At 69.8% G+C, this 54,870-nt stretch carries 53 protein-coding genes (1 of these 53 only partly in view); 29 read left to right on the plus strand and 24 right to left on the minus strand.

What is annotated here, in order from left to right:
• Positions 1–278 precede the first annotated feature (278 nt).
• The 8 genes from E8D38_RS10900 (at position 279) to E8D38_RS10935 (ending at position 9,637) form a co-directional block, all read left to right on the plus strand.
• A complete protein-coding gene (locus E8D38_RS10900) occupies positions 279–2,945 on the plus strand; it encodes a CHASE2 domain-containing serine/threonine-protein kinase (RefSeq protein ID WP_140629232.1) in 2,667 nt (888 codons plus the stop codon).
• A 24-nt stretch (positions 2,946–2,969) separates the two neighbouring features.
• Positions 2,970–3,752 (plus strand): Stp1/IreP family PP2C-type Ser/Thr phosphatase, encoded by a 783-nt coding sequence (locus tag E8D38_RS10905; RefSeq protein ID WP_140629234.1) that lies wholly within the window; start codon positions 2,970–2,972, stop codon positions 3,750–3,752.
• A 102-nt stretch (positions 3,753–3,854) separates the two neighbouring features.
• Positions 3,855–4,535, plus strand: a complete 681-nt coding sequence (locus E8D38_RS10910) for an FHA domain-containing protein (RefSeq protein WP_140629236.1) — start codon at positions 3,855–3,857, stop codon at positions 4,533–4,535.
• Between the two features lie 237 nt (positions 4,536–4,772).
• Entirely contained in the window at positions 4,773–5,549 is a 777-nt protein-coding gene (locus E8D38_RS10915) for an MBL fold metallo-hydrolase (RefSeq protein WP_140629239.1), read from the plus strand.
• A 231-nt stretch (positions 5,550–5,780) separates the two neighbouring features.
• On the plus strand, positions 5,781–6,329 hold the full coding sequence (locus tag E8D38_RS10920) for a pilin (protein WP_140629243.1): 549 nt from the start codon (positions 5,781–5,783) through the stop codon (positions 6,327–6,329).
• 101 nt (positions 6,330–6,430) lie between these two features.
• Entirely contained in the window at positions 6,431–6,976 is a 546-nt protein-coding gene (locus tag E8D38_RS10925) for a pilin (protein WP_140629247.1), read from the plus strand.
• A 49-nt stretch (positions 6,977–7,025) separates the two neighbouring features.
• Positions 7,026–7,811 carry a TfpX/TfpZ family type IV pilin accessory protein gene (tfpZ, locus tag E8D38_RS10930; protein ID WP_140629251.1) on the plus strand — a complete coding sequence of 262 codons (786 nt, stop codon included), beginning with the start codon at positions 7,026–7,028 and terminating at the stop codon, positions 7,809–7,811.
• 29 nt (positions 7,812–7,840) lie between these two features.
• Complete coding sequence (locus tag E8D38_RS10935) at positions 7,841–9,637, plus strand: PglL family O-oligosaccharyltransferase (RefSeq protein ID WP_140629256.1); 1,797 nt, start codon at positions 7,841–7,843, stop codon at positions 9,635–9,637.
• Here E8D38_RS10935 and moaC read toward each other — a convergent pair.
• Positions 9,634–10,116, minus strand: coding sequence for a cyclic pyranopterin monophosphate synthase MoaC (gene moaC / locus E8D38_RS10940; RefSeq protein ID WP_140629261.1), 483 nt, complete (start codon positions 10,114–10,116; stop codon positions 9,634–9,636). The two genes, E8D38_RS10935 and moaC, sit on opposite strands and share 4 nt — an antisense overlap.
• A gap of 116 nt (positions 10,117–10,232) precedes the next feature.
• On the opposite strand from moaC, the gene E8D38_RS10945 reads away from it, so the two are divergent.
• The gene (locus E8D38_RS10945) at positions 10,233–11,828 is read left to right on the plus strand and encodes a M48 family metalloprotease (RefSeq protein WP_140629265.1); all 1,596 of its coding nucleotides are present in this window, start codon (positions 10,233–10,235) and stop codon (positions 11,826–11,828) included.
• Positions 11,829–11,841: 13 nt separating this feature from the next.
• On the opposite strand, the gene E8D38_RS10950 is transcribed toward E8D38_RS10945, so the two are convergent.
• Genes E8D38_RS10950 through E8D38_RS10960 form a run of 3 tightly spaced genes read right to left on the minus strand, consistent with a single transcriptional unit; the run spans position 11,842 to position 13,247 of the window.
• Complete coding sequence (locus E8D38_RS10950) at positions 11,842–12,195, minus strand: phage holin family protein (protein WP_140629271.1); 354 nt, start codon at positions 12,193–12,195, stop codon at positions 11,842–11,844.
• Positions 12,196–12,246: 51 nt separating this feature from the next.
• The gene (locus tag E8D38_RS10955; protein WP_140629277.1) at positions 12,247–12,636 is read right to left on the minus strand and encodes a ribbon-helix-helix domain-containing protein; all 390 of its coding nucleotides are present in this window, start codon (positions 12,634–12,636) and stop codon (positions 12,247–12,249) included.
• 32 nt (positions 12,637–12,668) lie between these two features.
• Positions 12,669–13,247, minus strand: a complete 579-nt coding sequence (locus tag E8D38_RS10960) for a DJ-1/PfpI family protein (protein WP_140629280.1) — start codon at positions 13,245–13,247, stop codon at positions 12,669–12,671.
• Positions 13,248–13,568: 321 nt separating this feature from the next.
• Here E8D38_RS10960 and E8D38_RS10965 point away from each other — a divergent pair, with 321 nt between their 5' ends.
• Entirely contained in the window at positions 13,569–13,997 is a 429-nt protein-coding gene (locus E8D38_RS10965; RefSeq protein ID WP_140629283.1) for an SWIB/MDM2 domain-containing protein, read from the plus strand.
• 58 nt (positions 13,998–14,055) lie between these two features.
• Here E8D38_RS10965 and E8D38_RS10970 read toward each other — a convergent pair whose 3' ends face one another.
• The 5 genes from E8D38_RS10970 to uvrA form a co-directional block, all read right to left on the minus strand.
• Positions 14,056–16,854 (minus strand): hybrid sensor histidine kinase/response regulator, encoded by a 2,799-nt coding sequence (locus E8D38_RS10970; RefSeq protein ID WP_181179053.1) that lies wholly within the window; start codon positions 16,852–16,854, stop codon positions 14,056–14,058.
• A 90-nt stretch (positions 16,855–16,944) separates the two neighbouring features.
• Entirely contained in the window at positions 16,945–17,805 is an 861-nt protein-coding gene (locus tag E8D38_RS10975) for an amidohydrolase family protein (RefSeq protein WP_140629290.1), read from the minus strand.
• 5 nt (positions 17,806–17,810) lie between these two features.
• Positions 17,811–18,488, minus strand: coding sequence for a dienelactone hydrolase family protein (locus E8D38_RS10980; RefSeq protein ID WP_140629293.1), 678 nt, complete (start codon positions 18,486–18,488; stop codon positions 17,811–17,813).
• 3 nt (positions 18,489–18,491) lie between these two features.
• Entirely contained in the window at positions 18,492–19,115 is a 624-nt protein-coding gene (locus E8D38_RS10985) for a 2-hydroxychromene-2-carboxylate isomerase (RefSeq protein WP_140629300.1), read from the minus strand.
• Between the two features lie 59 nt (positions 19,116–19,174).
• Positions 19,175–22,117 (minus strand): excinuclease ABC subunit UvrA, encoded by a 2,943-nt coding sequence (uvrA, locus tag E8D38_RS10990; RefSeq protein WP_140629308.1) that lies wholly within the window; start codon positions 22,115–22,117, stop codon positions 19,175–19,177.
• A gap of 174 nt (positions 22,118–22,291) precedes the next feature.
• Here uvrA and E8D38_RS10995 point away from each other — a divergent pair, with 174 nt between their 5' ends.
• Complete coding sequence (locus tag E8D38_RS10995; protein WP_140629313.1) at positions 22,292–22,699, plus strand: hypothetical protein; 408 nt, start codon at positions 22,292–22,294, stop codon at positions 22,697–22,699.
• Between the two features lie 9 nt (positions 22,700–22,708).
• Here the strand turns inward: E8D38_RS10995 and E8D38_RS11000 are convergent, their stop codons facing one another.
• The 3 genes from E8D38_RS11000 to recQ all read right to left on the minus strand — a co-directional run bounded on the left by E8D38_RS11000 (position 22,709) and on the right by recQ (position 25,770).
• Positions 22,709–23,200 (minus strand): pyridoxamine 5'-phosphate oxidase family protein, encoded by a 492-nt coding sequence (locus E8D38_RS11000; RefSeq protein ID WP_140629320.1) that lies wholly within the window; start codon positions 23,198–23,200, stop codon positions 22,709–22,711.
• 97 nt (positions 23,201–23,297) lie between these two features.
• Positions 23,298–23,894 (minus strand): GNAT family N-acetyltransferase, encoded by a 597-nt coding sequence (locus E8D38_RS11005; RefSeq protein ID WP_140629327.1) that lies wholly within the window; start codon positions 23,892–23,894, stop codon positions 23,298–23,300.
• 4 nt (positions 23,895–23,898) lie between these two features.
• A complete protein-coding gene (gene recQ, locus E8D38_RS11010) occupies positions 23,899–25,770 on the minus strand; it encodes a DNA helicase RecQ (RefSeq protein ID WP_342779534.1) in 1,872 nt (623 codons plus the stop codon).
• Between the two features lie 174 nt (positions 25,771–25,944).
• Here recQ and E8D38_RS11015 point away from each other — a divergent pair, with 174 nt between their 5' ends.
• From E8D38_RS11015 to E8D38_RS11035, 5 genes are all read left to right on the plus strand, one after another.
• Positions 25,945–28,236, plus strand: a complete 2,292-nt coding sequence (locus E8D38_RS11015) for a PAS domain S-box protein (protein WP_140629343.1) — start codon at positions 25,945–25,947, stop codon at positions 28,234–28,236.
• Positions 28,237–28,295: 59 nt separating this feature from the next.
• Complete coding sequence (gene ssb / locus E8D38_RS11020) at positions 28,296–28,808, plus strand: single-stranded DNA-binding protein (protein WP_140629352.1); 513 nt, start codon at positions 28,296–28,298, stop codon at positions 28,806–28,808.
• A gap of 106 nt (positions 28,809–28,914) precedes the next feature.
• Positions 28,915–29,295, plus strand: a complete 381-nt coding sequence (locus E8D38_RS11025; protein WP_140629361.1) for a thioredoxin family protein — start codon at positions 28,915–28,917, stop codon at positions 29,293–29,295.
• Positions 29,296–29,480: 185 nt separating this feature from the next.
• The gene (locus tag E8D38_RS11030) at positions 29,481–30,254 is read left to right on the plus strand and encodes a DUF4397 domain-containing protein (protein WP_140629366.1); all 774 of its coding nucleotides are present in this window, start codon (positions 29,481–29,483) and stop codon (positions 30,252–30,254) included.
• 76 nt (positions 30,255–30,330) lie between these two features.
• Positions 30,331–31,077, plus strand: a complete 747-nt coding sequence (locus E8D38_RS11035) for a hypothetical protein (RefSeq protein ID WP_140629373.1) — start codon at positions 30,331–30,333, stop codon at positions 31,075–31,077.
• A gap of 65 nt (positions 31,078–31,142) precedes the next feature.
• On the opposite strand, the gene E8D38_RS11040 is transcribed toward E8D38_RS11035, so the two are convergent.
• Positions 31,143–31,460, minus strand: coding sequence for a hypothetical protein (locus E8D38_RS11040; RefSeq protein WP_140629380.1), 318 nt, complete (start codon positions 31,458–31,460; stop codon positions 31,143–31,145).
• A gap of 244 nt (positions 31,461–31,704) precedes the next feature.
• Here E8D38_RS11040 and E8D38_RS11045 point away from each other — a divergent pair, with 244 nt between their 5' ends.
• The 7 genes from E8D38_RS11045 to E8D38_RS11070 all read left to right on the plus strand — a co-directional run bounded on the left by E8D38_RS11045 (position 31,705) and on the right by E8D38_RS11070 (position 35,844).
• Positions 31,705–32,121, plus strand: a complete 417-nt coding sequence (locus E8D38_RS11045) for a YciI family protein (RefSeq protein WP_140629387.1) — start codon at positions 31,705–31,707, stop codon at positions 32,119–32,121.
• Positions 32,122–32,124: 3 nt separating this feature from the next.
• Positions 32,125–33,423: an RNA polymerase sigma factor gene (locus E8D38_RS11050; RefSeq protein WP_246099436.1), complete on the plus strand. Its 1,299-nt coding sequence runs from the start codon at positions 32,125–32,127 to the stop codon at positions 33,421–33,423.
• A gap of 175 nt (positions 33,424–33,598) precedes the next feature.
• The gene (locus E8D38_RS11055) at positions 33,599–34,015 is read left to right on the plus strand and encodes a hypothetical protein (RefSeq protein ID WP_140629393.1); all 417 of its coding nucleotides are present in this window, start codon (positions 33,599–33,601) and stop codon (positions 34,013–34,015) included.
• Positions 34,016–34,064: 49 nt separating this feature from the next.
• Entirely contained in the window at positions 34,065–34,304 is a 240-nt protein-coding gene (locus E8D38_RS11060) for a hypothetical protein (protein WP_140629400.1), read from the plus strand.
• Positions 34,305–34,438: 134 nt separating this feature from the next.
• Positions 34,439–34,576 carry a hypothetical protein gene (locus E8D38_RS28275; RefSeq protein WP_181179055.1) on the plus strand — a complete coding sequence of 46 codons (138 nt, stop codon included), beginning with the start codon at positions 34,439–34,441 and terminating at the stop codon, positions 34,574–34,576.
• Positions 34,577–34,658: 82 nt separating this feature from the next.
• Complete coding sequence (locus tag E8D38_RS11065) at positions 34,659–35,549, plus strand: bile acid:sodium symporter family protein (RefSeq protein ID WP_140629407.1); 891 nt, start codon at positions 34,659–34,661, stop codon at positions 35,547–35,549.
• 25 nt (positions 35,550–35,574) lie between these two features.
• The gene (locus E8D38_RS11070; protein ID WP_140629413.1) at positions 35,575–35,844 is read left to right on the plus strand and encodes a DUF2277 domain-containing protein; all 270 of its coding nucleotides are present in this window, start codon (positions 35,575–35,577) and stop codon (positions 35,842–35,844) included.
• Position 35,845: 1 nt separating this feature from the next.
• Here the strand turns inward: E8D38_RS11070 and E8D38_RS11075 are convergent, their stop codons facing one another.
• The 7 genes from E8D38_RS11075 to E8D38_RS11105 form a co-directional block, all read right to left on the minus strand.
• The gene (locus E8D38_RS11075; protein ID WP_140629416.1) at positions 35,846–36,901 is read right to left on the minus strand and encodes a 2-oxoacid:ferredoxin oxidoreductase subunit beta; all 1,056 of its coding nucleotides are present in this window, start codon (positions 36,899–36,901) and stop codon (positions 35,846–35,848) included.
• Positions 36,898–38,748 (minus strand): 2-oxoacid:acceptor oxidoreductase subunit alpha, encoded by a 1,851-nt coding sequence (locus tag E8D38_RS11080; RefSeq protein WP_140629419.1) that lies wholly within the window; start codon positions 38,746–38,748, stop codon positions 36,898–36,900. Before E8D38_RS11080 ends, E8D38_RS11075 begins: the two co-directional genes overlap by 4 nt.
• A gap of 17 nt (positions 38,749–38,765) precedes the next feature.
• The gene (locus E8D38_RS11085) at positions 38,766–40,619 is read right to left on the minus strand and encodes an FAD-dependent oxidoreductase (protein ID WP_140629423.1); all 1,854 of its coding nucleotides are present in this window, start codon (positions 40,617–40,619) and stop codon (positions 38,766–38,768) included.
• Between the two features lie 148 nt (positions 40,620–40,767).
• A complete protein-coding gene (locus tag E8D38_RS11090; protein ID WP_246099437.1) occupies positions 40,768–41,289 on the minus strand; it encodes a VOC family protein in 522 nt (173 codons plus the stop codon).
• Positions 41,290–41,323: 34 nt separating this feature from the next.
• Positions 41,324–42,142, minus strand: a complete 819-nt coding sequence (locus tag E8D38_RS11095; RefSeq protein WP_140629432.1) for an AraC family transcriptional regulator — start codon at positions 42,140–42,142, stop codon at positions 41,324–41,326.
• Positions 42,143–42,237: 95 nt separating this feature from the next.
• Positions 42,238–42,960 (minus strand): hypothetical protein, encoded by a 723-nt coding sequence (locus E8D38_RS11100; RefSeq protein WP_140629437.1) that lies wholly within the window; start codon positions 42,958–42,960, stop codon positions 42,238–42,240.
• 194 nt (positions 42,961–43,154) lie between these two features.
• A complete protein-coding gene (locus tag E8D38_RS11105) occupies positions 43,155–44,156 on the minus strand; it encodes an FmdB family transcriptional regulator (RefSeq protein ID WP_140629440.1) in 1,002 nt (333 codons plus the stop codon).
• A gap of 460 nt (positions 44,157–44,616) precedes the next feature.
• Here E8D38_RS11105 and E8D38_RS11110 point away from each other — a divergent pair, with 460 nt between their 5' ends.
• Positions 44,617–46,911 (plus strand): hypothetical protein, encoded by a 2,295-nt coding sequence (locus E8D38_RS11110; RefSeq protein ID WP_140629443.1) that lies wholly within the window; start codon positions 44,617–44,619, stop codon positions 46,909–46,911.
• Between the two features lie 32 nt (positions 46,912–46,943).
• Here the strand turns inward: E8D38_RS11110 and E8D38_RS11115 are convergent, their stop codons facing one another.
• Positions 46,944–47,549 carry a M48 family metalloprotease gene (locus tag E8D38_RS11115; protein ID WP_140629446.1) on the minus strand — a complete coding sequence of 202 codons (606 nt, stop codon included), beginning with the start codon at positions 47,547–47,549 and terminating at the stop codon, positions 46,944–46,946.
• 226 nt (positions 47,550–47,775) lie between these two features.
• On the opposite strand from E8D38_RS11115, the gene E8D38_RS11120 reads away from it, so the two are divergent.
• From E8D38_RS11120 to E8D38_RS11135, 4 genes are all read left to right on the plus strand, one after another.
• On the plus strand, positions 47,776–48,666 hold the full coding sequence (locus E8D38_RS11120; protein ID WP_140629453.1) for a LysR family transcriptional regulator: 891 nt from the start codon (positions 47,776–47,778) through the stop codon (positions 48,664–48,666).
• 150 nt (positions 48,667–48,816) lie between these two features.
• Positions 48,817–49,716 (plus strand): transporter substrate-binding domain-containing protein, encoded by a 900-nt coding sequence (locus E8D38_RS11125; RefSeq protein WP_140629456.1) that lies wholly within the window; start codon positions 48,817–48,819, stop codon positions 49,714–49,716.
• Positions 49,717–49,745: 29 nt separating this feature from the next.
• The gene (gene cuyB, locus E8D38_RS11130; RefSeq protein ID WP_219851719.1) at positions 49,746–50,531 is read left to right on the plus strand and encodes a cysteate racemase; all 786 of its coding nucleotides are present in this window, start codon (positions 49,746–49,748) and stop codon (positions 50,529–50,531) included.
• Positions 50,528–51,805 (plus strand): D-amino acid dehydrogenase, encoded by a 1,278-nt coding sequence (locus E8D38_RS11135; protein WP_140629459.1) that lies wholly within the window; start codon positions 50,528–50,530, stop codon positions 51,803–51,805. The genes cuyB and E8D38_RS11135 overlap by 4 nt, the downstream gene beginning before the upstream one ends.
• Positions 51,806–51,845: 40 nt before the next feature.
• Here E8D38_RS11135 and E8D38_RS11140 read toward each other — a convergent pair whose 3' ends face one another.
• The 3 genes from E8D38_RS11140 to E8D38_RS11150 all read right to left on the minus strand — a co-directional run bounded on the left by E8D38_RS11140 (position 51,846) and on the right by E8D38_RS11150 (position 54,392).
• Positions 51,846–52,757 (minus strand): dienelactone hydrolase family protein, encoded by a 912-nt coding sequence (locus tag E8D38_RS11140; RefSeq protein WP_140629463.1) that lies wholly within the window; start codon positions 52,755–52,757, stop codon positions 51,846–51,848.
• A gap of 107 nt (positions 52,758–52,864) precedes the next feature.
• On the minus strand, positions 52,865–53,752 hold the full coding sequence (locus E8D38_RS11145; RefSeq protein WP_140629466.1) for an N-acetylmuramic acid 6-phosphate etherase: 888 nt from the start codon (positions 53,750–53,752) through the stop codon (positions 52,865–52,867).
• Positions 53,753–53,807: 55 nt separating this feature from the next.
• Positions 53,808–54,392 carry a histidine phosphatase family protein gene (locus E8D38_RS11150; RefSeq protein WP_181179057.1) on the minus strand — a complete coding sequence of 195 codons (585 nt, stop codon included), beginning with the start codon at positions 54,390–54,392 and terminating at the stop codon, positions 53,808–53,810.
• 100 nt (positions 54,393–54,492) lie between these two features.
• Here E8D38_RS11150 and E8D38_RS11155 point away from each other — a divergent pair, with 100 nt between their 5' ends.
• Positions 54,493–54,870, plus strand: the 5' portion of a protein-coding gene (locus E8D38_RS11155; RefSeq protein ID WP_140629474.1) for a glutathione S-transferase family protein. It continues 270 nt past the right edge of the window; the window shows 378 of its 648 coding nt (coding positions 1–378); the start codon lies at positions 54,493–54,495; the stop codon falls past the right edge of the window.

Below are 54,870 nucleotides of genomic sequence, written 5' to 3' on the forward strand. Positions count from 1 at the left end.
GCCCTACCTGCCCACGGTGCCGGCCGAGAAGGCCGGCGCGGCGCCCGAGGTGATCGCCGCCATCCGCTACGGCGCAGGCATCGCCGGCGCGCTGCTGGTGCTGGCCATCGGCAAGCTGGCGGCACGCAACAAGAAGACGGCCGAAGCCGAGGCCTGAGCGAGCGCCGCCGCCGCGCGCGCACAACAGGGGCTGCTTCGGCAGCCCCTGCCTCTTTGGGAGCGTGCAGGCGCAAGCCCTGTGATAACGTGCCACGCTCACTCAAACGCACGAATCGCACATGGGACGGATGCGCGCCGCGGTCTGGAAAAGCGACTGGTTCCTCGGCCTCGCCGTCGTGGTGTTCGTGCTGGTGTTGCATGCCCTTACCGATGCCATCTCCGGGCTGGAGCGACGCTTCTATGACTTCAGCATGGCGTCGAGCGCGCGCGTGCCCTCGGCCGACGTGGCCCTCATCGCCATCGACGACGCCAGCATTGCGAAGATCGGCCGCTGGCCCTGGTCGCGCGACGTGCATGCCCGGCTGATCGACCAGCTCTCCGCCGGCGGCGCCAAGACCATCGTCCACACGGCGTTCTTCTTCGAGCCGCAGACCGATCGCGGGCTCGAGCAGCTGCGGCGCATTGCGCAGACGGTGGCGGCCGACCCGGAGCTCGCGCCCAATGCAACGCTGGCGCAGGCCTTCAAGGACGCGGAAGCCGCGCTGGACACCGACGGCCAGCTGGCCCGCAGCGTGGCCGCCAGCGGCCGTACCGTGCTGGCGGCGCAACTGGTGCCGGGCCTGCCGCTGGGCCGTCCCGACGGCAGCGTGCCCGCCGAGGTGCTGCCCTCCACGCTCGAGGACCCGGGCGGCGTGCTGCCGGCCACGTCGGCGGCCGCCTGGCCCCTGCCGGCGCTGGCCCGCGGCGCCGCGGCCGTCGGCCATTCGAATTTCATCCCTGACGCCGACGGCACGGTGCGCAGCCAGGCCCTGCTGCTCAGCCACGACGGCCGGGCGCTGCCTTCACTGCCGCTGGCCGCGGTGACGCGGCAGCTGAATCTCAAGGTGCCCGAGGTGCGCCTGGACGCGAGCGACGATTCGGTGCAGCTGGGGCGGCTGCACATCGGCACCGACGGTGCGGCGGTGATGCGCCCGCATTTCTACGCCAGCCGCGAAGGCCGGGCGCCCTTCACCACCGACTCCTTCCATGCGGTGCTGGCCGGGACGGTGCCGGCGGCCAAGTACGCGGGCAAGCTGGTGCTCATCGGCGCCACCGCCGCGGGTGTCGGGTCGCTGCTGTCGACGCCGGTGTCGCCGGCCATGCCGAGCGTCGAGGCGCTGGCCCATGTGAGTTCGAGCCTGCTCGCGCAGCATTTCATCACCCAGCCGGCCTGGGCGCTGGGCTTTTCGGTGGGCGCGGTGGTCGCGGTGGCCGCCTACCTGCTGCTGGTGCTGCCGCGGCTTTCGGCACCGGTGGGTGCTGCCATGTCGCTGCTGGTGGCCGCCACCCTGCTCGTGCTGGGCTACGGGCTGCTGACGCAGGCTTCGGTCTGGGTGCAGGCGGTGCTGCCGGTGGTGGTGCTGGTGATCGGCCACCTGGCCCTCACGACCCGGCGCTTCCTCGTCACCGAAGCCGGCAAGGAGGAGGCCGACGCACGATCGGCGGAGTCGTTCCGCATGCTGGGCCTCGCGTTGCAGGGGCAGGGCCAGCTCGACATGGCATGGGACAAGTTCCGCCGCGTGCCGATGGACGCTCGCCACGGCCCCGAGCTGATGGACAACCTGTACAACCTGGCGCTGGACTTCGAGCGCAAGCGTCAGTTCAACAAGGCGCAGGCCATCTACGAACACATGGCCGGCTTCGACGACGGCTACAAGGACTTGAAGACCAAGCTCAAGCGAGCCAAGAATCTCTCCGAGAGCATGATCACCGGCGCGGGTGCGGGCGGCCCGGCCGTCCCTCCCACGCTCAAGGCGGATGGCGAAGTGGAAAAACCAATGCTGGGGCGCTATCGCGTCGAAAAGGAAATCGGCCGTGGCGCCATGGGGGCGGTGTACCTCGGCCGCGACCCCAAGATCGGCCGCCTCGTGGCCATCAAGACCATGGCGCTCGGCCAGGAATTCGAAGGCGCCGAGCTGAAGGATGCGCGGGCGCGCTTCTTCCGCGAGGCCGAAACCGCCGGCCGGCTCCAGCATCCGGACATCGTCACGATCTTCGATGCCGGCGAGGAGCACGACCTCGCCTACATCGCGATGGAGTTCCTGAAGGGGCATGACCTGTCCGCCTACAGCAACCCGGCGCGGCTGCTGCCGGTGCCGGTGGCGCTGCGCATCATCGCGCGCGTGGCCGATGCGCTGGCCTACGCGCACAGCCAGGGTGTGGCGCACCGCGACATCAAGCCATCGAACATCATGGTCGACATCGCCGCCGACACGGTGAAGGTCACCGACTTCGGCATCGCGCGCATCACCGACTCGAGCAAGACCAAGACCGGCGTCGTGCTCGGCACGCCGTCCTTCATGTCGCCCGAGCAGATGTCCGGGCGGCGCGTCGACGGCCGCAGCGACCTGTACTCGCTGGGCGTCACGCTGTTCCAGCTGCTGTGCGGCCGCCTGCCGTTCCGCGGCGACTCCATGGCCGCCCTGATGTACGCCATCGCCAACGAGCCGGCACCCGACATCCGGACCATCAAGCCCGAGCTGCCGGAGGCGCTGGCCAACATCGTGGCGCTGGCGCTCGAGAAGCGGCCCGAGATGCGCTACGGCGACGGCCGGCAGTTCGCCGCCGACTTGCGCGCGGTGGCGGCGGCGCTCGACGCGCAGCGCACGGCGCCGCTGCCCAAACCTGTGGAAGAACTCACGCAGCCGCCCGCGCCTAGCGGAATGGAGCCCACTTTGAAACTGCCCACGCGCACCGATTTGGAGGGGGGGCCCTCGGCCGATCCAGTGCAAAATGCCCCTCGCTAACGCCTGCTTACCTTGTCGCCACCCATGAGTTTCGAGTTCTTCAGCGTGACCGACACGGGTCGTGCGCGCACCAACAACGAGGACTCCGTCGCCGTGGACGAGCAGGCAGGCCTGGCGGTGCTGGCCGACGGCATGGGCGGCTACAACGCCGGCGAAGTGGCCAGCGGCATGGCCACCGCCTTCATCAAGTCCGAACTCGGCCGCTGGCTCACCGAAGCTTCCATCAACGCCACCGACACCGACGTGCGCCGGGCGATGGACATCTGCGTCGACAACGCCAACCGTGCGATCTTCAATGCGGCCAACTCCAACCCGCAGTACGCCGGCATGGGCACCACGCTGGTGGCGGCCGTGTTCCGCGAGGGGCGGCTGCTCATGGGGCACATCGGCGACTCGCGCGGCTACCGGTGGCGACAGGGCAAGCTGCAGCAGATCACCCGCGACCATTCGCTGCTGCAGGAGCAGATCGATGCCGGGCTCATCACGCCCGAGCAGGCAGCGTTCTCGGCCAACAAGAACCTCGTGACGCGAGCGGTCGGCGTCGAGGACACGGTGCTGCTCGAGACCCACCTGCACGACGTGCTGCCCGGCGACATGTTCCTCATGTGCTCGGACGGGCTGTCCGACATGCTGGACGACGAGCGCATCGCTTCCGTGTTGCGTCTGCACGACTCATTGCCTGAAGCGGGCGCAGCGCTGGTGGCCGCCGCCAATGACGCGGGCGGAAAGGATAATATTGCCGTGGTCCTTGCGCGCGCGCTGGGTACCACGTCGCCGACCCGCTCGTGGTGGCCTTTTCGGCGCTGACCGTTGATCGCCGACGCCACAGAGGGCCTCCCGCAAGCCGTCAGTTCTCGTCCCGCTACCGGCCGCATCACAAAACACTTCGGAGACATACAGGGGTCACGCATGGGAAAACTGGTCGTTTCGCTCGACGGCGTTGTCATCAAGGAAGTCCAGATCACCAAGGACAAGACCACGCTGGGTCGGCGCCCCTACAACGACATCGTCATCGACAACCTCGCGGTCAGCGGTGAGCATGCGGTGTTGCAGATGGTCGGCCAGGACGTCTTCATCGAAGACCTCAACAGCACCAACGGCACCTACATCAACGGCAAGGCCGTCAAGAAGCAGCTGCTGCAGCACAACGACACGGTCGAGATCGGCAAGTACAAGATCAAGTACCTGCTCGAGGAAGCCTCCGACTACGAGAAGACCATGGTCATGAAGCCGGGCCAGGCGGTGGGTGCCGTCGGCCAGGGCGGCTTCTCCAACACGGCGCCGCTGGGCACGCCTTCAGGGTTCGGCCCGCTGGGCGGCCCCGGCGTCCCCAATGCGGCGATCAAGGTGCTCAACGGGGCCGCGGCCGGTCGTGAGGTGGCCCTGTCCAAGGTGGTCACCACCGTCGGCAAGCCCGGCGTGCAGGTGGCTTCCATCACCAAGCGGCCCGGCGGCTATGTGTTCGCACATGTCGAAGGCACGGCAAGGCCCACGGTCAACGGCAACCCGGTGAGCGCCGAGCCGGTGCAGCTCAAGAACGGCGACGTCATCGAGCTGGCCGGCACGCAGATGCAGTTCGTGCAGCCCTGAGCTGCGAGCCGCGTCTCCCCGTATTCACGGCGCCCAAGGGCGCCGTGATGCATTTCACAGGGCCCAGACGCGTATCACCGCGTTACTCGAATAGCGTGATGAACTCGCCCCGGCTGCTATTGCGCTGCCGGGTGGGCCTCGGCAGCATTGGTGACGCGCGCGTGACCGCCGCTCGCGACACTGCGGCGGTGGCCGTTACCGCTCCTCGAAGCCCCGGCTTCACCTTCTGTCCGCCAAATGATCGTTCGTGTCCTCGGATGCTCCGGTGCCATCGCCGCCGGCTGCAAGACCACCGCCTTCCTGCTCGATGACGACGTGCTGGTGGACGCGGGCACCGGCGTGGGTGACCTCACCCTGGACGAGCTGGCGAAGATCGACCACATCGTCTTGAGCCACTCGCACCTGGACCATGTGCTGTCGATTCCCCTGCTGGCCGACAGCGTGATGCGGCGGCGCATCACCGAAAGCGACTACCGGCCGATCCACGTGCATGCGCTGCCGCAGACGCTCTCAGCGCTGCGCCAGCACGTCTTCAACGGCGTGATCTGGCCCGACTTCACCCGGCTTCCGACCGACAGCCGCCCCATCCTGAAGCTGGTGCCCATCGAGGTCGGCCAAGTACTGCAGCTCGGCGGCAAGCGCATCGAGGTGCTGCCGGCGGCGCACACCGTGCCGGCGGTTGGCTATGCGGTGGATACGTCGTCGGGCTGGTGGGTCTACACCGGCGACACAGGTCCCAACCCTGCGCTCTGGGCGGCGCTCCAGGGTCGTCGCATTGCGCAGCTGGTCATCGAAACCGCCTTCGGCGACGACGAGCGTCCGCTGGCCGACTTGAGCAAGCATCTGGCGCCCAGCTCCTTGGCGGCCGAACTGCAGCAATTGGCCGGCAGCGTGCCGGTGCACATCACCCACACCAAGCCGGGCGAGCGCGAGGCGGTGCTGGCCGAGATCCACGCCATCGAGACGCGGCATCGCATCGTGCCGCTGGCCAGCGGCGAGTGCTTTTCGCTCTGACGCCCATGGGCGAAAGTCCCATGGGTGCCGCTAATTGGCAGCTCTCGATCTGACAAAAAGCGTCAGCAAAGACCGTCAGATGTAGGTGGGCGTGACTGTCTGTGTCCTTGTTCAGCCATTTCGTCACTGTTTGCTGCGCAATCCATCACAAATGCCCTCGTCAGGCCGCTGGCACGGCCTCTGCAACAGAGAGATCGCAATCCACCACCACTCACTACCCGGAGTAGTTACATGAAGCGCGTTCAACAAGGTTTCACCCTGATCGAACTGATGATCGTGGTTGCGATCATCGGTATCCTGGCCGCCGTCGCCCTGCCGGCTTACAACGACTACCAGACCCGTGCCCGCGTGACGGAAGGTCTGGCTCTGGCGGGCGACGCCAAGGCCATGATCAACACGTCGGCTTCGACGGCCGCTGAAACGACCGCTGCCGTTACTGCCTGGAACGGCCAGGTCGGTGACCGGGGCGCCGCCAGCAAGTACGTCGACAGCATCCTGATGACCACCGATGGCAACGCCGTGGTCACCGTGACCTACAACACCACCAACATTGGTGGCCTGACCGCCGCGACCAACACGCTCGTGCTGACGCCTTACGTTCGTCACGGCTCCGCTGCTACCGACGTGGCCCTGATCAGCGCCGCTCAGGCCGCTGGCCAGCAAGGTCCGATCGACTGGGGCTGCGCTTCCGACACCAGCACTGTGTCCACCGGCCGCAGCCTGCCGCCCGCCACCCCGGGCACGCTGCCCGCCCGCTTCGCTCCGAGCGAGTGCCGCTAAGCAAGACCTGACACTCACCTGAGTGACAAGAGAGGGGCTGCATGCTGCAGCCCCTTTTCTCCTTTTGAGGCCTTGAATCCGCATGGGCGGGCGAGATCGCTATGACTGCTTCAGTTGTCCGTTTCAGGTTGAATGACCGTGGCTTCACGCTGGTGGAGCTGCTGATCGCGGTGGCAGTGATCGGCATCGTGGCGGCGTTCGCGCTGCCGGCCTACAGCGACTACATGACCCGCGGGCGCATCAGCGAAGGCCTGGTGCTGGCCGCCGGCGCGAAGCTCGCGGTGGCGGATGCGCCTCGCACGATGGCCGATGTGCAGGCCGCGGCCGACGACTACAACGTCAATCCCGCGCGCAGCAAATACGTGCGCCAGGTGGCGATCAACAACGCCACCGGGGTGATCACCGTCACGCTGAACGAGGGCAATGTCGGCGGCCTCACCGCTGTCACCAACACCATCACCCTGTCACCCTTCGTGTTCGCAGGCGGGGTCGCCGCCACCCTGGCGGATGCCTACGCGGCCAATACGGCCGGTTCGGTGGTGTGGGCCTGCGCGTCCGAGAGCGCAGGCGTCGCGGTGCAGCGCGGCATGACGCCGGCGATGCTCGGCAGAGTCCCGGCGCGCCTGGCGCCTGCGGACTGCCGCTGAACCCGGTGCGACGACAATCGGCGGTCCATCTGACTGCTCGATGACTCGAATGAATGCGACGACCCCGGGGCCCGTGTCGACGGCCCTCCGGCGCCGTGCCCTCGCGGCGGGTGTCCATTTCCTGCTGTCCCTGCTCGTGGCCCTGCTCACCGCCTTGCTGGTGCTGTGGCTGTGGTATCCATCGCCCTACGACGTGCTCGCCGGCGGCCGCGGCCTGTTCTGGCTGGTGGTGTCGGTCGACGTCGTGATGGGTCCGTTGCTGACCTTCGTGGTCTTCAACGAGAAGAAGCCACGCAAGGAGCTGGTGCGCGACCTCGCCATCATCGGTGCCATGCAGCTGGGCGCTCTGGCCTACGGGCTGCACACGGTCTACGCGGTACGGCCGGTCGCCCTGGTGTTCGAGACCGACCGCTTCCGGGTCGTCACCGCATTCGATGTGCGAGTCCAGGAGCTGCCGCGGGCGCTGCCGGCCTACCGCGAGTTGCCGATGGCGACCCGCTGGCTGCTCGGAACGCGCACGTCCCAGGCAGGAGACGAGCGCTTGCAGGCCATCGATCTGGCGCTTCAGGGCTATGACGTCGGCCAGCGCCCCAGCTACTGGCAGCCGTATGAACAGTCGAAGGCGGCCGCGCTCGAACGGGCCCGTCCGGTATCCGTGCTGCTCAAGCAGTATCCGCAGGCGCAGTCCGATCTGCAGCAACGCCTCTCCGCTCACGGCCTCGCGGCTGACAGCGCCCGCTTCCTGCCCGTGATGGCCCGCGCACAAGGCTGGAGCGTGCTGCTCGAGCCCGATGGCGACATTGCCGGCTTCGTGCCCTACGACGGCTTCTTCTGAGCGCCGCCCTTCGCCGCCACAATCGCGGCATGCCGACGAATGACCTCCCGCCCCTCGAGCGCCATGCGCGCGAGGGCGCTCCGAACATGCCGCTCGCGTTCATGGCAGTCGTGCTGCCGACGCTGCTGGCCTACAACGCACCGCCGTCTTCCACCTTCTACAACCAGGCGCTCGCACTGGGCGCATGGGGCGCGTTGTGCGCCTGGCTGCTCGTGTCGCTGCCAGCCGTCGTTCCTGCAAAGGGCAGCAGCCGCCTTTGCATGCTGGCGGCAGCGATGGCGGTGCTCGCGCTGGCGGCGCTGGTTTCGCCCCTGTGGACGCGCCTGCCTGCCAGCCTCGCCTTCGGCTCGGCCGCCGTGGTCGTCGCGGCTGCACTGGTGGGCTGGGTGGCGTGGCGCGTGGGTGCGAGCGGGCGCGCAGACGAGGCGTTCGGCGTGTTCTGCCTGTCGCTTGCGGTCGCGGGCCTCCTGAGCACGGCCATCGCGCTCGTGCAGGTCTTTGCGCCCGACTGGGCCGACGGCACCTGGCTCGCGAAGTCCGGCTTGCCCGGCCGGGCGGTCGGCAACCTGCGCCAGCCCAATCACCTCAGCACGCTGCTGCTCCTCGCGTGTGCGTCCGTCGTGTGGCTGGCAAGCGCATCCCGCGCAGGCCCGCGGCGCGACGCGGCCTGCGTCGCAATCCTGGTGGCCCTGGTGTGGGGCGTGGTGCTCACCGGCAGCCGCACCGGGATCATCGGCGTCTTCATGCTCTCGGCATGGGGCCTGATCGACCGGCGTCTGTCACGCCCGTTGCGCATCACCCTGCTGGCCGCTCCGCTGATCTATCTCGCCTGGTGGGGCGTGATGGAGCTGTGGGCCAATGAAAGCGCCCACAACTTTGGCCGCACGGTCAATGGCGGCGGCGACATCTCCAGCTCCCGGTTCGGCATCTGGGCCAACACGCTGGCCTTGATCCGGATGCATCCGTGGGCCGGGGTGGGCTTCGGCGAGTTCAACTTCGCCTGGACCCTGACACCCTTCCCCGGTCGCCCCGTCGCATTCTTCGACCACACCCACAACCTGCCGCTGCAGTTCGTCGTCGAACTCGGCATCCCCCTCTCACTGCTCGTGATGGGGCTGCTCGGCTGGGCGCTGTGGGGTCTGGTGGAGCGCGTGCGCAAGGGTGGCGCGGGGCACCCGGCCACTGAACGCGCGGCCCTTTTCATGGTGCTGCTGGCCGGTGTGCACAGCATGCTCGAGTACCCGATGTGGTACTCGTACTTCCTCCTGCCGGTGATGTTCGCCTGGGGTCTGGCGCTCGCCCCGGCACTGCAGGAGAGTGGGCTCACGGCAGCATCGGCCCCACGCCGGTTCGGCCTGCTGGCGGCATGCGGCGTGGCCCTGGCGCTCGGCGCGCTGTATGCCGTGTGGGACTACCAGCGTGTCGTGGCCATCTACGCGCCGCCTCCCAGCCCCGCCCCGCTCGCCGAGCGCATCGCCCGCGGACAGCACAGCCTGTTCTTCTCCCATCAAGGCGACTACGCGGCGGCCACCACCGCCGGCTCACCCGGCGAGGCGATCGAAGCCTTCGAGCGTGCCGCGCACAACCTCATCGATGCGCGCCTGCTGCGCAGCTGGGCCGAAGCGGAGGCCCAGCTCGGCCACCTCGACCGCGCGCGTTATCTGGCGCATCGCCTGCGCGAGTTCCGTCATCCGCTGGGTGACCAGCTCTTCGCGGTGTGCGACGGTTCGCAGCAGTCGGTGGACGAGAACTTCCAGTGCGGCCCCGAGCCGACCCACCTGACCTTCGAGGACTTCCGCCGCCCGCGCGCGAACGGCGCGAACTAGGACGCGGCGACCCACTCGCCTGACTTGCCGCCGCGCTTCTCGAGCACGCGCACCTCGCCCATCACCATGCCGCGGTCGGCAGCCTTGCACATGTCGTAGATGGTGAGCAGGCCCACCTGCACGGCGGTCAGTGCCTCCATCTCGACGCCGGTGCGCCCCAGCGTCTCGACCTGCGCCGTGCAGCGCACGCCGGGCAGGGCCTGGTCGACCTCGAACTCCACTGCCACGCGGGTCAGCGGCAGTGGGTGGCACAGCGGTATGAGGTCGGCCGTGCGCTTGGCGGCCTGGATGGCCGCGATGCGCGCCACGCCAAGCACGTCGCCCTTCTTCGCGCTGCCCGACGCGATGAGTGCCAGCGTGGCGGCCTGCATGCGGATCTGCCCGGCAGCACGTGCCACGCGGTGGGTGACGTCCTTGTTCGCCAGGTCGACCATGTGGGCCTGGCCTTGTGCATCGAAGTGAGTGAGCGGCGAAGACATCGCAGGCGGGCTTTGCAGTGGTTTACAAATGCGGGTCATGATAGTCCTGCGCGGTGCGAACCGCGGGTCGTCTTTTGCGGTCCCATCGCCACCGTTCGCAACATCGGATCTTGCGCATGCCCCTACCTCCTCGCTTTCGCTGGCGCCGCATCTCGGCGTTGGCTGCCTGTCTGGTCGCGCTGAGCCCGCTGGCGGGCCCTCCCGGCCTGCCGCAGGCGATGGCCCAGAACCGACTGCCCGCGCTGGGCGATGCCACTGCGGCCGAGCTGTCGGTGGTGTCGGAGAGACGGCTGGGCGACCGCATCATGCGAGACATCCGGCGCGACCCGGCCTACGTCGACGACCCGGTGCTGCTCGCCTACGTGCAGTCGCTGTGGGAGCCGCTCCTCGGCGCTTCCCGGTCGCGCGGTGACCTGCCGACCGAGCTGGCTGACCACTTCTCGTGGGAGGCCTTCCTCGTGCGCGACCGCTCGATCAACGCCTTCGCGTTGCCCGGCGGCTTCGTCGGCGTGCACCTGGGCCTGATCGCGATGACCGGCACGCGTGACGAGCTGGCCTCGGTGCTGGCGCACGAGATGTCGCATGTCACCCAGCGCCACATCGCGCGCATGATCGGCAACAGCCAGCGCACATCGATGATCGGCATCGCCGCGGCCATCCTCGGCATCCTCGCCGCCAGCCGCAGCCCCGAGGCTGCCAATGCACTCATCACCGGCGGCCAGGCCGTCACCGCGCAGGGTCAGCTCAACTTCTCCCGCGACATGGAGCGCGAAGCCGACCGCGTGGGCTACGGCGTGATGACAGGCGCCGGCTTCCAGCCGGCCGGCATGGCGGCCATGTTCGAGAAGATGGCCAGCGCCTCGCGGCTGAACGACAGCAACAACTTCCCCTACCTGCGCAGCCACCCGCTGACCACCGAGCGGATCGGCGAGGCCCGCTCGAGGCTGGGCGTGGGAGCCGTCGCGGCCGCAGCCAGGCTCACCAAGGGCCCGCTGGAGCATGCAGTGATGCGCGGGCGGGCTCGGGTGCTGATGGACCTGCGTGCCGAGGCGCTTGCCCGCATCGGCGCCAGCGATGCCGAGCCCACGCCGGACAGCACCGCCGAGCACCTGGCCGCGCAATACGCGGTGGCGCTGGCCGCAGTGCGCCAGCGCGACTGGACGCGCGCCGATGCCGCGATCAAGGCCGCGGCCGGCCTCGCGCAGGGCGAAGGCGGTGCACAGCGCCAGGTGAACCTGCTGCGCGCCGAGTCGTTCATCGAGCGTGGCGATGCACAACGCGCCGGCGAAATGCTCGCCATCTTTGCGGGCGACAGCTCACGGCCGGTGCGGCTGCTGCGGGCGCGCCAGGCCCTCATGAGCGGCGTGCCGCGCAGCGAACTGCAGCGCAGCGCCGACGAGCTGCAGACCTGGGTGGCCCTGTACCCGCAGGACGCGCTGGCGTGGGACTACGCCGCGCAGAGCTGGGACCGCCTGGGCCAGCCGCTGCGTGCGGTGCGGGCGCAGGCCGAGGCCCGGGTGGCCATCGGCGACCTCGAAGGCGCGGTGGACCGGCTGCGTTCGGGCCAGCGGCTCGCGCGCCAGAGCCCGGCGCGCGACTCGGTGGAAGCGTCGGTCATCGAGGCCCGGTTGCGCGACGTGCAGGCGCAGCGGCGCCGCGAGCTGGTCGATGAGCGCGGCGAACGCGAGCCGCCGCCTGACCAGCAGCAGTAGCGGCTCGTTCGCCTCAGTCGCGGTTGAACAGCCGCTCGAGCGCCGCGTCGATCACGAGGCCGCAGGCGCTGTACAGCAGCGAACCGATCAGTGCCGCGACGAAGCTGCGCACCGCAAAGCCGTCGAGCACGTAGGCCGCGCTGTAGAACATCAGCGCATTGATGACGAACAGGAACAGCCCGAGCGTCACCACCGTCACCGGCAGCGTCAGCACCACCAGCAGGGGGCGCAGCACCGCGTTGAACAGGCCCAGCACCAGCGCGGCGATCATCGCGGAGCCGAAGCTCTTGATCTCGACGCCGGGGTAAACGTGGGCCACCAGCAGCAGGGCGGCTGCCAGCAGCAGCCATCGGATGAGGGTCTTCATGGCGCGCGCAGGATACCCCGGCGGCGCCGTCTCGGCCACCGGGGGCTGCGCTCAGGCGTGGTGGCGCGCGCCGCTTCGACTGCCGCGCGGCGCGGCCCAGCCCTGCGGCAGCTGGTCGAGCACGCGATCAGGGTCGAGGGATCGCACCGGCACCGCCAGGTCGGCCGGGATGCGGCCGCGCGCCACGAGTGCCATGTAGCGCAGCGCGCAGACCCGCAGGAACGATGCGAAGTTGCCGACCTCTCCGCGGGCGGCGACCAGCTCGTCGTACAGGCGCGCGAGCAGCTGGGCCACGCTCAGTCCGTCGCGCCTGCCGATCTCCTCCAGCACGTCCCAGTAGAGGTTCTCGAGCCGCAGGCTCGTGACCACGCCGTGCAGCCGCACGGAGCGCGTGCGCGACGCGTAGGACTCGGGGTCGGCCCGGATGAAGATCTCGCACATCGAATCGCTCCTTGCGGCGGTGTCGCCGATGCTCAATGCGTGATGCGCGTTCCCAGCACCGCCAGAAACTGCGCGATCCACGCCGGATGCGCAGGCCAGGCCGGCGCGGTCACCAGCTTGCCATCGGTGACGGCCGCGTCAATCGCCACCTGCGCATAGCTGGCGCCGGCCAGTTCCACCTCTGCGGCACAGGCCGGATAGGCCGACACCCGCTTGCCGCGGATCACGCCGGCGCCGGCAAGCAGCTGCGCTCCATGGCAGATGGCCGCGATCGGCTTGTCGGCGCGCGCGAAGGCCTGCACCAGCTCGACCACCCGGGCGTTCATGCGCAGGTACTCGGGCGCCCGCCCGCCCGGTATCAGCAGCGCGTCATAGGCGTCGGCGCGCACCTCGTCGAAGGTGGCGTTCAGCGTGAAGCGGTGGCCGGGCTTCTTGGAGTAGGTCTGCGCGCCGTCGAAGTCGTGCACCGCGGTGGCCACCCACTCGCCCGCCTTCTTGCCGGGGCACACCGCATGCACGGTGTGTCCCACCGCCTGCAGCGCCTGGAACGGCACCATCGTCTCGTAGTCCTCGGTGTAGTCGCCGGTGATCATCAGGATCGTCTTGCTCATCGCTGCTCCTTCGGTCGCGCCTTGATCGGCCGCTCGGGCATTGTGGAAAGGGCTCATGCAAGCGGGTAGTAGCCCGCTACCGCGCCATCGAGGAGGCCCGCCTCGAGGGCTCATCGCCGCTTCGAGTGCGAAGAGTGATGTGACGCCACGACAAAACGGCCCGCAAACCCGCGTGAATACGTGCTTTCAGAGTGAAAACTGCTTCTCAATGCAGCACTCAGGCAGTACCATTCGCCCCGCAGGGTTGCTGAGAGAACGAAAGCTCATGTGGCTTCGCCCGGGCCCGGCACATCAACCAACCATTTGATGGAGAGTTTCAACATGGCAACTGCGAAGAAGGCCCCCGCGAAAAAAGCGGCGGCGAAGAAGGCCCCCGCCAAGAAGGCGGCACCGGCCAAGAAGGCCCCTGCGAAGAAGGCAGCCCCGGCGAAGAAGGCGGCACCGGCCAAGAAGGCACCGGCCAAGAAGGCCGCCGCCAAGAAGGCCGCTCCGGCGAAGAAGCGCACCCCCAACGCGGCCTTCATGAAGGCCCTGACGCCCAGCGCCGCGCTGGCCGCCATCGTGGGTGACAAGCCGCTGCCGCGCACCGAGGTCACCAAGAAGGTGTGGGAATACATCAAGAAGAACAAGCTTCAGGACGCCGTCAACAAGCGCATGATCAATGCCGACGCGAAGCTGAAGGAAATCTTCAAGAAGGCCCAGGCCTCGATGTTCGAGATGACCAAGCTGGTGAACAGCCACCTGAAGTGATCCGGTGAGCTGAACCTGCCAAGGTTGCAGAGGCCCGCTTCGGCGGGCCTTTGTTTTTTCAGGCGAGCAGCTGGTCGAGCTCCTGCAGCAGGCGCTGCACGTCGATCGGCTTGGTCCAGTAGCCATCGAAGCCCGCCGCCAGGGCGCGCGATACCTGCTCGGGCATCGCGTCGGCCGACAGGGCGATGCAGCGCACCCCCGCAGTGGCAGGGTGGGCGCGCAGCCGCTGCAGCAGCTGCAGCCCGTTCATGTCGGGCAGGTTCATGTCGACCAGCATCAGGTCTGCGCCGCGCTGCCGTGCCATCGCCAGCCCCTGGCGGCCGTCGCAGGCCACCTGCAGCTGCCAATGCGGCCGGGCGCGGAACAGCTCCTGCATCAGGACCACGTTGAGCGGTTCGTCCTCGACGTAGATCAGCTGCCGTGCGGCGGCTTCGCGGGAGGTCTGCGGCAGCGCTTCGGCCTGCGGATCCGTGCTGGCGCTGGCAGGCGCGCAGCGCGGCAGCACCACGCGGAACGCGCAGCCCTGCCCCGGTTCGCCCTCGACGTCGAGCGAGCCGCCCTGGGCCTGCACCAGCTGGCGCGCAATCACGAGGCCCAGCCCGCTGCCTTCGATGCGGCGGGCCTCCGCACCCAGGCGCGCGAACGGCTGGAACAGGCGGGCCCGCTGCTCGTCGGTGAGGCCGGGGCCAGTGTCGTGCACGGCGATGGTCACCTTGCGGGCCGTGGAGTCGACCGTGACCCACACGCGGCCGCCGTCGCGGTTGTACTTGATGGCGTTGGACAGCAGGTTCATCAGCACCTGCTCGAGCGCTCGCGTGTCCGCCCGCACCCACAGCGTGGTGGGCGGTGCCGGTACCAGCACGATGCCGCGCGTGGCCGCCAGCGGCGCCACCAGCGCGAGGCAGCCCTGCAGCGAGGCAGCCAGTGCCACCGGCTCGGCTTGCAGGGTGAAGTCCTCGCGTTCGATGCGGGTCAGGTCGAGCACGTCGTTGATGAGCTCGAGCAGGTGGCGGCCGGCGCGCTGCACGCTCGACAGCCGCTGCCGCTGCACCGGCGCGAGCGGATGCTCGCCGTCCAGCTCCATCAGCTGCGCGAAGCCCAGGATGCCGTTGAGCGGCGTGCGCAGCTCATGGCTCACCCGCGAAAGGAAGGCAGTCTTCGCGCGGCTGGCACGTTCTGCCTCGAGCTTGTCGCGACGCAGCTGCTCGGCCTGCAGCTGCTCCGTCACGTCGCGGCAGGTGCCGATCAGGCTGGTCGGCTCGCCGTCGTCGTTGCACTGCACCTGCGCGAGGAATTCGAGCCAGCGCGGCGTGCCGTCAGCGCGCCGGATGCGGTAGCGCGCTTCCAGCGTGCTGCACTGCTGCACCGCGCGAAGCACCGCGGCCTCGGCGTTGCCGCGGTCCTCGGGGTCGATCTGAGCGAGCCAGTCGGCGAACGTGAAGTGCGGCGGCGGATGCGGCAACCCATGGTTCGCGTTGGCCTGCGCATCGAACTGCACCGCCTGCGTAGCCACATCGAGCATGCCGATGCCGATGCCGGCGGCCCCGGCCGCCAGGTTCCAGCGTTGTTCCGACTGGCGCAGCGCCTCTTCGGTTTCCCTGCGCTCGGTGACGTCGGTGATGAAGCCGTGCCACAGGGTGCCGCCGTCGGCCAGACGCTCCGGCGTGGCGCGTGTCTCCAGCCAGCGCTGCTGCCCGCCCGCCAGGCAGACGCGCTGCTCGTAGCGTGCCGGGCTCAGGTCGCGCTCCGAGGCGGCAATGGCGTCCAGCACGGCGGGCAGGTCGGCCTCGTGGATCATGCCGAAGGCCCGGCCAGGGTCGGCCAGCACCTCGGCCGCCTCGACGCCCACCAGCTCATGGATGCGTTCGCTGACGAACGGGAAGCTTTCGCGGCCGTCGGGGTGCCGCTGGTACTGGAACATGACGCCGGGCGCCTGTGCCATCAGCCGATGCAGCAGTTCGTCGCGCGCGCGGTGGCCGGCCGCTGCCGCGATGCGCGCGGTCATGTTGCGTGCGGTGCCGCGCCAGCCCGTCAGCCGGCCCCGGGCATCGAACACCGGCACTGCGCTGCGCGACACCACGAGCCGCCCGCGCGGCGTGGACTTCTCGGTGAGCGCCCGCGAAAACGGCTGCCCGCGCGCGAGCAGCTCGTGCAGGGTGCCGCCCGCCGGCCGGCCCTCGGCATTGAGCAGCGGCGCGTCGGCGATCGGCTCGCCGATCAGCGCGGCCGGCGGCAGGCCGGTGATGGGTTCGAAGGCGCCCGAGATCCACTGGTAGCGGCCCTGCGCATCGGTCTCCCACATCCAGTCGCCCGACGCACGCGCAAAGTCCAGCAGGCGCTGCTGCTCGGCCTGGTGGCTCCGCAGCAGGCGCCGGTTCACCAGCAGCTCTCCCGCGGCGCGCGCCAGCAGCTGCAGTGAGCGGCGGTCCGTGTCGCTCAGCCGGCGCGGCGCCGGGTCGATCACGCACAGGGTGCCCACGGCGCAGCCGTCCACCAGCAGCGGCTCGCCGGCATAGAAGCGCACGAAGGGCGCGCCGGTGACCAGCGGGTTGTCCGCGAAACGCGGGTCGTCGCGCGCATCGGGGACCTCGAGCAGGGAGCCTTGCGCCACCGCATGGGCGCAGAAGGTGGTCTCGCGCGGGTAGTCACCACGGCCGGGGCCGCCGAAGCCGGCCTTGATCCATTGCCGGTCGGCATCGATCAGCGTCACGAAGGCGGCGCTGCAGCCGAGCAGCCGTGCGGCGCATTCGGCCAGGCCGTCGAAGCTCTGCTCGGATCCGGAGCCGAGGATGTCAAGGCTGTGCAGGACGTCCAGTCGTGAGGATTCGTTGGCGGGGACCGGGACGGGCGGGTGCATCGCTTCGACGTCAGAGGCAGGACCGGGCATTCTCAGCGAGGCCCCGGCTCGCTGCAGCAGGGCAAACCGCTAGCGCCCGCAATGCTGCGTTCAGCGCGGCGCGGCCAGCCCGAAGAGTTCGGCCCCGTTGTCCCATGCGATGCGGCGGGCCACTTCCGGCGGCAGCTCGCCGAGCCATTCGCGCGCTTCCTGCATCAGGCCCTCGTAGCCCTGCCAGCGCCCGTTGATCCAGGTGTCCGAGCCCACCAGGAAGCGCTGCGGCTGCTCGGTGAAGAGGTCGCGCCATTCGGCGCTCAGGCGCCCGCCTTCGGTGAGGCCGGGTCGGTAGGACAGCTCGCCCAGCAGCAGCGGGTACCGGGCCAGCAGCTCGCGCACGCGCGCGACCGGCACGCCGCCGATGCCGGTGTGGGCCCAGATGAGCCGCGCCTTGGGGGCGTGGGCCATCAGCTTGTCGATGGCCACGTCGTCCACATGGGCCAGCACGGCGAGCCCGCGCTGCTGCGCCAGCTGCATCAGCCGGCGCGCGGTGGGGCCGTCGGCGTTGGCGCTGTCGTAGAGGTGGAACTCGCCCAGGCCGCGATAAGGCCCGGCCGGCGTGCCTCGCGCGAGCTCGGTCTCGACCATCGTCACGATGCTCGGGTCGGCGAACCAGCCGGTGTAGTCGGCGCGGTTGCGGTACAGCCGCACGAAGGGCACGACGGTGACGCCGGCGGCCGCCGTTTCGGCGCGGGCTGCGGCGAGCGTGCGGGTGCCGTCGTTCGGGCGGCTGTTGGCGACGATGGCGCGTACGCCGCTGCGCTGCATGCGGCCCAGCGCATCGGGCAGGCCGTGCTGGTTCCAGGCTTCGTCGTTGTAGTGCAGGTGCGCATCGAACAGCGGGCCGCGGTAGGGTTCGGCCGCCGCCGGCACGCTCAGCGCAGCGCACAGGATCGCTGCGACCAGGCTGCGCATCGGCCTCACCCCACGTGCTCGTGCAGGAAGGCCAGCGTGCGTTCGCGCGCCAGGCGCGCCGAGGCTTCGTCGTAGGAGCCGCGCTGGTCGCAGTTGAAGCCGTGGCCGGCGTCGTACAGGTGCACCGCCACCTCGGGCCGGGCTGCGGCGAACTGGCGCACGCGCGCGACCGGGATGTGCGCGTCGGTCTCGCCGAAATGCGCCAGCACCGGGCACAGCGGCTGCAGCTGGGCCGCCTCCTGCATGCCGCCGCCGTAGTAGGTCACCGCGGCGGCCAGCCCCGGCAGCCGGGCAGCGGCCAGCCAGGCGACGTAGCCGCCCCAGCAGTAGCCGACGATGCCCACGCGGCCGGCCGGCTCGATCTGCTCGATCGCCGCGGTGATGTCGAGCAGCGGTTCGGTGGTGTCCTGGCCCGCCGCGGCGGCCTTCAGCGCGCGGCCGCGCTCCATGTCGGCTGTGCCGTAGCCGAGCTCGATGCCGCGCTCGGCGCGGTCGAACAGCGCCGGCGCGATGACGAGGTAGCCGTCACGGGCATAGCCGTCGGCCACCGCTCGGATGTGGGAATTGACGCCGAAGATCTCCTGCACCACCACCAGCCCGCCGCGCGGCGCGCCTTCGGGTGCCGCCAGGTAGGCGCCGAAGCGGTGGCCGTCGGCGGCTTCGAGTTCGATCATCGTGCCCATGTGTCATTGCTCCCTTGGCTGCTGCAGTGGCTTCAGGCGGCGCTCGACGAAGTCGAGCCGGTCCTGGCCCCAGAAGATCTCGCCGTCGATCAGGTAGCTCGGGGCGCCGAACACGCCGGCCTCGATGGCCTGGCGGGTGTCGGCTTCATAACGCGCCTGCACCGCGGGCGACCGCGCGTCGTCGAGCCGTGCCGCGGCCAGGCCCTGCTCGGCAAGCAGCGCGCCCAGCGTCGCCGGGTCGGCGATGTTGCGCTCGTCGGCCCACACCGCGCGCATCACCGCGCCGGCCAGCTTCATGGCCGCGCCGGTGCCGTCGGCCTGGTCGACCGCCAGGATGAGCCGCGCCGCGTCGTCGGCCGGCACCGGGAAGAACTTCGGCTGCGGATTCAGCGGCACACCCAGCCAGCGGCTGAAGCGTTCGAGTTCCACCAGCCGGTAGGCCTGGCGCTGCGGCGCCCGCTTGGCCAGCGGCAGGCCGCCGGAGACGGGGAAGACCTGGCCCAGGTCCATGACATGCAGCCGCACGCTGGCGCCGTGCGCCGCGGCGATGTCGCTCAGCCGCTGGTGGCCCAGGTAGCTCCAGGGCGACTGCGGCGCGAAGTAGTAGTCGATGGTGGTGGTAGTCAACTGCGGCCCCCTCGGGTGTGACGATTGGGGCCGCAGTCTATGCACTCACCGCCGCCTCGTCAGAGCAGGGGCTTCAGGTAGCGCCCGGTGTGGCTCGCCGGGTTGGCCGCCACGTCTTCCGGCGTGCCCACCGCCACCACCGTGCCGCCGCCGGCGCCGCCCTCGGGGCCCATGTCGATCAGCCAGTCGGCCGTCTTGATGACGTCGAGGTTGTGCTCGATCACGACGATGGTGTTGCCGTGGTCGCGCAGCTGGTGCAGCACCTGCAGCAGCAGCGCGATGTCGTGGAAGTGCAGGCCGGTGGTGGGTTCGTCCAGGATGTAGAGCGTGCGGCCGGTGTCGCGCTTCGACAGCTCCAGCGCCAGCTTCACCCGCTGCGCCTCGCCGCCCGACAGCGTGGTGGCGCTCTGGCCCAGGCGGATGTAGCCCAGGCCCACGTCGAGCAGGGTCTGGAGCTTGCGTGCGATGGACGGCACCGCGCTGAAGAACTCGTGCGCGTCCTCCACCGTCAGCTCGAGCACCTCGCTGATGTTCCTGCCCTTGTAGAGGATCTCGAGCGTCTCGCGGTTGTAGCGCTTGCCGTGGCAGACGTCGCACGGTACGTAGACGTCGGGCAGGAAGTGCATCTCCACCTTCAGCACGCCGTCGCCCTGGCAGGCCTCGCAGCGCCCGCCGGCCACGTTGAAGCTGAAGCGGCCCGGGCCGTAGCCGCGCTCGCGGGCGGTGGGCACTTCGGCAAACAGCTCGCGGATGGGCGTGAACAGGCCGGTGTAGGTGGCCGGGTTCGAGCGCGGCGTGCGGCCGATCGGCGACTGGTCGACGTTGATCACCTTGTCGAACGCGTCCAGCCCTTCGATGTCGTCGTGCGGGGCCGGGTCGAGGTGGCTCTGGTAGAGCTTGCGCGCCACCGCCGCATACAGCGTGTCGTTGACCAGCGTGCTCTTGCCGGAACCCGACACGCCGGTCACGCAGGTGAACAGGCCGACCGGAATCTCGGCGGTCACGCCCTTCAGGTTGTTGCCGCGGGCGTTGACGATCTTCAGCGCGAGCGGCTCGGCGCTGTCGGCGAGCGAACGGCGCCGCGCAGGCACCGCGATGCGCAGCGTGCGCGCGAGGTACTGGCCGGTGAGCGAGTCGTCGCTGGCGGCCACCTCCTCGCAGGTGCCTTGCACCAGCACCCGGCCGCCATGCACGCCGGCGCCGGGGCCCATGTCGATCACGTGGTCGGCGGCACGGATCATGTCCTCGTCGTGCTCCACCACCAGCACGCTGTTGCCCAGGTCGCGCAGGTGCTTGAGCGTGCCGATGAGCCGGTCGTTGTCGCGCTGGTGCAGGCCGATGCTGGGCTCGTCGAGCACGTACATCACGCCGGTGAGGCCCGAGCCGATCTGGCTGGCCAGGCGGATGCGCTGCGCCTCGCCGCCCGACAGCGTGTCGGCGCTGCGGTCCAGGCTCAGGTAGTTGAGGCCCACGTCGTTCAGGAAGGTCAGGCGCGAGGCGATCTCGCGCACCACCTTGTCGGCGATCTCGGCCTTGGCGCCCTTGAGCTGCAGGCGGCTGAAGATGCCGTGGGCCTCGCGCAGGGTGGCATGCGAGATCTCGTAGATCGGCCGCGCGCTGCCGTCGCTCGCGTCGACCAGCTTCACGTGGCGCGCTTCGCGGCGCAGCCGGGTGCCTTCGCAGTCGGGGCAGGCCTTGTGGCTCTGGTAGCGCGCCAGCTCCTCGCGCACCGCGACCGAATCGGTTTCGCGGAAGCGCCGCTCGAAGTTCGGGATGATCCCTTCGAAGGGGTGCCAGCGTTTCACCGACCGCTTCTTGCCGCTCGCGCCTTCGGCCTCGTAGACGAACGGGATCTCATCGCTGCCCGAGCCGTACAGCAGCACCTGCTGGTGCTCGGAGGGCAACTGCTCGAACGGCGTGTCGATCTTGAAGCCGTAATGTTTCGCCACGCTCTCGAGCAGCGAGAAGGTGTAGGCATTGCGCCTGTCCCAGCCCTTCACCGCGCCGCTGGCCAGGCTGAGCGAGGGGAAGGCTACCACCCGCTGCGGGTCGAACACGACCACCTCGCCCAGGCCGTCGCAGCTGGGGCAGGCGCCCACCGGCGAGTTGAACGAGAACAGGCGCGGTTCCAGCTCGGCCAGCGAGTAGTTGCAGACCGGGCAGGCGAACTTGCTTGAAAACAGGTGCTCGCGGCCGGAGTCCATCTCGAGCGCGATGGCGCGGCCGTCGGCGATGCGCAGCGCGGCCTCGAAGCTCTCGGCAAGGCGCTGCTTCATGTCGGGGCGCACCTTCAGGCGGTCGACCACCACGTCGATGTCGTGTTTCTCGGTCTTCTTGAGCTTGGGCAGCTCGGCCACCTCGTACACCGTGCTGTCGATGCGGAAGCGCACATAGCCGCGCGCCTGCATGTCGGCGAACAGCTCCTCATGCTCGCCCTTGCGGTCGCGCAGCACCGGCGCCAGCACCATGAGGCGCGTGTCCTCGGGCAGGGCCAGCACCGCATCGACCATCTGGCTCACGCTGCTGGCCTCGAGCGGCAGCTGGTGGTCCGGGCAGAACGGCGTGCCGGCGCGCGCGTACAGCAGGCGCAGGTAGTCGTGGATCTCGGTCACCGTGCCCACGGTGGAGCGCGGGTTGTGGCTGGTGGCCTTCTGCTCGATCGAGATGGCCGGCGAGAGGCCCTCGATCACGTCGACGTCGGGCTTGTCCATGAGCTGCAGGAACTGCCGCGCATAGGCCGACAGGCTCTCCACATACCTGCGCTGGCCTTCGGCGTACAGGGTGTCGAAGGCCAGACTGGACTTTCCCGAGCCCGACAGCCCGGTGATCACCACCAGCTGGTGCCGCGGGATGTCGAGGTCGATGTTCTTGAGGTTGTGCGTGCGCGCACCGCGCACGCGGATCACCGGCGCGTCGATGGACTTTTCGCGCCGCTGCGGCGCGGCGGTGGCCAGGGTGGCATCGGCAGGTGCCTGGGGCGGCTTGGAAGGGCGGCGGGCCATGGAAGGGATCGTAAGGATCGACCGGAAAGAAGGTGCCAGGAAGGCAACCGGCCATGATAACCAGCGGGCGCTTCGAGGAGCCGGCACTCCTGACACCGTGGCGGCAGGAGGCCCCTCATCCAGGGCCCGTCCCGCTTGCGCAGCCCGCGGTCGCGGGCCTAGCATCACGCCACCATGTGGCAGCCCCGGCGACCCGGTTCCTGGCGTTTCGGCATCGCGGCATTCGCGATGTTCATGAGCGCCTGCGGCGGCGGCATCTACGTCGGCGGCTACTGGGACTACGACGACTGGCCGCCCGACGTCTCGATCGCGGTGAACCCCGGCAGCGCCGCGCCGGGGCAGCAGGTGGCGCTGGTGGCGGCCGCCAGCGACGCCGACAGCGGCGTCGACGTGGTGATGTTCTTCCGCATCGAAAGCGGCGGCGGCATCACGCGGCTGGCCACCGACTGCTGTTCGCCGTACGAATGGACCACCACCGTGCCGGCCAGCGCCACCGGCAGCGTGCGCTATTTCGCGCGGGCCTTCGACTTCGCCGGCAACGTGGCCGACAGTGCGCCGGTCACGGTGACGGTGCTGCCGTGACGCGCAGGCTCAGGCGTTGAGCTTGCCGTGGTCGCCCATGCCGACCGGGCGGCCGCTCACGATGGACGCCGCCGTGGCGAGCGCGCGCACGATCTTGCTGGACGCGGCGTCCCAGTATTCGGCGCCTTCGGTGATGACGTGCAGCAGCACCAGGTCCGGATCGTCCGGGCCCAGCGGGAACCAGGGCTTGGCCATGGGGCTCCAGAGTTCGTGCACCAGCTCGCGGTCGTAGACCAGCTCGCCGCGGCCGAACACCGACACGAAACTCGACTTGCCGGCATCGGCAAAGCTCACGTTCACCTGCGACAGCTGGTGCGCCCGGGCCGACGTGGCATTGGTGAAGAACCAGAGGTCGGCGCTGCCGTCGACGCGCAGCACGCTCATCGGCCGGCTCACCAGCCGCAGGTGCTCGTCCACCGTGGTGACCATGCCCACGCGGATGTCCTCGATCATCTCGGCCACCCGGCCGAGCGCTTCGCTGCGTTGGGATTCGACTTCCATGGGGGACTCCTGGCTGACGTGCGGCACACACACGATGCTAGGAGCCGCCGCGGTCTCGACGGGTCAGTGCAGGGCGGCAGCGCGCGTCGGCCGGCGACTACAGCCGACGCCCCATCCACTCGCCCCACGGTTGCGGCTGCAGAGTATCGAAGCCCATGCGCCGATAGAACGCGAGGGCCCGTTCATTGAGGGCCGACACGCCCAGGTGCACGCCCGCCGCGCCGCGTTCGCGCAAGGCGGCGAACAGCCGTTCCATCAGCCGCCGGCCCATGCCGTGCCCCTGGGCTTCGGGCAGCAGGTCGATGTGCAGGTGCGCCGGGTGATCGCTCAGGAACGGCAGGGTTTCCATGCCGACCCCCTGGTGCAGGCGCCGCAGAAGCTGGGCGTCCGGACTGTTGTCGCCGTCGGCGGGCCGCGGGTGCCGGGCGCGCAGGGCCGGCCACCATTCGTTTTCGCAGCGGGCGGCGAAAGCCAGCGTGTCAGCCGTGCCGACGATGTAGCCGAGCGGACGGCCATGCCGCACCGCCACGAAGGCCAGCGACGGTTCCAGTGCGAGGTAGGGGCGCAGGTAGAGGTCGCACAGCAGGGTCGGCTCTTCATAGAGCTGGCTCGCATCGCCACCGTGCTGGCCGGTGCGGATGCACACCTCGTCCAGCGAGCGGGCGTCGGCGGCGGTGAAAGGCCGCAGCTCCATGGCCTCAGACCGCCTCGGCCGCCAGCACCCGCAGGATCTCCTGCCCGTAGGCTTCGAGCTTCTTGGCGCCCACGCCGCTCACCTCGCCCAGCGCCGCCAGCGAGCCGGGCTGCTGGCGTGCCATCTCGGCCAGGGTCGCATCGTGGAACACCACGTAGGCCGGCAGGTTGTGTTCGCGGGCCACCTCGGCGCGCCAGGCCTTGAGCGCGGCAAAGCGCTGCTGGGCCGCGGCGTCCAGATCGGCCGGCGCGGTCTTGCCCTTGGCACTGCCCGCCTTGCCGCGCGACAGCCTGCCCCGCTTGGGCGCCTCGGCCGGCACGCGCAGCAGCATCGTCTCACCACCCTTAAGCACGCTGCGTGCGCTTTCGGTGAGGGCCAGCGTGCTGAATTCGCCCTCGGCCACCACATGGCCCAGCGCGATCAGCTGGCGCAGCACCGAGCGCCACTGCTGCTCGGACAGGTCGGCGCCGATGCCGAAGGTGGTCAGCCGCTCGTGCTGGTACTGCGCCACCTTGTCGGTGCGCTTGCCGCGCAGCACGTCGATCAGATGCACCGCGCCGAAGCTGCGGGGGCCCCATTCGCGGCCGGCCTGCTGGAAGCGGTAGATGCACGACAGCGCCTTGCGCGCGGCTTCGGTGGCGTCCCAGGTGGCCGGCGGATTCAGGCAGTTGTCGCAGTTGCCGCAGGGCGCGCTTGCTTCGCCGAAGTAGTCGAGCAGCCGCACCCGCCGGCAGTCGTGCGCCTCGGCCAGCGCCAGCAGCGCATCGAGCTTGGTGCGCTGCACCCGCTTGAACTCGTCGCCGGCCGGGCTGTCGTCGATCATGCGGCGCTGGTTCACCACGTCGGCCAGGCCGTAGGTCATCCAGGCCTCGGCCGGCTCGCCGTCGCGCCCGGCGCGGCCGGTCTCCTGGTAGTAGCTCTCGATGTTCTTCGGCAGGTCCAGGTGGGCGACGAAGCGCACGTCGGGCTTGTCGATGCCCATGCCGAAGGCGATGGTGGCCACCATCACCAGCCCCTCCTCGCGCAGGAAGCGGTCCTGGTGCTTCTGGCGCACGGCGGCGTCCAGCCCGGCGTGGTAGGGCAGCGCGGCAATGCCTTCGTCGTTGAGCCAGGCGGCGGTTTCCTCCACCTTCTTGCGGCTCTGGCAGTACACGACACCGGCCTCGCCTTCATGCTCGTCGCGCAGGAAGCGCAGCAGCTGCCGGCGCGGTTCGTCCTTCTCGACGATGGTGTATCGGATGTTCGGGCGGTCGAAGCTGCTGATGAACACCCGCGCCTCGCCCAGCTGCAGGCGCTCGATGATGTCGGCGCGAGTGTGCTCGTCGGCGGTCGCGGTGAGCGCGATGCGCGGCACGCTGGCATAGCGCTCGTGCAGCACCGACAGGCCCAGGTATTCGCTGCGGAAGTCGTGGCCCCACTGGCTCACGCAATGCGCCTCGTCGATGGCGAACAGGCCGAGCAGGCCGCGCTGGTGCAGCGAATCCATCTGCGCCAGGAAGCGCGGCGTCGTCACCCGCTCGGGCGCGGCGTACAGCAGCGTGAGCCGCCCGTTCATCAGGTCGCGCTCGATCTGCTGGGCCTCCTCGAACGACAGCGTCGAATTCAGGAAGGCGGCATGCACGCCCACTTCCTCGAGCGCGCCGACCTGGTCGTGCATCAGGGCGATCAGCGGACTCACCACCACCGTCACGCCGTGGCCGGCCCGCTGGCGCGCGATGGCCGGCACCTGGTAGCACAGGCTCTTGCCGCCGCCGGTGGGCATGAGCACCAGCGCATCGCCGCCGGCGCACACGTGTTCGACGATCTCGGCCTGGTGGCCGCGAAAGGCGCCGTAGCCGAAGACCTCTTGCAGGATGGAAAGCGGGGCGGAAGACACGTTGGAGGCGAGTGGAAGGCGCAGTCGGCGGCGAGACGCGATCCTACGCGAGCGGCCGGCTCCGCCCGCCGCTTCGGAGAAGTCCTACCCGCACGGCGTGCGCTCCGCCGCAGAATCCGCAACAGGGGAGTCCAACAGCGGGGCACAAGACCGCGATGGTGTTCATTGGGGCCGATGGACGACTCGATCCTGGCTGCGTTCCTGCGCGGCTGCTCCCACCTCATCGTCGTGACCGACCCGTCGGGCCACATCGAGTGGGTCAACTCGGCCTTCGAGCGCACCACCGGCTACACCCTCGCCGAAGTGCGCGGCCGCCGGCCCAGCAGCTTCCTGAACGGCCCGCAAACCGATCCGCTGGCGATGGCACGGCTCGACGAAGCCCACCGCGCCATCCAGCCGGTGCACGGCCTGGAGCTCGCCCACTACCGGCGCGACGGCAGCGTCTACTGGATCGAGCTCGAACTGCTGCCGCTGCGCGATGCCGGCGGCGCCGTCACCCACTGGGTGGGCCTGCAGGACGACATCACCGAATGGAAGCGCGCGCAGAGCTCCTTCCGCAGCAGCGAGCGGCTGCTCAACGAGGCGGCGGAGATCGCGCACGTGGGCGCGTGGGACCTCGACGCGACCACCCATGAGCTGCGCTGGAGCAACCACACCTATGCCATCCACGAGGTGGACGCCGGCACGCCGGTCGACGCCGAATATGCGTTCTCCTTCTACACGCCGGCCTCGCAGCCGCTCATCCGCGCGGCCGTCGATCGGGCGCTGGCCGACGGCGAGCCGTATGACCTGGAGGTCGAGTTCATCACCGCGCGGGGCCAGCGGCGCTGGGCGCGGGCCATCGGCAATGCCGAGCTGCGCGGCGGCCGTGTGGTGCGCATCGCCGGCACCTTCCAGGACGTCACCGAGCGCCACCAGGCCCGCGAGCAGATCGCCGAGCTGGCCGAGCGCCTGCGCCTGGCCACCGATGCCTCGGGCATCGGCGTGTGGGAGCGCGCCCTGCCCGACGGCGACCTGACCTGGAACCAGCACATGTTCCGCCTCTACGACATCGAGCCGGAATCGGCGCCCGCCGGCGCCACGCGGTGGGAGCAGCGGCTGCACCCCGAGGACCGGGCGCGGGTGGTTGCCACCTTGCAGAGCCTGCGCGACGGCACGCAGAACGTCTACGAGATCGAGTACCGCATCGTGCTGGGCAACGGCGAGCTGCGCCACCTGCGGTCGGTGTCGCGGCGCTTCGAGGCCGCGGGCCGGGCCAAGCTCATCGGCACCGTGATCGACATCACCGATCTCCGGCGCTCGGAGCAGGCGCGCATGGAAAAGGAGGCGGCCGAACGGGCCAACCGCGCGAAGAGCGAGTTCCTCTCGCGGGTGAGCCATGAGCTGCGCACGCCGCTCAACGGCGTGCTGGGCTTTGCGCAGCTGCTGGCGCTCGACGTCTCGTCGCTGTCGGCTGCGCAGCGCGAACAGATCGGCCACCTCAAGCGTGCCGGCGAACACCTGCTGCAGATCGTCAACGACATGCTCGACCTCGCGTCGATCGAGGCCGGCGCCATGCGGCTCGTGCCCGAGGCGGTGATCCTGGGCGACGTGGTCGAAGACGCGGCGGCGCTGGTGCGCACGATGGCCGACGAGCGCGGCATCGGCCTGCAGCTGCTGCCGCCGGCGGACACAGGGATGAGCGTGCTGGCCGACCGCACCCGGCTGCGCCAGGTGCTGGTGAACCTGCTGTCCAACGCCGTCAAGTACAACCGGCTGCAGGGCAGCGTGCGGGTGAGCTGGAAGCAGGAAGGCAACCTGGGCTGCCTGCGGGTGCGCGATACAGGCCAGGGCCTCAAGCCGCACGAGCTGGCGCAGCTGTTCCAGCCCTTCAACCGGCTGGGAGCCGAGGCCACCACCATCGGCGGCACGGGGCTGGGCCTGTCGATCACCCGCCGGCTGATGGAAGCGATGGGCGGCCAGATCGACGTGAGTTCCACCCCAGGCATGGGCACCCAGTTCCGCCTGAGCCTGCCGCTGGCGCCGCCGCCGCTCGCCCTGCCGCTGACGCCGGGCGCCCCTGCCGCGCCGGCGGCCACCGTTGCGCCGCGCAGGCTGCTCTTCTATGTGGAGGACAACCCCACCAACGTGCTGCTGCTCAAGCACGCGCTCAACCTGCTCGGCCCGCAGTACCGGCTGGAGGTGGCCACCGACGGCGAGCAGGCGCTGGCCCGGCTGGCGACGCTGCGGCCCGACCTGGTGCTGCTGGACATCAACCTGCCGGGCATCAGCGGCTACGAAGTGCTGCGCCAGCTCGACAGCGTGATGAACAGCAGCCGCCCGCCCTGCGTGGCGGTGTCTGCCGATGCCATGCCCGAGGAGCTGGCACGCGCCCGCGAGGCCGGCTTCGACGACTACTGGACCAAGCCGCTCGACCTCGCCTCGCTGGGCGAGCGCATCGAGGGCCTGTTGCGCGCGGGCTCCTAGGGACTGGGTGCCGCGAGCCCCCTTGGCATAATCCCCCCTCGTTCAATGGAGCCCGGATCATGGCCTCGATCAACAAAGTCATCCTCATCGGAAACCTGGGCCGCGATCCCGAAGTGCGCTACGCACCCAGCGGCTCGGCCATCTGCAACGTCTCGATCGCCACCACCCGCAACTGGAAGAACCGCGACAGCGGCGAACGCCAGGAAGAAACCGAGTGGCACCGCGTGGTCTTCTACGACAAGCTGGCCGAAATCGCGGGCGAATACCTCAAGAAGGGCCGTTCGGTGTACGTCGAAGGCCGCCTGAAGACCCGCAAGTGGCAAGACAAGGAAGGCAAGGACAACTACACCACCGAGATCATTGCCGACCAGATGCAGATGCTCGGCGGCCGTGAAGGCTACGGCGGCGGCGACAGCGAAGGCGGTGGCGGCGGCTACAGCCGCGGCGGTGGCGACGAAGGCGGCGGCGGCCGCAGCGAGCGCCCGGCACAGCGCCAGGCGCCGCAACGCCCGGCCCCCCAGCAGAAGTCGTCCACCGGCTTCGACGACATGGATGACGACATCCCCTTCTGACTCCCACCCCCGTAGCGCCAGCGGCCGCGCGAAAACAAAAAAGGCCAAGGGCACGCCCTTGGCCTTTTTGTTGGCCGCCTGGGTGCCATGACGCACACTCGCGGCCATGAACGTTGCTGCATCCGCTCCCCGTCTGCTCGTGACCTGCCTGTGTGCGGGCTGGTGCACCACCTGCGAGGCCTACCGTGCGGTGTTCGAGCAGTCGGCGCGCGAGCATCCGCAGGCGCGGTTCGCCTGGGTCGACATCGAGGACGAAAGCGACGCGCTGGGTGACGCGGCGCTGGACATCGAGAGCTTTCCCACCTTGCTGATCGTGCGCGACGGCGCGCCCTGCTTCTACGGCACGGTGCTGCCGCACGGCGCCACCGTGTCGCGGCTGGTGGAGGCTGCGCAGGAGGCCGGCGAGCTGCCCGCCTTGAGCCGCGACCAGATCGATGCGTGGGCGCTGGCCGCCAGCGTCGAGGCCCTCTCCCGAGGGCCTGAATGAAACGAGCGGCAACTGCCGTGCGCCCGTGCAGCATGGTTCACCGCTGGTTGCATCGGCAATCGCGCAGCAGCAGTTGTTGAGCGCGCGTCGGCGCAAGCCGACAGCGCGACGCGCACCGTCCCGACAGCTTCGCAGGCACGCGCGCCTTACGGTGAGGCACCCCTTCACTTCCGTTAGGTGCCACCATGAAGTTGTTCAGACTGCTTGCCCTGCTGCTGGCTTCGGCCTCGCTGGTTTCAGCCTGCGGAGGCAACGACGACGATGCTGACGACCGGCTCGACATCGCCGATCCGAAGGTCCGGTTCGTGCACGCCATACCCGCCGGTCCCAACGTCTCGCTCTACCGCAACGACGTCAAGCAGGCCGACGCCACCAACGTGGGCTACAAGTTCGCGTCGAAGTACTTCGACGTCGACAACGGCGCGGCCGACTGGAAGGTCAAGCTCGAGACCGGCGACGTCACCTTGAGCACGACCAATTTCGACGCCCACCACGGCAACAAGTACACCCTGATCGCGCTGCCCGGCCAGACGGCTGCCGATGCGCTGCTGATCGACGACCCCTACAACAAGGGCCTGGTGAGCGACAAGGCCCGGGTTCGCGTGGTCAATGCGTCGTTCAACGCACAGAACGTCGACATCTACCTCACGCAACCGCAGGTCGACATCAACACCGTCGGCCCGACCATGAGCGCCGTCGGCTTCAAGACCGCCAGCCCGGCTTCCGGCAACGACTCGGTCGAGCTCGAAGGCGGCGTGTACCAGTTGCGCGTCACCACTGCCGGCACGAAGACGGTGATCTTCAACGTGGCGAGCGTCAACCTCGAGGACAACGCCGACTGGCTGCTGCTCACCATCCCTTCGGGCGGCATCGGTGCCGTGACGCCGAACGACATCCGGGTGCTGGTGGCCAAGTCCGACGATTCGGCGCAGACGACCCTGGAGCTCGTGTCGCAGTAAGGCGTCGGGCATTCGGATTGCCTGCCATGGCCTGGGGCGGCGCCGCTGCGTGGCCGCCCCTCGTCACGGAGGCTGCATGAAGAAACTCGAGGAGACCACCGCCATTCACACGGGCCGCCGCAGGACGCTGGCGCTGTGCGCCGCGGCTGCCGGGGCCGTGGTGCTGGCCGGCTGCGGCCCGCTGGACCGGCCGCAGGCCCCGGTCGCGGCACAGTCCGGCAAGCGGCTTGCGGCCTTCGGTGCCGAGCGCCCGCCGGGCGACGTGCGCCACATCGCCGACTGGGTGGCCGATTCGCGCGACAACCAGGCGCTGCCGTTCGCCATCCTGGACAAGGTCAACGCCAAGGTCTACGTGTTCGATGCCAACGCGCAGCTGCGCGGGGCGTCACCCGTGCTGCTGGGCACGGCGCCGGGCGACCACACGGTGCCGGGCATCGGCGAGCGCAAGATGTCCGAGATCCGCCCGCACGAGCGCACCACGCCGGCCGGTCGTTTCGTGGCCGAGCCGGGCCGCAACCTGCAGGGCGAAGACATCGTGTGGGTCGACTACGACGCGGCCGTCTCGATGCACCGGGTGCGCGCCAACAAGCCCGAAGAGCGCCGCCTCGAGCGGCTCGCCTCGCCCACCCCCGACGACAACCGCATCTCCTACGGCTGCATCAACGTGCCGGTGCGGTTCTTCGACGACGTGGTGAGCCCGTCCTTCCGCCAGCGCGGCATCGTCTACGTGCTGCCCGAGACGCGGCCGGTGCGTTCGGTGTTCCGCTCCTACGACGTCGCCCTGCGCAAGCCCGCCGCGGTGCAGACCGCCAGCGCGCGCTGACCGGCGCCTCATCCGTGCAGTAAAAAGGCCGGCCCTCGGGCCGGCCTTTCCATGCGCGGGCAGTGTCAGTTGCGGTCGCTGCGCGGAGCGCGCGCCGTGCCCGTGGCGCTGGAGCTGGTGGACGGGTCCGTCGTGGCGCTCGGTGCCGTGGTCGTGCCGCTGCCTTGCATCGTGCTGCTGTCGGTCGTGCTGGGCGACGTGGCCGTCGAGTCCGTGGTGGAGCCCGCCGATGGTGCGGTGGTGCTGCCGCCCTGGGGCTGCTGTGCAGCCGGGTCGGTCGTGCCGCCCGACGGCTGCGTGGTACTGGTCTGTGCATACGCGATGCCGATGGCGGCGGCCAACGAAACGATCGCGACGCCTAGGCCGGTGGTGTACTTGCTCATGAGGGGTCTCCTGTAGCGGTGTGAAAAGGACTTGCTCTGTGCAGAGCCACAACTGCCCGGGCGTGGCAGCGAGCCCGACGCCTGGCCTGAGGAGTCGGCAACGCTTGTGCCCGCCGGCTGCGGCTGTCGCCGGTGGGCGACGCAGGGTAATCACCGAGGCCGGACGTCCGAAGCGGTGTCGATTCCCGCCCGCGCCGTTCGTCGTGCAAATGATCCGAACGAACACCACTCACAGGAGCACACGATGCGATTCATGATGCTGATGATCCCCAAGGGCTACGAAAGCGCCGCACCGGGCACCGTCCCGGAAGATCCCCAGGCGGTCGCGGCGATGATGAAGTACAACGAAGCGCTCCAGCGCGCCGGCGTGCTGATTGCCTGCGACGGGCTGCATCCGCCGTCGATGGGCGCACGGGTATCGTTCGAGGGCGGCAGGCCGCGGGTCACCGACGGGCCGTTTGCCGAAGCGAAGGAAGTATTGGGAGGCTACTGGATGATCGACGTGAGATCGCGTGAGGAAGCCATCGAGTGGGCCCGGCGCTGCCCGGGGGCCGACAACGAGGTGATCGAGGTGCGCCAGGTGCAGGAGATGGCGGACTATCCCCAGGACGTACAGCAGGTCGCCGAAGGTTTTGCCGACATGCAGAACCGGCGCCGGTGAACCGTGGCGGCACAGACGACAACCCCTCCTGACGGTACCCATCGTGCGATCGACGCGGTCTGGCGCATCGAGTCGGCCAAGATCATTGCGTCGGTGGCGCGCATGGTGCGCGACGTGGGCGTGGCCGAAGAGCTGGCGCAGGACGCGCTGGTCACCGCGCTGGAGCAGTGGCCCAGCAAGGGCGTGCCCGACAACCCCGGAGCCTGGCTCATGACCACCGCCAAGCGCCGCGCCATCGACCACCTGCGCCACCACAAGCTGGCCGATGCCAAGCACGAGGAGATCGGCTACGAGATCGAAGCGCTGGGGAACGCGGTGACGCCCGACTTCAGCGACAGCCTCGACGACGACATCGGCGACGACCTGCTGCGCCTGGTGTTCACCTCATGCCACCCGGTGCTGTCCACCGAGGCGCGGGTGGCGCTCACGCTGCGCCTGCTCGGCGGCCTCACCACCGACGAGATCGCGCGGGCCTTCCTGGTGCCCGAGTCGACCATCGCGCAGCGCATCGTGCGCGCCAAGCGCACGCTGTCGGAAGCACGGGTGCCGTTCGAGGTGCCGCGCAAGGAAGAGCTGGCCGAGCGGCTGGCCTCGGTGCTCGCCGTCATCTATCTCATCTTCAACGAGGGTTATTCGGCCACCGCGGGCGACCACTGGATGCGTCCGGCGCTGTGCGATGACGCGCTGCGGCTGGGCCGCATCGTGGCCGAGCTGATGCCCGGCGAGCCGGAGGTGCAAGGCCTGGTGGCGCTGATGGAGATCCAGGCCTCGCGCTCGGCGGCGCGCACCGGCCCGGGCGGCGAGCCGGTGCTGCTGCTCGAGCAGAACCGCGCACGCTGGGACCAGCTGCTGATCCGGCGCGGCCTGGCGGCGCTGGAACGCGCCGAAGCGCTGGGCGGCGCCTACGGGCCCTATGCGCTGCAGGCCGCCATCGCGGCCTGCCATGCGCGCGCGCGCACCGCCGAAGAGACCGACTGGGTGCGCATCGCCGCGTTGTACGACGCGCTGGCCCAGCTGACGCCCTCGCCGGTGATCGAGCTCAACCGCGCGGTGGCGCTGGGCATGGCCTTCGGCCCGGCCGATGCGCTCGCGGTGGTGGACCGGCTGCGCGACGAGCCGTCGCTCAAGAACTACCACCTCCTGCCCAGCGTGCGCGGCGACCTGCTGTTCAAGCTCGGCCGCTATGACGAGGCCGGCCAGGAGTTCAAGCGCGCAGCCGGGCTCACCCGCAACCTGCGCGAGCGTGAACTGCTGCTCGCGCGTGCCGCTGCCTGCTCGCGCGGCGGCGCCGCACTGCAGTAGCCCCCGGGCGGCCGCACGTGTGAAAAGCCACCGCCTTTGACAGGGGCTGTGGCCGCATCGCAACCCCACGACGTGACTTGAGTCATGCCCGCCGGCGCGGCCTGCCGGACGGGCTTGAGAAAAGCCCGAGGGGGGCGCATTCTCCGTACCAGTTGCACAAGCAGTCGGAGGTGCCGTGATCAGCGAAGTCAACAACAGCTTGCAGACCATGGGGTTGGTTCAATACCTCCTGGCCTTGCTGTTCCTGATGAGCTATCCCTTGGCGCTGACCTCCTTCGCCGGCCCGCGCGGCCGCTTGCATGCGGGGCTGCTGGCCGTCGCTGCAGCCATCGGTTTCGTCGGCTTCACCAGCCCCTGGGAGCATGGCGTGCTGCTGGTGGCCATGGCGGTGCTCGCGATCGGCGCGTTCTCGGCGGTGGTGTGGCTGCTGGACGCGCTGCTGTCGCGGCTCGAGTTCAGCGCGCCGCGCCTCAGGGCCGCTCCGGCGGTTGCGCCTGACCAGGTGCCGCTGGCCGCGGCGCTGCAGGAGGCGCCGGCCGGAACGGCTGCGCCGCACAAGCCTGCGCACTCCGGTGCGCTGCCCATTGCGTGAGGATCGTCGCCTCGCTAGAGTGAATCTCCTTTTGCACGAGGAGACGGCGATGAAACGACTCTGGCTCGGTGCAGCGCTCCTATGCGCCACGGCAGCTGCGTTCGCGCACAACTGCCCCAACGAGATGAAGGCGATCGACGCCAAGCTCGCCAGCAACCCCAAGCTCAGCGACGCCGATGCCGCCAAGGTCAAGCAGCTGCGCGCCGACGGCGAAGCGCATCACAAGGCCGGCAAGCATGCCGAGTCGATGAAAGCGCTCGGCGAAGCCAAGGCCCTCCTGAAGATGTGACGCCCGCGCGGCCGGCCTGCACGCGGGGCCGCGTCGCGGGTGGTGCGCGATGCCGTGAACGAATGCACGGCAGGGTGTGACGCGGCCTCCACGGTCGCGTGCGCCTCACAGCGGTGCCGCTAGCATCGCGCGCCATGAAATCCATCTACCTGTTTGCCGCCATCCTCGTGTGCAGCGGCATCTCGGCCTTCGCCGGCAACCGCGGCGTCAAGACCGCGCTGTCGGTCGTCTCTGCAGCCATCGCCGGCTTCGCCCTCGTTCGCCTGCTCTGAGCAGGCGCCGGGTTCCGGCGCGCTTGCCCTCGCTGCCGTTCGCAGCGACGATTCGGCACCCTGACTCGCGACCGGCGCCTGCATGAGCGGATCCCTCCTCACCAACGTCTTCCTGCCGCTGGCGCTGGGCGCCATCATGCTGGGGCTGGGCCTGTCGCTCACGCCGGCCGACTTCACGCGGGTGGTGCGCTATCCCAAGGCGGTGGTCATCGGCCTGCTGGTGCAGATGCTGCTGCTTACCGGCGTCGCCTTCGGCGTGGCCTGGCTGTTCGGCCTGCCGCCCGAGCTTGCGGTGGGCCTGATGCTGCTCGCCGCCTCGCCGGGCGGCGCCACCGCCAACATCTACAGCCACCTCGCGCGCGGCGACGTGGCGCTCAACATCACGCTCACCGCCATCAACTCGCTGCTGTCGCTCGTGGTGCTGCCCTTCATCGTGAGCCTCGCGCTGCAGCACTTCATGGCGAGCGACCAGTACGTGCCGCCGCCGGTGCGCAAGGTGGTGGAGGTGGGCGTCATCATCCTCGGCCCGGTGGCCGTCGGCATGTTCCTGCGCCAGCGCTGGCCGGGTTTCGCCGCGCTCATGGAAAGGCCGATCCGCCTGTTCTCGGTGCTGCTGCTGGCCGTGCTGGTGGTGGCCGCCGTGGTGCAGGAATGGAAGACGCTCACCGCCTACTTCGCCGTGGTGGGCGGCGCCTGCCTGGTGTTCAACCTGCTGTCGATGGCGGTGGGCTACGGCGTCCCGCTTGCCGCCCGCCTGCCCGAGCGGCAGGCCGTGGCCATCGCGATGGAGATCGGCATCCACAACGGCACGCTGGCGATCTTCATCGCGCTCAACGTGCTGGGCAGCAGCACCATGGCCGTGCCGCCTGCGATCTACAGCCTCATCATGTTCGTCACCGCCGGCGTGTTCGCCTGGTGGCTCACCCGGCGTGCGCGGGCGGCGCGGGCCGCGGCAGAAACCACCCCGGCCTGACCCGGCCTCGATCGAGCCTCACACCATGTGCCGCAACATCAAGACCCTGTTCAACTTCGAGCCGCCGGCCACCGAGCTGGAGATCCGCGATGCCTCGCTGCAGTTCGTGCGCAAGCTGAGCGGCTTCAACATGCCTTCGAAGGCCAACGAGGCGGCGTTCAACCGCGCCGTCGAGGACGTGGCCGCCGCCGCCCGGGTGCTGATCGCTTCGCTCGTGACGACCGCCGAGCCGCGCAATCGCGAAGTGGAGGCGCAGAAGGCGCGGGCTCGATCGGCCGCGCGGTTCGGCGCGTAGCTCAGGCCAGCTCCGCATTGATCGCCGCGAGCACCGCGCTGCCCGGGCACAGCTCGGCCTCGCCGAGCCGGTTGAGCGGCGTGTCCACCGTCTTCAGGTGGGTATGCAGGTCCTCGGCGGCCCCGTCCACGTAGAGCAGCCCGGTGACGATCTCGCCGTTCGCGGTGTGCTCGGCGATGTGGTTCATCGCCGCGAGCCGGTCGCCCGGGTCGTAGCCCCGGTGAAGCTTGCGCAGCCGCAACAGGCTGCCGTCGTGCTGCGTCACCTCGATCACCTCGCCGGGCGCGTAGCTCGCGGTGATGGCATCGCGCGAAGGCATGAAGTCCAGGCGGTTCACCGCTTCGTTGTGGGCTCGCACATGGTCGTAGCTCTTGGTGCTGCCGGCGTGGTTGTTGAAGGCCACGCAGGGGCTGATGACGTCGAGCAGCGCCGCGCCCTTGTGCCGCAGGGCGCCCTTGATGAGCGGTACCAGCTGCTCCTTGTCGCCCGAGAAGCTGCGGGCCACGTAGCTCGCGCCCAGCTGCAGCGCCAGTGACACCAGGTCGATCGGCGCGTCGGTGTTGACCACACCCTTCTTGCTCTTGCTGCCGGCATCGGCGGTGGCCGAGAACTGGCCCTTGGTGAGGCCGTACACGCCGTTGTTCTCGACGATGTAGGTCATGTTCACGCCGCGCCGCATCGCATGCGCGAACTGCCCGAGGCCGATGGAGGCCGAGTCGCCGTCGCCCGAGACACCCAGGTACAGCAGCTCGCGGTTGGCGAGGTTGGCGCCGGTCAGCACGCTGGGCATGCGGCCGTGCACGGTGTTGAAGCCGTGCGAGTTGCCGAGGAAGTAGTCCGGCGTCTTGGAAGAGCAGCCGATGCCCGACAGCTTGGCGACGCGGTGCGGCTCGATGTCGAGTTCCCAGCAGGCCTGGATCAGCGCCGCCGAGATCGAGTCGTGCCCGCAGCCGGCGCACAGGGTGCTGATCTTCCCCTCGTAGTCTCGGCGGGTGTAGCCCAGGCTGTTCCGGCGCAGCGTCGGGTGGTGGAGAACAGGCTTGGCGAGGTAGGTCATGCGGCCCTTCCTTTGCTGATGGGCTCGACGTTGTGGCGCTGCAGGTGGCCGGCGATGGCGGCCGCGATGAAGCGGGCGGTGATCGGCGTGCCGTCGAAGTGCAGCACCGGCACCAGCCGGGCCGGGTCGAGCTCCTGCTCGGTCACCAGCAGCGTGCGCAGCTGCGCGTCGCGGTTCTGCTCGATCACGAACACCGTCTCGTGCGCGGCGATGAAGTCGTCCACCGCGTCGGGAAAGGGGAAGGCGCGCAGGCGCAGCAGGTCCACATGGATGCCCTGCCCGCGCAGCGCCTCGAAGGCCTCGGCCATCGCCGGGCTGGTGGAGCCGTAGTAGATGACGCCCAGCCGCGTCGGCCTGGCGGCCTGCCGCAACACCGGCTGCGGCACCAGCGTCTTCGCGGTCTCGAACTTCTTCAGCAGCCGCTCGACGTTGTAGACGTAGTCGGGCCCGGCTTCCGAATAGCGCGCATAGGCATCGCGGGTGGTGCCGCGGGTGAAGTACGCGCCGCGTTTCGCATGGGTGCCGGGGTAGGTGCGGTACGGGATGCCGTCGCCGTCCACGTCCAGGTAGCGGCCGAAGTCGCGCCCCGCCTCCAGCTCCTCGGCCGTCATGACCTTGCCGCGGTCGTAGCGGCGGGCGTCGTCCCATTGCAGCGGCTCGCACAGGCGGTGGTTCATGCCGATGTCGAGGTCGGTCATCAGGAAGACCGGCGTCTGCAGCCGGTCGGCGAGGTCGAGTGCCGCGGCCGCGAACTCGAAGCATTCCTTCGGGTCCTCGGGGAACAGCAGCACATGCTTGGTGTCGCCGTGCGACGCGTAGGCGCAGGCCAGCACGTCGGCCTGCTGCGTTCGGGTGGGCATGCCGGTGGACGGGCCGCCGCGCTGCACGTTGATGACGGTGACCGGGATCTCGGCGAAATAGGCCAGGCCGATGAACTCGGTCATGAGCGACACGCCGGGGCCGGACGTCGCGGTGAACGCGCGGGCGCCGTTCCAGCCCGCGCCGGTGACGATGCCGATGGAGGCGATCTCGTCTTCGGCCTGCACGATGGCGAACTTGTTCCGGGCCGTCGTCTTGTCCACCCGCAGCTTGCGGCAGTACTTCTCGAAGGCCTCGGCCAGCGACGAGCTCGGCGTGATCGGGTACCAGGCGCACACGGTGGCGCCGCCGTACACGCAGCCCAGCGCCGCCGCGGCATTGCCTTCGACGAAGATGCGCTGGCCCACCGCGTCGCGCCGCTCCACCCGCAGCCCGATCGCGTCGTCGAAATACTCCTTGCCGTGGTGCAGCCCGATCATGAAGGCGTCCAGGTTGGGCTCGATCAGCTTCGCCTTGCCCTTGTACTGCTCGCCCAGCAGGGTGGCGATCACCTCCGGCTCGATGCCCAGCACCGCGGCCAGCACGCCGACGTAGACGATGTTCTTGAGCAGCTGCCGCTCGCGCGGGTCGGTGTAGCGGGTGGCGCACAGCTCGGTGAGCGGCACGCCCAGCAGGTGGATGTCGTCGCGGAACCGCGTCTGCGGCAGCGCCTTGGACGAGTCGTACAGCAGGTAGCCGCCCGGCTCGATCTCGGCCACGTCGCGGTCCCAGGTCTGCGGATTCATCGCCACCATCAGGTCGCATCCGCCGCGCCGGCCCAGCCAGCCGGCTTCGCACACCCGCACCTCGTACCAGGTGGGCAGGCCCTGGATGTTGCTCGGGAAGATGTTGCGCGGGCTCACCGGCACGCCCATGCGCAGCAGGCTCCTGGCGAACAGCTCGTTGGCCGACGCCGATCCCGAGCCGTTGACGTTGGCGAACTTGACGACGAAGTCGTTGACGGCTTCGATGCGGGGCTTGGTTTGCATGTATCAATGGCTCCGCTTCACGTCGCCCCCTGAGGGGAAGCGCCGACGGCGCTACGCAGGTGGGCGTGGGCCCTGCAGGCGCGGCCGGCCTGCGGCAGGTCGAGCAGCATCTTCTGCATGTCCCAGGCGCCGGTCGGGCAGCGCTCGGCGCACAGCCCGCAGTGCAGGCACACGTCCTCGTCCTTCACCATGACCCGCGCCGTCCGGAGCGGCGCCGAGACGTACAGCGACTGGTCGGCATGCCGCGCCGGCGCGCGCAGCCGCGTGCGCAGCTCGGCTTCCTCGCCGTTGGCGGTGAAGGTGATGCAGTCGGTCGGACAGATGTCCACGCAGGCGTCGCACTCGATGCACTGGCCGGCCGAAAACACCGTCTGCACGTCGCAGTTGAGGCAGCGCTGCGCCTCCTTCCAGGCGGTGGCCGCGTCGAAGCCGAGCTCCACCTCGACCTTGATGCTGCGCAGCGACTTGTTCGCGTCGGTCCATGGCACCTTGTGACGCGCATCCGGCATCACCTGGTTGTCGTAGCTCCATTCGTGGATGCCCATCTTCTGCGACACCAGGTTCAGCATCGGCGGCGGCCGCTCGTTCACGTCTTCGCCCTGCAGGAACCGGTCGATCGAGATGGCGGCCTCATGGCCCTGGGCCACCGCCCAGATGATGTTCTTCGGGCCGAGCGCCGCATCGCCGCCGAAGAACACGTGCGGCAGCGAAGACTGCAGCGTCGCAGGGTCGAGCACCGGCATGCCGTGTTCGTTGAAGGCGATGCCGGCGCTGCGCTCGATCCAGGGGAAGGCGTTCTCCTGGCCCACCGCGACCAGCACCTCGTCGCATTCGTGCACCTCGTCCGGCTCGCCGGTGGGCACGAGCTGGCGGCGGCCCTTGTCGTCGCGCACCGCACGCACCCGTTCGAAGCTCATGCCGACCAGCTGGCCGTCGCGGTGCAGGAAGGCCCGCGGCACGCGGCAGTCGAGGATCGGGATGCCTTCGTGTTGCGCGTCTTCCTTTTCCCACGGCGAGGCCTTCATCTCGTCGAAGGGTGAACGCACGATCACCTTCACCTCCTCGCCGCCCAGGCGCCGCGCGGTGCGGCAGCAGTCCATCGCGGTGTTGCCGCCGCCCAGCACGATCACCCGCTTGCCAATGCGGGTGGTGTGGCCGAACGACACCGAGGCCAGCCAGTCGATGCCGATGTGGATGGAGGCCGACGCTTCCGCGCGGCCGGGGATCGACAGGTCGCGCCCGCGTGGGGCGCCGGAGCCGACGAACACCGCGTCCCAGTTGTCGGCCAGCAGCTGCTGCATCGACTCGATGCGGGTGCCGCCGCGGAACTCGACGCCCAGCTGCATCACGTAGCCGGTCTCCTCGTCGATCACCTCCTCGGGCAGGCGGAAGCGCGGGATCTGCGAGCGGATCATGCCGCCGGCCTGGGTGTCGCCGTCGAACACCGTCACGTGGTAGCCCAGCGGCGCGAGGTCGCGCGCCACGGTGAGCGATGCCGGGCCGGCGCCGACGCAGGCGATGCGCTTGCCGTTCTTCAGCGCCGCCGGCCGCGGCAGCCGCTCGTGCACGCTGTCGTCCTTGAAGTCGGCGGCCACCCGCTTCAGGCGGCAGATCGCCACCGGCTCGGGTCGCGCGGCCTGCGCCTCCTCGACGCGGCCGCGCCGGCAGGCCGGCTCGCACGGGCGATCGCAGGTGCGGCCCAGGATGCCGGGGAACACGTTCGACGCCCAGTTGACCATGTAGGCGTCGGTGTAGCGGCCCGCCGCAATGAGGCGGATGTATTCGGGCACCGGCGTGTGCGCCGGGCAGGCCCATTGGCAGTCGACCACCTTGTGGAAGTAGTCGGGCTGTCGGATGTCGGTGGCTTTCAATGCGACGACTCCTTCCGCCAGCTTTTGGCTGGCTGGCGCAATGCTAGGAGTGTGTCGCTGCCGGGTGTGCGAGGGTTTGCGCGAGGAAGCGGCCGCGCAGGCCGCAGGGAAGAGGCGTGCACCGCCTGCTGCGGTGCACGATGGCCGCTCAGCGCGCGGGCATGTAGCGGTCCCAGAAGCCGGCGGCCGGCTCGGTCTGCTGCACCACGTCCACCCACATGCCCGAAGGGTCCACAAGCCCGAAGCGCCGCTGGCCCCAGGGCTCGTCGTGCAGCGGGTGGGCGAACTTCGCACCGGCCTTGCGCAGGCGCTCGAACTCTGCGGCTGCATCGGCCACCTGCAGCGTGAGCAGCAGGCCCTGGCCGCCGAAGCGTTCGGGGCCGGGCGGGCGCGACGGGTGGTCGGGCGTCATGAAGGCCACCGCGCCCGAGCCGGAGGCCAGGTAGACGAACCAGGTGGCTTCGAACTCGACCTGGAAGCCCAGCCGCTGGACGTAGAAGTCGCGGCACTCGGCCAGCTTGTCGGTCACGACGACCGGATAGGACGACAGCAGCTGCATCTTGGCGATCTCCTTCTTGTCGCCGGCGGCGCGGGCCGGGTCGATGTGCGACATCAGCAAAAGCAGCGGCGCGGCAGTCAGCGCCGCCGCGAGCCATCGGGCATGGGGCATGGAACGCTCTCCTTCGGGGTGGAAGTGCAGGCGTTCAGTGTGCGAAGGCGGGCGCCTTCGTGTCTTGAAGAAATACGACACGCGCCGACTGCCCGGCGGGCGAGCAGCCGGCCAGCCGCGAGAACTCGCGCGTCATGTGGCTCTGGTCGGCATAGCCCGCCTGCGCCGCCACGTCGGCCAGGTCGGCATGCGCGCCCGAGGCCAGCAGGGACCGGGCACGGTGCAGGCGCACGATGCAGGCGAAGAACTTGGCCGGGATGCCGACCTGTTCGAGGAACAGCCGCTGCAGCTGCCGCGGGCTGCGGCCCAGCTGCTGCGCCAGCGTGTCGATGCGCAGCGCGCCGTGCGCTGCCTCGATGTGGCGCACCATCTGTTCGACCGGGCCGGGTGGCGCGGGGTGGTGTGCCAGCAGTGCGTGCAGGCCGCGCTCGACAGCGGCGAACGCGTCGGCGGGTAACGCGGCCGCAGCTGCAGCCGCCTGGTCGGCCAACGGCCCCAGCAGCCCAGGCGGCAGCAGATGGCGCGCGTCTTCGCAACGGTCGGTGAGCTCGGCGGCGCTGGCCTGCAGGAAGTGCTGGTGCTGCGCCGGTCTCAGGCGGATGCCGAGGTAGTGACGGCCCGGCACACACGGCACCAGCGTCGGTTGCGTCGTGCAGCCGTAGCCGAAGCCGCGCCAGCCGCCCGGGCCGAACTCCAGCACGAGGTCGATGCAGCCGTCGGGCAGCACCGGGTGTGTGCTGTCGCCGTTGTCGAGGCACAGCCAGTAGTGGTCGACGAAACGTGCCAGCGCCGGCTGCGGGCGCTGCAGCAGGAGCCGGCCTGGCGCCTGGCAGTGGTCGGCGGTGTTGTCCATCGGGCTGTCCACGTGCGAAGCCGAAGCCTAGCCGAGGTGATACTCCGCGGCACAACCGGAGGGACACGAGGCAGTGACCCGGCGCGAAGGCGCCTTCACTTCACCTGCAGCACCCGCATGCCGAGCTGCCGGCCGCCGGGCTTGTCGAGCAGGCGGATGGTGGCCTGGCGGGGCACGAAGCCGGCCGGCAGCTGCACGTGGCCGCGCAGGCTTTCGTGCGTGCCCACGGTGATGGCGATCGGCTCCGGGTTCACCACGCTGCCGGTCGAGGTGCCGCTGCCGCCCACGCTGCCGTTGCGGCTGGCCTCGCCCGACACCACCAGCTGCATCGTCACCGCCATTGGCTTGGCGCCGCCGCGGGTGCCGCGCGAGAGCACCACGTCGTAGGCGAGGCCGCCGTCGCGCGCGGCGAACCTGGCGGCGCGCACCTCGATCGCCCCGCCGCGCGGGTCGGGCGGCAGCACCTCCACCAGCTCGGCGATGTCGGCACGCAGCTGTTCGACGGTGGCGCGGCTGGCCGAAGCCTCGCCGGCGGCCCTTTCGCCTTCGGCCAGCGCGGCCTGCAGCTTCTTCGAGGTGTCGGCCAGCTCGGCGCGCAGGCGCTGGCGCTCGCCGTCGGCTTCCTGGAAGGCGGCGCGCAGCTCGGCCGACGCCGAGGCGGTGAGCCGGGGAGGCAGGTGTTCTTCCTGCACGTAGATCACGCTGCCGGCTCCCACCCCCACGCCGAGCAGCAGCAGCATCAGCCAGCGCGGCACGCGCACACGCGTGCGGCGGCGGCCATAGGGATCGAAGGCGACGGGTTTGAACGAAGCGGACATGGGCCTGGGCCTCTAGTGTGTGGCGCTGCGGTGGCGCGAAGCGGTATGCACAGGCGCCCGGGAGTGCGCGCGCACCTGTGTGCGGCGCAGCTTACCCCTGGCCGACGCCGGGGCTGCAACACGATGTTGCGGCGTGCGGACGTGGCGCACGCCGCTCCGCGGGCGCGACTCCAGGAGCCCCGTGGCCGTACCGCTCAGCGCCCCACGCCCACCACGGCCGGGTCGTTCATCGCGCGATCGATGTTGTCCAGGTACTTCGACGCATGCTCGTTGCCGGGGTCCGGGTTGCCCGAGACGTAGTACGCGAGCCCCTGCTCCAGGCCGCCGTGGTCGGCCACGCGCTGGGCGAGGTTGGAGGCCGCCATGCGCAGCTGCACGGTGGGGCTGTTCATGTATTGCTCGGTGGTCACGACCTGCGAGCCCACGCGCGAATTGCCGGGGCCGCCGTCGGACCACTCGCGCCCGTCGAGGAACTTGCGCGAGATCTGGCCCAGGCCGATGGAGGTGTTGTTCTCGCTGGCGCGCCCGAGGTCGCCCTCCGCCTGCATGGACTTGCGGAAGTCCTGCGTGAAGGCGCTGGATTCGGCTTGCAGTTGCGCGCGGAACTGGTTGGGGTCGAGTCCGTATTCGCGTGCCACCTGGTCGGCGGCGCGGCCGAAGTCGGCCTGCGTGCGGATCTGCGAATCCTTCTGCTGTTCGTCACCGCGCAGCACGGGCACGAACGTCGGCCGTGTGCGGCTGGCGGCTTCCGCCACGCTCGTGGCGGGCGGCGTGGACAACGGCAAAGGCGACGCGGGTGCAGCCACTGGCGACGCGGCCGACGGCATGTATGCCGGCGGTGAAGCTGGAGGCGCCGGCATTGGCGGCGGGGGAGGCATGCTCGTCGGCATGGACGGCTGCCCGCCGAACGGCGATGCGCCACCCAGCGGTGACGCTCCTGCCCCCGGCGCTGCACCCGCCAGGCTGTTCAGCAGCGGTTGCTGTTGCTGCTGCAGGTTCATGACGAGCTGTTGCAGCAGCGGCATCAGCGCCTCGAACAGCCCGCCCAGCTGGCTCATGATGTCGCCGTTGCCCGGCTGCAGCCGCGGCGTCTGGGGCGTGGTGGGCGCAGGCACTTCCTGCAGCATGGCGGCCCACTGCTGCAGCGGTGAAGTCTGGCGGACTTCGTCGAGCGGGGAGATGGACGGGATCGACATGTCGGGCTCGGCTGGTTTGCGGAGCCTTCAATGTGCCGGTGCCATGCCTGGCGCCCGGCGGCCGGGCGAAGTGGCGGCAGCGCGTGCGAAGCGCCGGGTTTCGCTCCGACAATCGGGCCTTCGGGCGCCTGCTCGATGCCGGCATCGACACTTCGATACTGCGGCGATGGTCAAAGGTGTCGACAGCCCGAGCAGCAGTGGTTCGGTCCGGCGCGGCGAGGCATCTTCGCCGGGCGCGGCGCCTGCTGGCGCCGGTGCCGGGCAGCTGCCTTCGATGTCAGGCGGAGCCGCAGCGAGCCTGAGGCCGCGCGCCGGCGACGACTCTGCCGCAACAAGCAGCAGCGCCATGCGGCCACGGTCGAGCCTGCCGCTTCCAGGCCGGGCCATCGAACCGGCCAGCCCGGAAGCCAGCGGCAGCCAGGCCGCCACTGCTCTCCCCGTGCAGACATCGGCTCGAAAGATGAATGCCGCGCTGATAGCGCGAGCCCTTGCCATGCTGGCCGAGGACCCCTTGCGTCCGTTGCGTGACATCGAGTCGGCCCTGCAACTGCACAGCACGAGCTACCTGTCGAGCTACATCGGCCCCGGTGGTGAATGCCGCAAGCCCGAGGTGATTGCAGCCTTTCCGGACTTCGCCGCCAACGCTGCGTCGATACGGAAGTCCCTGGAGGCGCTGAAGCAGCCTGGCGAAATCGTGAAGCTCGAGGCTTCGCGAGGCGTCAAGCGCTCACGCACGGAAGGGGCCGCCGCGGGGCAGAGTTCGCAGGTGTCGCTGTGCCATCAGGTCTTCGATGCCTTGCGCGATCGCATCGCGCAAGGCAAGAACGTGCATGGTTCCGTGATGAAGCGATGGGTGAGCCCTGTGGGGTGGCAACGGGACAATCTGGCGGGTCGCCTCTCCAAGGAACCGGATTACCCGCAATGGCGCAGCCGCATTGAACCGCTTGCGAAGCAGCTCGGCATCCTGGGTGACGACGAGCATCTTCCGGAACCCACCGCCCAGAGAGGGGTCTTCCAGGCCTCCAACCTGGTCGGGGCCTTGCGCCAGATCCATGCGCGCCAGGAGGCAACAGCCGAAGGTCGCCTCGACGACCCCTCCTTGAAGCAGCCGCTGTACCAGGGGGCCGGAACCAGCAAGGGGTCGTTGGCGAACTGGGTCGTCGCGGCCACGGGTGCGCTGAAGAAACCGCCGGCGAGCGTGGCCGCCCTCCCAGGGTATGAGCAGGAAAGCGGCGAAATCCGCCGCCTGCTTCGCGCGCTGGGACACGCCAAGGAGGCTGATGCCCTACCCGACCAGTCAGGAGCCCGGCAGCACATCTCGGCGGCCACCGTCGCCCGCGCATTTGCGCTGATTGCCGACAACCCGCAGCGGTCGCGTGGGGGCGTCGCGCTGGACGTCGGTTTGTCGAAAGAGACGCTCGCCCTCTTCATCGGGCCGCACGGCGCCGACGTTCCGAGGATTGCCCGGTTGCGCGACTACTCGGAGCATTTCGAAGCGATCCGCCAGGCGCTGCACCGCATGGGCCGCGCCGACCAGGCCAACCAGCTTCCGATGCCGTTGCAGCATCCCACGGCCACGGCTGGCCTGGCAGGACCGTCCACCGAGGCTGGAACGTCGGCGGCAGTGCTTTTGTCGGCACAGGAGTTCGTGCAGCGGGCCGAATCGACGGTGAACAAGATCGTGGCGGTGGCAGAACTCCTGCGCCAGGACCCCACGATGTCGATGCTGGCCGCGACGCAGTCCGTGGGCGCTTCGAAGCGCGTGATCCGTGCGCTGATGGACGACCGGGGCGCGTTGCGCGATCGACCCGACATCGAGCAGATGCTGCGTGACGTCAACCCCGTCACGTCCCAGGCCATAGGCAAGCTGGTGGCCAGGCTTGCCGAAAGGCTGGATTCCGCCGCAACGGCCCCCCATCAGCCGCAGGATGAACCGCCGCTGAAGCGGCTTGTCCTGGAGGCTGCCGGATTTGCACATGATCGTGTACTGCTGGTCGACCGGAACACGATGGACCCGGGCCCGGGAACCAGAGATCGGAAGCAAGCCATCTATTCGCAGAACCCGTCGCTGGTGCGCGAACCTCGCAGCTACGAGATCGATCGCCAGCGCCAGCCGTTGCGCTGGCTCAGCACGATGCTGAAGGCGCGGTTCCCCCGCGCCATGGAGGTCCAGTGCTACTACGACGCGCCGAGCCGGTCGGTCGTCGTCTCGGCGAATGTCCTGCAGGCCAATGCCGAGATCGACCGGTTCATCAAGAGCGGCGGCCTGGGCCACATGCTGGCCGACCAGGCGCCGCGACCCGTGGACAACACGCAGCGGGCAGAACGCCACAGTGCCAAGCTCCTGACGCGGCTCGACCCCGCGGCTGACCCGCACCCCACGCAGAACGCCGAGGAGATCCTCGCGGCGCTCGCGGAAGGCCGCATCCGGGTGCCGCGCAGGGGCCATTCGGCGGTGGACCTGCATGCCGAGCGGCGGATTGCACGGTACCTGGGCGACAACTTCGGACGGTCGTTGGACCGCACCCAGCTGGCGGGGACGATGCGGCCCTGCGGCACCTGTGCCGACGAGATCGGCGCAGGCCCGGACGAACACCGGGGGCCGTTCTGGATGTCGAAGGCGTCGCGCGCGGGGACGGTGAGCGATGCCGACATCGACCGGCAGGCGCGCGCCGGTGTCGGCACCTCCATCACGCTGGCTCGGAACGGACGCCTGACGTTCGGCCACGACACGGACAGCGACTCGGACGCGTGAATGAAGGGTGACGCGGCCCCAGGGGCCGGCGGCTACTGCAGCGACCGGATGGCGCGGGCGCGCCGCATCGCCGAAGGATGGGTGGTGGTGTCGCGCTCGCTGCCGATGTCCTCGAACAGCCGCGCCGCCTGAGCGGGGTCGTGGCCGGCCTCGCGCATCACCTGCGCGGCGAACGCGTCGGCCTCGAACTCATGGCGGTGCGACAGCGAGGTCAGGTGGCTGGCCACCAGCGCGCGGGCACTGCCTTCATCGGCCGCGCCGGTCACCAGCCGGGCCACGAAGCTGTGCACTGCGCCGTGGTGCTTGAGCTGCAGGTGCCCGAACTCGTGGGCGATGATGAAGAAGCGCTGCGCCGCCGGCCGGGCGGCCAGGCGCGAGCTGATGACGATGGTGTTGCCGCGGAACACGAAGCCGTCCTGCACGCAGTCGCGCACCTCGAAGCGAACCTGGTCTGGCACCGGGACCACCTCTGCAAAACGGGCGATGTCGGCTTCGATGACCTGGCGCTGCGGGTGGTCGGCACTCACCGCGGCGCAGCCCACCGGGCTCGCCTCGAACTGCCCGAGGATGCGCTCGGCCAGCGGCTGGGTGTGTGCGCCGGTGTGGAAGGCCGCTGTGAAAAAGGCCGCAACCAGCATCGCGATCGTCTTGATAAGCCCCTCGCTGTGATGACCTGTCGTCTACAGGCGTCACTGTGAAGCGAGGCGCATTTTTTGAAGAAGGAACTAATCGGCGTTTTGCCCGCCTGTTCGTGCGATCCGCCGCTCGTGTGTGAAAGGGTTGTCGCTGCGGCTTTCTGTAACACTGCGGCGCAGCGCTCCACTGCCGCACTACTGCCGCACCACTGCCGCCGCGACGCCCGCCATGCGACTCAAGCACATCGAGGTCTTCAACGCCGTCATGCTCACCGGCACGGTGAGCGGCGCGGCGCGCCTGCTGCACGTCACCCAGCCGGCCATCACCCAGACGCTGCAGCATGCCGAGCTGCAGCTGGGCTACGGCCTCTTCACCCGCCAGCGCAACCGGCTGGTCCCCACGCGCGAGGCGCAGGCGCTGTATCCGGAGGTGCAGCGGCTGCTGTCGCAGCTGGAACTGGTGCGCCGGCTGGCGGGGGCGCTGCGCCAGGGGCCGAGCCAGGAGCTGCGGGTGATGGTGGTGCCTTCGCTGGCGGTGAGCGCGCTGCCGGCGGCGCTGACGCGCTTTCGGGCCCGCTACCCGAAGATGTCGGTGTCGATCCGCACGCTGCATTCGCGCGAGATCGCCCAGGCCATCGCGCTGCAGGAGGCCGACGTGGGCATCGTCTACGGCAGCGCGCAGCACCCGGTGCTGCACGAGGAGCTGGTGGCCACCGGGCGGCTGGTGTGCGTGTCGCGCGTGGGCTCGCCCGGCGCCGACCGCCGCACCACCGTGGCGCTCGAGGATGTGGTGCGCGGCGCGGTGATCCGCATCGACGAGCGCGACCCGCTGGGGGCGATGCTGGCCGAGCAGTGGACCCGCCTCGGCCTGGAGCCGCGCGGCGACATCACGGTGCAGACCCACCACACCGCCATGGTGCTGGCCGAACAGGGGTTCGGGCCGGCGGTGATCGACTCCTTCACCGCCCAGGCCAGCCGCAGCGAGCTGCTGCACGTGCGCACGCTGCTGCCCGAGGTGCCGGTCACCGTGCGGGCGCTGCTGCCGCAGGGCGTGCGCTCCACCCGGCCGGTGGCCGAGTTCATCGAGGCGTTCCGCGCCGCCACGGCCGACGGTGCCTGAGCCCCGGGGGGCCATAAGCCCGCCTTATGGGAGGGCACGAAAACACGATGGCATGCAGCCTGCAAGCTGCATAGCATGGCCCTTCCTGCATCGGCGTCCGGCCCCCGCGAGGCCGGCCGCCACCCACCCATCAACCACCGGGGAATTCATATGCGGCAACTTCCTTTTGTCTTCCTGTCGCTGCTGGCTTCGTGCATGGCGCTGTCGTCGGCACAGGCACAGCAGCTCGCGGGCACGCTCGACAAGGTCAAGGCTTCCGGCAGCATCACCGTGGCCTATCGCGAGTCGTCGATCCCGTTCTCCTACCTCGACGACAAGGGCCAGCCCACCGGCTTCGGCTGGGAGATCTGCGGCCGCATCGTCGACGAGGTGAAGAAGGCCACCGGCCGCGCCGACCTGAAGGTGTCCACGCAGGCGGTCACGTCACAGAACCGCATCCCGCTGCTGCAGAACGGCACCATCGACATCGAATGCGGCTCGACCACCAACAACTCCGAGCGCGGCAAGCAGGTCGACTTCGCGATCAACTACTTCTACACCGGCACGCGTTTCCTCGTGAAGGCCGGCGCCCCGATCAAGGGCGTCGACGACCTGGCCGGCAAGAAGGTGGTCACCACCACCGGCACCACCAACATGCTGGTGCTGCGCAAGCTCAACAACGAGCGCAAGCAGCCCTTCGAGCTGATCGGCGCCAAGGACCATGCCGAATCGGCGCTGCTGGTGCAGCAAGGCCGTGCCGACGCGTTCGGCATGGACGACATCCTGCTGTACGGCCTGCGAGCCTCGGCGGCCAACCCGGCCGACTTCGCGGTGGTGGGCGAGCCCATCCAGGTGGAGCCCTACGCGATCATGCTGCGCAAGGACGACCCGGCCTTCAAGAAGCTGGTGGACGGCACCCTCACCGGGCTCATGAAGAGCGGCGAGTTCGAGCGGCTCTACAAGAAGTGGTTCCAGTCGCCCATCCCGCCCAAGGGCATCAACCTCAACGCACCGATGAGCCGCGAGCTGCAGGACAACCTCAAGGCGCTGTCCGACAAGCCCGCGCTCTGACGCCGGCCACAGCCTCGCGCTTCATTCCGATGGATACCGCAGCGCACGCCGTGCGCGGGCGGGCTGCGCCCTGCCCGCCCGACAGCCACATGCAGCAGCAGGCCGCCGGCGTGGTGGGCGTGCTGGGCGGCATGGGCCCGGCCGCCACGCTCGACTTCCTGCACAAGATGCTCGCGGCCACGCCGGCCGCCAGCGACCAGGACCACGTGCCGGTGGTGGTGAGCTCCATCCCGCAGGTGCCCGACCGCACCGCCGCCTACCGCGGCGAAGGCGCATCGCCCCTGGCCGCCATGCTGGCCAGCGGGCGGCGCCTGGTGGCCGCCGGCGCCCAGCTGCTGGTGGTGCCCTGCAACACCGCGCACCTGTGGTTCGACGAGCTGCAGCCGGCGCTCGGCCTGCCGATGCTGCACCTGGTGGACGCGGCCCTGGCCGAGGCCCACGAACGCGTCGGCCCGGGCGCGCGCCTGGGCCTGCTGGCCACCGATGCGACGCTGGCCTCGGCCCTCTACGTGAACCGAGCGGGCGGCCGGGTGAGCTGGTCGCTGCCTACCGCCGGCGAGGTGATCGAGTGGGTGATGCCCGGCATCGCGGCGGTGAAGGCCGGCGACCTGGCCGAGGGCCAGGCCTGCCTGCAGCAGGCGGCACGGGCGCTGGTGCGCCGCGGCGCGCAGGCCTTGGTGCTGGGTTGCACCGAGATCCCGCTGGCCCTGCGCGACGAGCACCAGGCCGGCGGCGCGGCGCTCGTCGATGCGACGGCTGCACTCGCGCGCCAGGCGGTGGCCTGGTCGTTGGCGCAACAGCACCCGGTGGAATGAACGCCCCGCGCACCGCATGTGTCGTCGGGGCCGGCATCGTGGGCTGCGCCACCGCCCATGCACTCGCACGTGACGGCTGGCGGGTCATCCTGGTCGATGCCGCAGCTTCGCCCGGCCAGGGCGCCACGCTCGCCAACGGCGCGCAGTTGAGCTACAGCTACGTGGAGCCGCTGGCCACGCCCGCGGCACTGGCGGCGCTGCCGCGCTGGCTGCTCGCGCCCGACAGCCCGCTGCGCTGGAGGCCGCGGCCTGAATGGGCGCACCTGCGCTGGCTGCTGGCCTTCGTGCTGGCCTGTCGCCAGGCCCGGGTGCGGCGCACCACGGCCGAGTTGCTGGCCCTGTCGTTCCACAGCCGCGACGTGCTGCATCGCTGGCTGCGTGAACCCGGGCTCGGTGAAGCCGCGCTGGCGGCCGGCCATGCGCAACCCGGCAAGCTGGTGCTGTACCGCCAGGCAGCCCAGCGTGAGGCGGTGGAGCGGCAAGTCGAACACCAGCGTGTGTTCGGCTGTCGACAGCGCCTGGTGAGCGCCGACGAATGCCGCACCCTGGAGCCTGCACTGGCCGCCACCGGCGGCGGCGACATCGCCTTTGGCGTGTGGACCGAGGACGAGGAGGTGATCGATGCGGCGAAGCTGGCCGCCGCACTGGCGCGGCAAACGGGCAGCGTGCAGCGGCGCCTGGGCTGCACCGCCGAGGGTTTCGTACGCCGGTCCGGGCGCATCGCGGGGCTCAGGCTGGCTGGCGGCGAAGAGATCGCCGCCGACGCCTTCGTGCTGGCCGCCGGGCCGGGCAGTGCCGCGCTGCTGCAGCCGCTGGGCGTGGCATTGCCGATCGAGCCGATCAAGGGCTACAGCATCACGCTGCCGGTGCGCCAGCCCGCCGCTGCGCCGCGCGCCAGCATCACCGACAGCGCCCGCAAGCTGGTGCATGCGCGCCTGGGCGATTCGCTGCGGGTGGCCGGGTTCGCCGAGCTGTGCGGCAGCGACCGGGCGGTGGACGCGCGGCGCATCGAGGCGCTGTGCCAGGCGGTGCGGGAAACCTACCCCGGCGCCTGCGACTTTTCGCAGGTGAACCCCTGGGCCGGCCTGCGGCCGGCCACGCCCTCGGGGCGGCCGCTCGTGGGCGCGACCCGCTGGCCCAACTTGTGGATCAACACAGGCCATGGGGCGCTGGGCCTCACGCTGGCGGCCGGCAGCGCCTCGCTGCTGGCCGACCTGATGCAGGGGCGCACCCCTGCCATCGACGCGACGCCTTATCGCCCTAGGGCCTGTTAACGCTATTTGGAGCCTCACGTGACCCAGGAAACGGGCGCCACTAGGCCCGCAGCGTCTGGTTGAAGAAGTCGATGGTGCGCTGCCAGGCCAGCCTGGCGGCAGCCTCGTCGAAACGCGGCGTGGTGTCGTTGTTGAAGCCGTGCTGGGTGCCCGGGTACTTGTGCGCCTCGTACTTCACGTCGGCCGCCTTCAGCGCAGCCTCGTAGGCCGGCCAGGCGGCGTTGATGCGCTCGTCGTTCTCGGCGAAGTGGATGAGCAGCCGCGCCTTGATGCCGGGCACCTTGTCGGCCGGCGCCGCGTTGCCGTAGAAGGGCACCGAGGCATTGAGCTCGGGCAGCCGGGTGGCCAGGTAGTTGGCCACGCCGCCGCCGTAGCAGAAGCCCACCACGCCGAGCTTGCCGTTGCCTTCGGGGCGCGCCTTCAGCCATTGGGCCGCCGCGACGAAGTCTTCATAGGCCTTGGGCTGCTCGAGCTTGCCGAACAGCTCACGTGCCTTGTCCTCGTCGCCGGGGTAACCGCCCAGGCTGTACAGCGCGTCGGGCGCAAAGGCGACGAAGTTGTCGAGCGCGATGCGGCGGGTGATGTCCTCGATGTGCGGGTTCAGTCCGCGGTTCTCGTGCACCACCAGCACCGTGGGCAGCTTGCCGCTCGCCTTGGCCGGCCTCACCAGGTAGCCGCGGGCCTTGCCATGGCCCTGCGGCGACGCGTACTCGACGTATTCGGCCTTCAGGCGGCCGTCGTCGGGCCTGACCTTCTGCGCCGCAGCGAACTTGGGGCTCAGCGCCTCGAGCAGCGTGGCCGCCGTCACCCCGCCCACCGCGAACTTCGCGGCGCCGTCGAGGAAGCCGCGGCGGTCGATGCCGCCGTGCACGTACTTGTCGAACAGCCGCAGCACCTCGGGGTGGAAGTCGCTGGCCTTGCTGAGGGGCTTCGGATCGTCCTGCTGCGCCATCTTGGGTCCTCCATGTTGGGGGAGCCCTTTTACTCGACCGGCTTTGCCCCTGCCAAGCACAGGGCGCGCAACTTCACACTTCTTCGCAATGCCGGTGCGAATGGCGTTCAGCTCGGCTCGGCCAGCGCCAGCCCGACGTTGCCTTCGACGGCTGCCAGGCGCTGCCGCGCGGCCTGCGGGTCGATGTTCTTCATGATGGCCACGATGGCCACCTTCACCTGGTACTGGCTCGCCTCGAGCACGCGGCGCGCGGTCGCCTCGTCGGCGCCGGTGGCCCGCATCGTGAGGTGCAGCGCGCGGCGGTACAGCTTGCTGTTGGTGGGGTGCAGGTCCACCATCAGGTTGCCCCACACCTTGTGCAGCCGCACCATGATGGCCGAGGACAGCGCGTTGAGCGCCACCTTCTGCGCGGTGGCGGCCTTCAGGCGGGTACTGCCCGAGATGATCTCGGAGCCGGTGTTCAGCGTCACCGCCACTTCGGCGCCGCGGGTGAGCGGCGCATCAGGGTTGTTGGCGATGCCGATGGTGAGCGCGCCCGCGGCCCGCGCCGCCTGCAGCGCGCCGAGCACATAGGGCGTGGTGCCCGAGGCGGCCAGCAGGATCACCACGTCCTGCGGGCCCGGCTGCTGCGCCAGCAGGTCGGCCTCGCCGCGCGGGTGGTCGTCCTCGGCGCCTTCCACCGCCTCGAACATGGCCTGCCGCCCGCCCGCCAGCACGGCCACCGCGCGCGACTTGGGCCATGAGAAGGTGGGGAACAGCTCGACGCTGTCGAGCACGCCCAGCCGGCCGGAGGTGCCGGCGCCCACGTAGAGCAGGCGCCCGCCGCCGGCCACGCGCGGCAGCGCCGCCATCACGGCCGCGGCGATCTCCTCGCGTGCGTCGCGCACGGCCTGCAGCGCGTCGACCTGGTCTTCGACCAGCGCGTCGACCAGGTCGGTCACGTCGTACTGGTCGAGGTGCGGATGGCGTTCGCTGGGGGCTTCGGTTTTCAGCATCGTGTCGGTTCGTGTTGATCACCGGAAGGGCCCCGACAGCTTACGCCTGCAGGGCTCAGACCGCTGCGGTCCAGCGCAGCTCGGGGTAGTGATGGATCTCGCCGTTGCCCATCAGCGGCTCGAGATAGAAGTCGGTCTCGGGCCAGCGTTTCACCAGGTAGCGCACCGCGCGCGCGACGAACCCATGCGCCACCAGCAGCACCGACTCGCCGCCATGTTCGGCTTCCAGGCGCTGCAGGCCGGCCTGCACGCGCGCCACCACCTCGCGAATGGTTTCCGCCCCCGCAGGCGCCTCGTCCCACTGCATCACGACCTTGCGGGCGTACAGCTCCGGGTAGCGGGCCTGCGTCTCCTCGTGGGTCAGGGTCTCGAACACGCCGAAGTCGCGCTCGCGGAATTCGCTCATCGTGAGGATCGGCAGGCCGCGTGCCTGCGACGCCAGCGAGGCGGTCTGCTGCGCGCGCAGCAGCGGCGACGCGACGATGCGCGTGATGTCGGGCGGCAACCGCTGTGCCAGCATCTGCGCCTGCGTCCAGCCGAGCTCGTTGAGCGGCATGTCGGTGGAGCCCTGGTAGCGCATCTGCACGTTCAGGTCGGTTTCGCCGTGGCGCGCGAGGTAGAGGTGGATGGGGCGACTCATGCGGGGCATTTTGCGCGGGGCGCGGCCTCGCGGCGAGCGGGCCTCGATTGATGCATAGTCGGCGGCCGGCACCACGACTGACACCTCAGGAGAGCTCCCCATGCAACTCATCGGCATGCTCGATTCGCCCTATGTGCGGCGGGTCGCGATTTCATTGCAGCTGCTCGGACTGCCGTTCGAGCACCGCTCGATCTCGGTGTTTCGCACCTTCGACCAGTTCAAGGGCATCAACCCGGTGGTCAAGGCGCCCACGCTGGTGTGCGACGACGGCACGGTGCTGATGGACTCGACGCTGATGCTCGACTACGCCGAAGCCCTGGCCGCCGCCAAAGGCACCGGTCGCAGCCTGATGCCCGGCGCGCTGGCGCAGCGCCAGCAGGCGCTGCGGGTCATCGGCCTGGCGCTGGCCGCCTGCGAAAAGAGCGTGCAGTTCATCTACGAGCAGACCTTGCGGCCGGCGGAAAAGCAGCACCAGCCG

Source organism: Methylibium rhizosphaerae, assembly GCF_006386545.1.
In the GTDB taxonomy this organism is placed as follows: domain Bacteria; phylum Pseudomonadota; class Gammaproteobacteria; order Burkholderiales; family Burkholderiaceae_C; genus Pseudorivibacter; species Pseudorivibacter rhizosphaerae.

What these genes read in the sequence shown, in the direction of transcription:
- E8D38_RS10960 (WP_140629280.1), bottom strand. Translation starts at nt 13,247, where the DNA reads ATGAGCAAGACGATCCTGATGATCACCGGCGACTACACCGAGGACTAC.
- uvrA (WP_140629308.1), bottom strand. Translation starts at nt 22,117, where the DNA reads ATGGCCCGCCGCCCTTCCAAGCCGCCCCAGGCACCTGCCGATGCCACC.
- E8D38_RS11125 (WP_140629456.1), top strand. Translation starts at nt 48,817, where the DNA reads ATGCGGCAACTTCCTTTTGTCTTCCTGTCGCTGCTGGCTTCGTGCATG.
- E8D38_RS11120 (WP_140629453.1), top strand. Translation starts at nt 47,776, where the DNA reads ATGCGACTCAAGCACATCGAGGTCTTCAACGCCGTCATGCTCACCGGC.
- E8D38_RS10920 (WP_140629243.1), top strand. Translation starts at nt 5,781, where the DNA reads ATGAAGCGCGTTCAACAAGGTTTCACCCTGATCGAACTGATGATCGTG.
- E8D38_RS11100 (WP_140629437.1), bottom strand. Translation starts at nt 42,960, where the DNA reads ATGTCCGCTTCGTTCAAACCCGTCGCCTTCGATCCCTATGGCCGCCGC.
- E8D38_RS11135 (WP_140629459.1), top strand. Translation starts at nt 50,528, where the DNA reads ATGAACGCCCCGCGCACCGCATGTGTCGTCGGGGCCGGCATCGTGGGC.
- E8D38_RS11045 (WP_140629387.1), top strand. Translation starts at nt 31,705, where the DNA reads ATGCGATTCATGATGCTGATGATCCCCAAGGGCTACGAAAGCGCCGCA.
- moaC (WP_140629261.1), bottom strand. Translation starts at nt 10,116, where the DNA reads ATGTCTTCGCCGCTCACTCACTTCGATGCACAAGGCCAGGCCCACATG.
- E8D38_RS10935 (WP_140629256.1), top strand. Translation starts at nt 7,841, where the DNA reads ATGCCGACGAATGACCTCCCGCCCCTCGAGCGCCATGCGCGCGAGGGC.
- E8D38_RS11090 (WP_246099437.1), bottom strand. Translation starts at nt 41,289, where the DNA reads ATGCCCCATGCCCGATGGCTCGCGGCGGCGCTGACTGCCGCGCCGCTG.
- tfpZ (WP_140629251.1), top strand. Translation starts at nt 7,026, where the DNA reads ATGAATGCGACGACCCCGGGGCCCGTGTCGACGGCCCTCCGGCGCCGT.
- E8D38_RS11150 (WP_181179057.1), bottom strand. Translation starts at nt 54,392, where the DNA reads ATGAGTCGCCCCATCCACCTCTACCTCGCGCGCCACGGCGAAACCGAC.
- E8D38_RS11115 (WP_140629446.1), bottom strand. Translation starts at nt 47,549, where the DNA reads ATGCTGGTTGCGGCCTTTTTCACAGCGGCCTTCCACACCGGCGCACAC.
- E8D38_RS11140 (WP_140629463.1), bottom strand. Translation starts at nt 52,757, where the DNA reads ATGGCGCAGCAGGACGATCCGAAGCCCCTCAGCAAGGCCAGCGACTTC.
- E8D38_RS11005 (WP_140629327.1), bottom strand. Translation starts at nt 23,894, where the DNA reads ATGGAGCTGCGGCCTTTCACCGCCGCCGACGCCCGCTCGCTGGACGAG.
- E8D38_RS11095 (WP_140629432.1), bottom strand. Translation starts at nt 42,142, where the DNA reads ATGGACAACACCGCCGACCACTGCCAGGCGCCAGGCCGGCTCCTGCTG.
- E8D38_RS10915 (WP_140629239.1), top strand. Translation starts at nt 4,773, where the DNA reads ATGATCGTTCGTGTCCTCGGATGCTCCGGTGCCATCGCCGCCGGCTGC.
- E8D38_RS10980 (WP_140629293.1), bottom strand. Translation starts at nt 18,488, where the DNA reads ATGGGCACGATGATCGAACTCGAAGCCGCCGACGGCCACCGCTTCGGC.
- E8D38_RS11105 (WP_140629440.1), bottom strand. Translation starts at nt 44,156, where the DNA reads ATGTCGATCCCGTCCATCTCCCCGCTCGACGAAGTCCGCCAGACTTCA.
- E8D38_RS10925 (WP_140629247.1), top strand. Translation starts at nt 6,431, where the DNA reads ATGACTGCTTCAGTTGTCCGTTTCAGGTTGAATGACCGTGGCTTCACG.
- E8D38_RS10950 (WP_140629271.1), bottom strand. Translation starts at nt 12,195, where the DNA reads ATGAAGACCCTCATCCGATGGCTGCTGCTGGCAGCCGCCCTGCTGCTG.
- E8D38_RS10975 (WP_140629290.1), bottom strand. Translation starts at nt 17,805, where the DNA reads ATGCGCAGCCTGGTCGCAGCGATCCTGTGCGCTGCGCTGAGCGTGCCG.
- cuyB (WP_219851719.1), top strand. Translation starts at nt 49,746, where the DNA reads ATGGATACCGCAGCGCACGCCGTGCGCGGGCGGGCTGCGCCCTGCCCG.
- E8D38_RS11060 (WP_140629400.1), top strand. Translation starts at nt 34,065, where the DNA reads ATGAAACGACTCTGGCTCGGTGCAGCGCTCCTATGCGCCACGGCAGCT.
- E8D38_RS10900 (WP_140629232.1), top strand. Translation starts at nt 279, where the DNA reads ATGGGACGGATGCGCGCCGCGGTCTGGAAAAGCGACTGGTTCCTCGGC.
- E8D38_RS10965 (WP_140629283.1), top strand. Translation starts at nt 13,569, where the DNA reads ATGGCAACTGCGAAGAAGGCCCCCGCGAAAAAAGCGGCGGCGAAGAAG.
- E8D38_RS11065 (WP_140629407.1), top strand. Translation starts at nt 34,659, where the DNA reads ATGAGCGGATCCCTCCTCACCAACGTCTTCCTGCCGCTGGCGCTGGGC.
- E8D38_RS10955 (WP_140629277.1), bottom strand. Translation starts at nt 12,636, where the DNA reads ATGTGCGAGATCTTCATCCGGGCCGACCCCGAGTCCTACGCGTCGCGC.
- E8D38_RS28275 (WP_181179055.1), top strand. Translation starts at nt 34,439, where the DNA reads ATGAAATCCATCTACCTGTTTGCCGCCATCCTCGTGTGCAGCGGCATC.
- ssb (WP_140629352.1), top strand. Translation starts at nt 28,296, where the DNA reads ATGGCCTCGATCAACAAAGTCATCCTCATCGGAAACCTGGGCCGCGAT.
- E8D38_RS10910 (WP_140629236.1), top strand. Translation starts at nt 3,855, where the DNA reads ATGGGAAAACTGGTCGTTTCGCTCGACGGCGTTGTCATCAAGGAAGTC.
- E8D38_RS11000 (WP_140629320.1), bottom strand. Translation starts at nt 23,200, where the DNA reads ATGGAAGTCGAATCCCAACGCAGCGAAGCGCTCGGCCGGGTGGCCGAG.
- E8D38_RS10905 (WP_140629234.1), top strand. Translation starts at nt 2,970, where the DNA reads ATGAGTTTCGAGTTCTTCAGCGTGACCGACACGGGTCGTGCGCGCACC.
- E8D38_RS11025 (WP_140629361.1), top strand. Translation starts at nt 28,915, where the DNA reads ATGAACGTTGCTGCATCCGCTCCCCGTCTGCTCGTGACCTGCCTGTGT.
- E8D38_RS11030 (WP_140629366.1), top strand. Translation starts at nt 29,481, where the DNA reads ATGAAGTTGTTCAGACTGCTTGCCCTGCTGCTGGCTTCGGCCTCGCTG.
- E8D38_RS11035 (WP_140629373.1), top strand. Translation starts at nt 30,331, where the DNA reads ATGAAGAAACTCGAGGAGACCACCGCCATTCACACGGGCCGCCGCAGG.
- E8D38_RS10945 (WP_140629265.1), top strand. Translation starts at nt 10,233, where the DNA reads ATGCCCCTACCTCCTCGCTTTCGCTGGCGCCGCATCTCGGCGTTGGCT.
- E8D38_RS10995 (WP_140629313.1), top strand. Translation starts at nt 22,292, where the DNA reads ATGTGGCAGCCCCGGCGACCCGGTTCCTGGCGTTTCGGCATCGCGGCA.
- E8D38_RS11110 (WP_140629443.1), top strand. Translation starts at nt 44,617, where the DNA reads ATGAATGCCGCGCTGATAGCGCGAGCCCTTGCCATGCTGGCCGAGGAC.
- E8D38_RS11145 (WP_140629466.1), bottom strand. Translation starts at nt 53,752, where the DNA reads ATGCTGAAAACCGAAGCCCCCAGCGAACGCCATCCGCACCTCGACCAG.
- E8D38_RS11015 (WP_140629343.1), top strand. Translation starts at nt 25,945, where the DNA reads ATGGACGACTCGATCCTGGCTGCGTTCCTGCGCGGCTGCTCCCACCTC.
- E8D38_RS11070 (WP_140629413.1), top strand. Translation starts at nt 35,575, where the DNA reads ATGTGCCGCAACATCAAGACCCTGTTCAACTTCGAGCCGCCGGCCACC.
- E8D38_RS11040 (WP_140629380.1), bottom strand. Translation starts at nt 31,460, where the DNA reads ATGAGCAAGTACACCACCGGCCTAGGCGTCGCGATCGTTTCGTTGGCC.
- E8D38_RS11075 (WP_140629416.1), bottom strand. Translation starts at nt 36,901, where the DNA reads ATGACCTACCTCGCCAAGCCTGTTCTCCACCACCCGACGCTGCGCCGG.
- E8D38_RS10970 (WP_181179053.1), bottom strand. Translation starts at nt 16,854, where the DNA reads ATGCACCCGCCCGTCCCGGTCCCCGCCAACGAATCCTCACGACTGGAC.
- E8D38_RS11080 (WP_140629419.1), bottom strand. Translation starts at nt 38,748, where the DNA reads ATGCAAACCAAGCCCCGCATCGAAGCCGTCAACGACTTCGTCGTCAAG.